The sequence below is a fragment of the Comamonas piscis genome, assembly GCF_014109725.1.
GTDB lineage: Bacteria > Pseudomonadota > Gammaproteobacteria > Burkholderiales > Burkholderiaceae_C > Comamonas > Comamonas piscis.
Map to the genome: position 1 here is coordinate 2,098,214 of NZ_CP058554.1, position 56,410 is coordinate 2,154,623.

Sequence of the window (56,410 nt, forward strand, 5' to 3'; positions counted from 1 at the left end):
CACCCAGGCGTGGTAGGCCAGTGCCACCAGAGTGCCGACGGTGATGAACTTCATCCATTGCTGGGCGAAGATACCTGCCCATTGCTCGTAGCCGATAGGGCCCTTGATGAGCAGCACCTGGGCCAGCAGGGCCACGGTGAACAGGGCCATCAGCAGGCCGGTGACACGCTGGGCCAGCCAGTCGCGCAAGCCATAGTGGGCACCGGTCACGACGCGTTTGGAGCCGTAATTGATGGACATGGGGAATCCTTTCTTATTTATCAGTGAATGCAGTCGCGGGCGATCAGTACAGGCCGAACAGCTTGGCGCCCAGGATGGCGGTCAGCAGCAGGCTGATGGCAAAGCAGGCCAGGGCCGAGGTCTTGCCGAATTCCTTGTTGACCGACTTGTGCGACACGTCCATCCAGATGTGGCGCAGGCCAGCGCAGAAGTGGTGCAGGTAGGACCAGATCAGGGCCAGCACGGCCAGCTTGATGAACCAGCCCGGGAAGATGCCGGCGCCGGTGTTGAAGGCGGCGGTGAAGCGGGCGTAGGAGTATTCAGAGGTGATCGAGGTGTCGAGCAGCCAGATCACAAAGGGCAGCAGGAAGAACATGACCAGACCGCTGGCACGGTGCAGGATCGACAGCTTGGCCGCTACCGGCAAGCGGTAGGTGGTGAGGTCCGAAATGGGGTTGATATTGCGAAACTCGGGCCGCTTCTTCGTGGTATCTGACATGGTGTGAAATCTTTCGTGGATGTAACTGCTATGTAATCGCTTGCCTCAAACCTGCAAAATTTTATTGCAATGCAGCGCGCAGGTCTAAGGGTTTCTCTTTAACCCCGTGGTGACTACTCTGACTTGACCGCTGCACTAGCTCAGGGTATTGCTGTAGTGGTGGGTGTCTGTGCGGTAAAGGCCTCGTCGTAATTCCATCGGAACATCGTTGTAGGTATACGCCACACGCTCGACGCTGAGCAGCGGGGTGTGGCCGTCGATGTGTAACAACTCGGCCTGGGCCGGGTCGGGTAAAACGGCGCGCAATTTCTCTTGCGCGCGCACCATGCGCACGCCGTACTCCACCTCGAACATCGCATAGGTGGCACCGGGGTAGTCGCGCATCTGCTCGGCAGACAGGCCCTTGAAGCTGCTGCTCGGCAGCCAGATGTCTTCGACAATCGTGGGAATACCGGCAAACACCAGCACGCGGCGCACATGGATCAGCGATTCGCCGGTGGGTACCTGCAGCAGCTTGCAGATCTCGCTCTGGCCCTTGGTGCTGCGGCAGGAGATGATGTTGCGCTGCGCCGGGCCTTCTTCATTCAGGTCGCCGCTGTCCGGAAGGAGACGCAGGAAGCGGTATTGCACATTGCGCTCGGCATGGGTGGCCACAAAGGTGCCTTTGCCCTGGCGGCGCAGCAGCAGGTTCTCGGCCGCCAGCTCGTCGATGGCCTTGCGCACGGTACCCTGGCTCACGCGGTAGCGCGCGGCCAGCTCCATCTCGCTGGGGATCATTTCGCCCGGTTTCCAGGCACCCGCCTGCAGGCTTTGCAGGATCAAACCTTTGATCTGCTGGTAGAGGGGGCTGAAAGCTGGGGTCGCACCACCCACGCTGTCGCCAGCGGACGTGATTCCGGTGTCGTTTGCATTCGGGGTGGAAGATGTCATGCGCTTGTCTTGGGAGAGATTCAATCTCTCGGGTGCCACAGTGAGCGTGGCACCAATCGGTTCAAATTCTCAGCGCGCATTGTATAGCGCAACCGGGGTCAATCATATCTTATATAAGACATAAGACAAATTGACTGACTGATCTGTTCAAGAGTACACTTACGCGCTGTTTACAGACCTGCCGTCGGGGAATCCCGGTCGCTGATTCCAGTCGTTTTGACACCCTCTCCGATGCTGGCCTGCTTGGACGCCTCTTTTCTATTTTCTGGAGTTATCCCATGAGCAAGAAGCCCGTACGTGTCGCCGTCACCGGTGCCGCTGGTCAAATCGGTTATGCCCTGTTGTTCCGCATCGCTTCGGGCGAAATGCTGGGCAAGGACCAGCCTGTCATCCTGCAACTGCTGGAAATTCCTGACGAGAAGGCACAAAACGCGCTCAAGGGCGTGATCATGGAGCTGGAAGACTGCGCTTTCCCGCTGGTCGCCGGTATCGAAGCCCACAGCGATCCGCTGCAAGCCTTCAAGGACACCGACTACGCGCTGCTGGTCGGTGCTCGTCCTCGCGGCCCAGGCATGGAACGTGCTGACCTGCTGGCTGCCAATGCCCAGATCTTCACCGCCCAAGGCAAGGCCCTGAACGCTGCCGCTTCGCGCAACGTCAAGGTGCTGGTGGTTGGCAACCCTGCCAACACCAATGCCTACATCGCGATGAAGTCGGCTCCCGACCTGCCAGCGAAGAACTTCACCGCCATGCTGCGCCTGGACCACAACCGCGCTGCCTCCCAACTGGCTGCCAAGGGTGGCTTCAAGGTGGGCGATATCCGCAAGCTGACCGTCTGGGGCAACCACTCGCCCACCATGTACGCCGACTACCGTTTCGCCACCGTGGACGGCAAGTCCATCAAGGAAGCGATCAACGACCAGGCCTGGAACAAGGACGTGTTCCTGCCGACCGTTGGCAAGCGTGGCGCCGCCATCATTGCAGCGCGTGGCCTGTCGTCGGCAGCTTCGGCCGCCAACGCCGCTATCGACCACATGCGCGACTGGGCCCTGGGCTCGGCTGGCGAATGGGTGACCATGGGCGTGCCTTCGAACGGTGAATACGGCATCCCTGCTGGCATCATCTTCGGCTTCCCTGTGACCACCGACAACGGCGAATACAAGATCGTCGAAGGTCTGGAGATCGACGCGTTCTCGCAAGAATGCATCGACAAGACCCTGGCTGAGCTGCAAGGCGAGCAAGACGGCGTCAAGCACCTGCTGTAATCAGGCGCCCACCAGCATGCTTGCATGGAATGCCCAGCTCTACAGCCGGTTTGAGGACGAGCGCACGCGCCCGGCCGCTGACCTGCTGGCGCGCGTAGCCCTGCCCAGTGATACCGCCTATGTGGTGGATCTGGGCTGCGGGCCGGGCAATTCCACCGAGCTGCTGGCCCAGCGCTTTGTGCAGGCACGGGTGTTGGGTGTTGACCAGTCGCAAGACATGCTGGCCGCTGCGCGCCAGCGTCTTGCGCATGTGCATTTTGAGCAGGGCGATATCGCCCAATGGCAGGCTCCGCTGCACAACGGGCGTTTGCCCGATTTGATTTTTGCCAATGCGGCCCTGCAATGGGTGCCAGACCACCACGCGCTGCTGCCCCGATTGATGGGCATGTTGGCCCCCGGTGGCGTACTGGCTGTGCAGATGCCGGACAACCGCGACGAACCCAGCCACCGCCTGATGCGCGAAGTGGCCGCGCTGCAGCCCTGGGCTGCAGAGATCGGCGATCCGCATGCCCTGCGCACGGATTTGCTGGCCCTGAATGATTACTACGATGTGCTGGCCCGTGATGCCCAGGTGGATGCCTGGCGTACGGCCTACCAGCACCCGATGGACAGCGCCGAGGCGATTGTCCAGTGGGTGAGCGGCACGGGTCTGCGGCCGTTTCTGCAGCCGCTGCCCTCCGACTTGCAAACCAGCTTTGTGGCCGAATACACCCGCCGCATCGATGCCGCCTACGCTCCGCGCAGCGATGGCCGGCGCCTGCTGGCCTTTCCCCGCTTGTTTTTGGTGGCCCGCCGCCCCATCTAAGCCTTGACCATGAGTATCTCTGCCATCCATCCCGCACAGGTTCTGCTCGGCGCCCAGTCTGGGGCGCTGGCGCTGCCGGTCTGCGACCACTACAGTGGCGTCGAAGACCGCATGCGCAAGAGCCTGGCCTTGCAAGCGCAGATGACGGAAGAGTTCGGCCGCTGCGTGTTCGATGTGACCCTGGACTGCGAAGACGGCGCGGCCGTTGGCCAGGAAAAAGCCCATGCCCAGCTGGTGGCCTCGCTGGCCAAGAACGCGGCACCCGGCGCTCGCGTGGCCGCCCGTGTGCATGCCGCCGACCACGCCGCGCTGGCTGAAGATATCGCCACCATCGCTGGCGAGGCGGGCGACAGGCTCTGCCACATCATGCTGCCCAAGGTCGAGTCGGTGGACGACATCGACCAGGTCGACCGGCTGCTGCAGCGCGCCACCGATGTCCAGATTCCTTTGCATGCACTGATTGAATCACCTCAGTCAGTTCATCGCGCTTTCGAGATCGCAGCCCACCCCCGGGTGCAAAGCATCAGCTTTGGTTTGATGGATTTTGTATCAGCACATGGCGGCGCCATTCCATCCAGCGCCATGGGCGTGCAGGGCCAGTTCACACATCCCTTGGTGCTGCGCGCCAAGCTGGAGATAGCCGCTGCCTGCCATGCCTACGGCAAGGTGCCATCGCACTGCGTGGTGACCGAGTTCAAGAACCCCGATGCGATGGAGCAAGCCGCACGCCGCGCCTATGGCGAGCTGGGCTACACCCGCATGTGGAGCATCCACCCCGCGCAGATCCGTCCCATCCTGCAGGCCTTCGCGCCCACGCAGAGCCAGGTCGACGAAGCGGCCCGCATCGTGCGGGCGGCGGCAGACGCGCAATGGGCGCCGATCAGCGTCGACGGGGTGCTGCACGACCGTGCAAGTTATCGTTACTTTTGGCAAATTTTGGAGCGTGCCGCGCAGACGGGTTGTCCGTTGCCGAGTACAGTTCGGGACTGGCTGTAACCATTCTGGACAGCCGTTTTCCTGTTTCTTGCGTTGTACCGCGGGAGTTGTTATGAAAAATCGCGTGATTTCTTTGTTGGTCTTGGTTCCTGCGCTGACGCTGGCTATGGGCAGTGTGCAGGCACAAGAGAAGAAGGCGGCCACGCCAGCGGCCAAGACGACCGCTGCCAAGCCCGCGGCCAAACCCGTTGCCAAGAAGGCTCCGGCCAAAAAAGCCCCCGCCAAGCGCGCCTCCACCGCCAAAAAGGGTGCGGCAGTCGCTGCGGGCGCCGGTGCAGCAGCCGCCGCGGCCGCCATCCCTGTGCAGCAAACCCTGACCCCCGCCGAGCTGGCCATTGCAGAGCAGGTCTACCAAGGCCGCATCAACTGCGAGCTGGGCGCCTCGGTCAATATCGCCAAGGATTCCGTCAACCCTGGCTACTTCTTCATTGAAGGCAAGGGCTTCAAGTACCACATGTCGCCGGTGGCGACCTCCACCGGTACCGTGCGTCTGGAAGACCAGCATGCAGGCGCCATGTGGCTGCAAGTGGCCAACAAGTCCATGCTGATCAACCGCAAGCTGGGCCAACGCCTGGCCGATGAATGCATGAGCCCCGAGCAAAACCAGGTTGCCGAAGCCATCAAGAAAAACCCACCTGCCGCACTGTTTGAAGGCAACGGCCGCTGATAAGAACAGCGGCGCGGAAGCCCGACGCCTTGCGAGCGCCCCACCATTGAAATAGAGAACCGGAGAACGTATGTTGAAAGCCTACCGCGACCATGTGAGTGAGCGTGCCGCTCTGGGCATCCCCCCGCTGCCGCTGGATGCCAAGCAGGTCGCTGACTTGATCGAGCTGATCAAGAACCCGCCTGCCGGTGAAGACGCATTTCTGCTTGATCTGCTGACCCACCGCGTGCCCCCAGGCGTGGACGATGCCGCCAAGGTCAAGGCTTCCTTCCTGGCTGCCGTGGCGCACGGCGACCTGAAAGTGGCGCTGATCTCCAAGGCCAAGGCCACCGAGCTGCTTGGCACCATGGTGGGCGGCTACAACGTGCATCCGCTGATCGAATTGCTGGATGACGCCGAAGTGGCCGCTGTGGCCGCCGAAGCGCTCAAGAAGACGCTGCTGATGTTCGACTTCTTCAACGACGTCGCAGACAAGGCCAAGGCCGGCAATGCCAAGGCCAAGGAAGTGATGCAAAGCTGGGCGGATGCCGAGTGGTTCACATCGCGCCCCGAAGTCGAGAAGAAGATCACCGTCACCGTCTTCAAGGTGCCCGGCGAGACCAACACCGACGACCTGTCGCCAGCGCCAGACGCCTGGAGCCGCCCCGACATTCCTCTGCACTACCTGGCCATGCTGAAGAACACGCGTCCTGACGCGGCCTTCAAGCCCGAAGAAGACGGCAAGCGCGGCCCCATGCAGTTCATTGACGACCTGAAGAAAAAGGGCCACCTGGTGGCCTATGTGGGCGACGTGGTCGGCACTGGTTCTTCGCGCAAGTCGGCTACCAACTCCATCGTCTGGGCCACCGGCCAGGACATCCCCTTTGTGCCCAACAAGCGCTTTGGTGGTGTGACCTTGGGTGGCAAGATCGCTCCCATCTTCTTCAACACGCAAGAAGATTCGGGCTCGCTGCCCATCGAAGTGGACGTCTCCAAGCTGGAGATGGGCGATGTCATCGACGTGCTGCCCTACGACGGCAAGATCCTCAAGAACGGCGAGACCGTCACCGAGTTCCAACTCAAGAGCGATGTGCTGTTTGACGAAGTGCGCGCTGGCGGCCGTATCAACCTGATCATCGGCCGTTCGCTGACCGCCAAGGCCCGCGAAGCGCTGGGCCTGCCCGCATCCACCGTGTTCCGTCTGCCCCAGGCGCCTGCCGAATCGAACGCTGGCTTCACCTTGGCGCAGAAGATGGTCGGCCGTGCCGTCGGTCTGGCAGAAGGCCAGGGCGTGCGCCCCGGTACCTACTGCGAACCGCGCATGACCACCGTGGGCTCGCAAGACACCACCGGCCCGATGACCCGTGACGAGCTGAAGGACCTGGCTTGCCTGGGCTTCTCGGCCGACATGGTGATGCAGTCCTTCTGCCACACCGCCGCTTACCCCAAGTCGGTGGACGTGAAGACCCACCGCGAACTGCCCCAGTTCATCAGCAACCGTGGCGGCGTAGCCCTGCGTCCTGGTGACGGCGTGATCCACAGCTGGCTCAACCGCCTGCTGCTGCCGGACACCGTGGGCACCGGTGGTGACTCGCACACCCGTTTCCCAATTGGTATCTCCTTCCCCGCAGGCTCCGGCTTGGTGGCCTTTGGTGCCGCTACCGGCGTGATGCCGCTGGACATGCCTGAATCGGTGCTGGTGCGCTTCAAGGGCGAAATGCAGCCTGGCGTGACCCTGCGCGATCTCGTGCATGCGATCCCGCTGTACGCGATCAAGGCCGGTCTGTTGACCGTTGCCAAGGCTGGCAAGATCAACGAGTTCTCGGGCCGCATCCTGGAAATCGAAGGTCTGCCAGACCTGAAGGTCGAGCAAGCGTTCGAGCTGTCCGATGCCTCCGCCGAGCGCTCGGCCGCTGGTTGCACGATCAAGCTCAACCCCGAGCCGGTGCGCGAGTACCTGACCTCGAACATCGTTCTGATGAAGAACATGATCGCCGACGGTTACGCCGATGCCAAGACCCTGCAACGCCGTATCGAAAAAGTGGAAGCCTGGCTGGCCAAGCCCGATCTGCTCGAAGCCGACAAGGACGCCGAATACGCGCACGTCATCGAGATCGATCTGGCCGACATCAAGGAGCCAATCGTCTGCTGCCCGAATGATCCGGACGACGCCAAGTTCCTGTCCGATGTGGCCGGCACCAAGATCGATGAAGCCTTCATCGGTTCGTGCATGACCAACATCGGTCACTTCCGCGCTGCAGCCAAGCTGCTGGGCGGCCAGCGTGACATCCCCGTCAAGCTGTGGGTGGCACCTCCTACCAAGATGGACCAGAGCGAGCTGATCAAGGAAGGCCATTACGCCGCCTTTGGTACCGCCGGTGCGCGTACCGAAATGCCCGGCTGCTCGCTGTGCATGGGCAACCAGGCCCAGGTGCGCGAAGGCGCTACCGTCATCTCGACCTCGACCCGCAACTTCCCCAACCGTCTGGGCAAGAACACCAATGTGTACCTGGGTTCGGCCGAGCTGGCTGCCATTGCCTCGCGCCTGGGCTACTTGCCCAGCAAGGAAGAGTACCTGAAGGAAATGGGCGTGATCGATGCCGACAAGGCCTCCGTCTACCGCTACATGAACTTCAACGAAATTTCGGAATACGCCGAAGTGGCCGAGAAGATCTAAGCAGTCCGCACTGCTGTGCAGGGGCCTTGGCGCCCCTGCCACCCAGAACCCGCTGCGGCGGGTTTTTTCATGCCCGTGCTCGGGGGTTTAGCGCGGCCCGCGTGCAAGAAGCATCGGTGTATGCACAATGTTCGCTGGTCTGGGGCCGGCAGCAATGGCTGTGCCGCCCCCGCCCATGCCGCGAAATGTTTGAAATTGCTGATCGGAGAAATGCGTCAGATGAAGATGTGGAACTATGTGCTGGCCCTGTTGGTGCCGGGAGTGATGGCCAGCGCCAGCTGGGCGCAAACGCAAAACAGCGCACAAGACAATGCCCAGGCAACGGCCGAGGCCGCTGAAGCTCAGCCCTGCGACGGCGCCGTGATGTATGCGCTGGACAACTGGTACCAGGTGCAGCGCTGCGAGCAATCGGGCTTTTTGCTGGCCGATGAGATCACCCAGAGCAGCGCCGACTTTTTGGCCGCACACCAAGGCATTGCGCAAGATGTGCGCAGCCAGAGCCCGCGTGCGCTGCAGGCGCTGACCCTCGCCGGCACCAGCCCCTGGGATTGGAATGACCCAGGCAACCGCAGCACCCTGGAAAACCTCTGCCGCGACACCTTGCAGTCGCAAAAACGCATGGTGACGGAGCCCAGCTGGCGCGAATCGCTGAGCTGCGCGCGCTGATACAGGCAAGCGGGTAGGGCGCCTTTGTACTAGCCCAGCCGCACGTCGAAGTAGGCCTCTTCGACACCAATTCCCTGGAAGCCCGCCTGCCGCGCCTTGTCAAAGGCCTTGAGCCAGGCGCGGGCCAGCACCTCTTGCTGGGCAGAGATCTCACCGCCTTCGGCCGCATCGGTGAAGGCGCTCAGGGCATCCAGCCTGTCTTGCTCGTCGGGAAAAAACTTGTTGATCTCTTTGGCAAAGCGCATTTCTGCGCGCTGTTTCAGGGCAGGGTCAATGCCGTGGCAATCCTGCAGGCTGATGGCGATGGGGGTAGAGACTTCCATAGTTTGAATGACTGTTTAAATAAACAGTGGCAAGTATCCTTGCTAACTGTTTATTTGTACAGCTTTTTATAGTGGCTCGATGCAGAGGCTGTGGTTTGTGGCGCGCGCAGTCCGCAGCAGTGGGCCTTGAGATGGGCGCTGAGCGGTACTGGTTTTAAGCAGCGCGTATACAATACGGCCCCTTATGCCCCAGAACAAACCTGTTTTCGGGCCTCTTTCGTAGCTATGGGTTCCCTCGCCCCCATTGACCAAAAAGGAATGTCATGAACTCCGCTCATGCCGTGCTGACCCCTGTCTCGCGCGTGCCTCTCTATCTCTCCCTGCTGGTGGCCTTCCACGTCGCCATCGTCATTGCCAGCAACTACCTGGTGCAGCTGCCCATCTCGTTGTTTGGCTTTCACAGCACCTGGGGAGCCTTCAGCTTTCCATTTATCTTTTTGGCGACCGATCTGACCGTGCGTCTGATCGGAAAAGTAGAGGCGCGCCGCGTCATCACCCGCGCCATGCTGCCGGCGCTGCTGGTGTCCTATGTCGTGGGCGTCATCTTCCATGAAGGCCGCTTCAACGGCTGGGAAGCGCTGCAAAGCTTCAACAGCTTTGTGTTCCGCATTGCGTTGGCCAGCTTTGCGGCCTATGTGCTGGGCCAGTTGCTCGATATCCAGGTGTTTGACCGCATCCGCCAAAAGAGCCATGCCTGGTGGATGGCGCCCGCTGCCGCCTCGGTGTTTGGCCAGGCGCTCGATACCGCTGCCTTTTTCTCCATCGCCTTCTGGCGCAGTGCCGACCCCTTCATGGCCGCCAACTGGGTGGAGATCGCGCTGGTGGACTATGTCATCAAGCTGGCCGTGAGCCTGCTGCTGTTTGTGCCCGCCTATGGCGTGGTGCTGGCCGCGCTGGTGCGCTCGATGCGCATGCCAACCGCAGCCACCGCTGCACCCTGAGGGGGTTAAACACTGCCAGGCCCGAGGGGGCTGCAGCAGTCGTCGTCATGCAAAAGGCCGTCATATATTGACGGCCTTTTGCTTGGGGGCTTGCAACGCAGATCAGGTCTGGCTTTGCAGGTAGTTGGGCAGGCCCATCATGTTGATCAGGCTCAGCTGCTTTTCCAGCCAGTAGGCATGGTCTTCTTCGGTGTCGCGCAGCTGGGCCAGCAGAATGTCGCGGCTCACATAGTCGCTGTGCTTCTCGCACAGTTCCATGCCCTGGCGCAGGCCGGCACGCACTTCGTACTCGGTGTCCAGGTCCTTTTGCAGCATCTCGGGCACGGTGGCGCCGGGTGTGAATTCCTTGGGGCGCATATCGGGGCGGCCACCCAGCATCAGGATGCGGCGCAGCAGCGCGTCGGCATGCTGGGTTTCTTCCTGCATCTCATGGTCCAGGCGGGTGAACAGCTTGGTAAAGCCCTGGTCTTCGTAGATGCGCGAGTGGGCAAAATACTGGTCGCGTGCGGCCAACTCGCCTCGCAGCAGGTCCTTGAGGTAATCGACGACGTCGGGATGGCCTTGCATGTTCTTGTTCTCGGTAAAGTTTGCGAAGCCTGCAGTATCGCGTGTCTGTGGGAGCTTGGTTGCGAAAGCAGCCAAATGCCCATGTACTACCGCTCTGGATGCGGGCTGTAAGCAGATGCATTCGCATTGCCTATGCCGCCAGCGCGGGCGAGGCCAGCGCATGGGCCGCGATGGTTCTGGCAAGATCAAGGGTTTTGAAGGGAGCGAGCGTGAACCATTCTGAAGCCTGGCAAGAGCAAGTGCATCCTATCGACCCCGCCGTGCGCGCCGACATCGAAGCCAAGCTGGCGCAGATCGAGATCGAGCACCAGGTGCGCATTTTGTTTGCCTGCGAGTCCGGCAGCCGGGGCTGGGGGTTTGCATCGCCTGACAGTGATTACGATGTGCGCTTTGTCTATGCGCCGCGCCTGCCCTGGTACCTGAGCGTCAGCGAACAGCGCGATGTGATCGAGCTGCCGATTTCCGATGTCTTCGATGTCAATGGCTGGGAGCTGCGCAAGGCGCTGGGCCTGCTCAAAAAAGGCAATGCCACCTTGATCGAATGGTTCGATTCGCCGGTCGTCTACCAGGCCGATCCGCTGTTTGTCGCCGACATGCGTGCCGCCATCGAACGCGTACACCTGCCCGCGCGCACGCACTACCACTACTTGCACATGGCAAGCAAAAACTACCGCGAGTACCTGCAGGGCGAGACAGTGCGGCTCAAGAAATACCTCTATGTGCTGCGCCCGCTGCTGGCCTGCCTGTGGGTGTCCGAGGGCAGGGGTGTGGCTCCGATGCGCTTCCAGGATCTGGTCGATGGCACCGTCGTCGACCCGGCGGTGCTCGACGCAATCGCAGCGCTACTGGTGGTCAAGCGCGCGGCCAAGGAGTCCGAGCATGGTGCTGCGATGCCGGTGCTCAATGCCTTTATCGAAACCACCTTGGCGCAGTTGGAGGCCGCACCCGCGCCGCAGGCACCGAGCGTGGACTTTGCGCCGCTCGATGACTTGCTGCTGCGCACCGTGCTGAGCGGCCACACAGCCTGATCACCCGCCTTGCGCCACCGCCTGCACAGCCTCTTGCAGGCTGAGCAGGAGCTTGTGCACCAGCGGGTTGTCCGGCTGGCTGCGCCAGACGGCCAGCAGCTCGGATTGGGGCTGCTCGCCCAGCAGCGGGATGAACACCACATCCGGCATGCCCACGCGCTGCAGCGCGGCCGGCACAATGGCTGAGCCCTGGCCCAGCGACACGAGCGACAGCACGGACAGCCAGTGCCGCACCTCGTGCCGCACCTCCGGCGCAAAGCCGTGGGCCATGCACATCTGGTAGATGCGCTGGTGGTAAAGCGGCGATACGGTGCTGGAGAAGAGCACCAGGCGCTCGTGCTTGAGCTGGGCCAAATCCAGCACGGCATGCCTGGCCAGCGCATGCTGGCGCGGCAGACATGCCACAAAGGGCTCTTGCATCAGCAGCTGGCTGCGCAGGCCTTCGGGCAGCATCACCGAATGCACCAGGCCCATGTCCAGCTCGGCCTGCTGGAGGCCCAGCAACTGCTCGGCGCTGTTGAGCTCGCGCATGTCGATGCGAACCTGCGGATGCGCGCTCTGAAAATGGGCCAGCGCCTGGGGCACGCCCCGGTACAGCGCCGAGCCGACAAAGCCCAGGCGCAAATGGCCGCTTACGCCCTGGCCCACATCCCGCGTCTCTTGCACCGCCTGCCCGGCCAGCGCCAGCAACTGCCGTGCGCGTGGCAGCAGGTGGGCGCCGGCGGCGGTCAGTCGCACGCCCTTGCTGCTGCGCTCAAACAGCGCGGCGCCAATCTCCTCCTCCAGCTGGCGGATGGCGACCGACAGCGGCGGCTGCGAGATGGACAGGCGCTGGGCCGCACGGCTGAAGTGCAGTTCTTCGGCCAAGGTCGCAAAGTAGTTCAGCAGCCGCAGCTCCATGGGCACTCCTATCTATATCGAATAAGTATTGATAAAGAGTTTAATAATATTTGACGCGAATAGCACTGGCTGCTGAAATGACCTAAACCACAGCAAAACAACGCGGCACTGCCGTGCCCTCCACCCAGGAGCCCGCACCGCCCGCCCCGCCATCAGGAGACCCGCATGTCCGCACCGGACCCATCCCAGCGCAGCGCCATCGCGCAGGTGGCACAAGCCAGTGCCCACCCCGTGCCCGATCGCCACGGCAGCAATTTCTACAGCACCGACCCTGCATTGCAGCAGCTCTTGCAGCTCTACCTGCCCGCCGATCTGCTGGCCCATCTGCAGCCCTATCTGCAGCGCATGGGCGAGCTGGCTGGCGGCCGCATCGACGAGTTGGCCAGCATTGCCGACAAGAACCCGCCCACCTTGGAACATCGCAGCCGCGCCGGTGAAGACCGCCAGCGCATCATCAAGCACCCGGCCTATGAAGAGCTGGAGCGCATCGCCTATGGCGAATTCGGTCTGCAGGCGATCTCGCACCGCGACGACATGCTGGGCTGGCAGGGCAAGATGCCGCCCATCGTCAAATATGCGCTGACCTATCTGTTTGTGCAGTCCGAGTTTGGCCTCTGCTGCCCCTTGTCGATGACCGACTCGCTGACCCGCACCTTGAAGAAATTCGGTGCGCCGGAGCTGGTGGCCAAATACCTGCCGCAGTTGCTGTCGCTTGATTGGGACAGCCAGGCCCAGGGCGCCATGTTTATGACCGAGCAGGCTGCTGGCTCCGACATCTCCAACACCCAGACCCTGGCCCAGCCGCAGGCCGATGGCAGCTGGCGGGTGACGGGCGACAAATGGTTCTGCTCCAACCCCGATGCCGAGTTTGCAATGGTGCTGGCCCGTGTGGAAGGCGCAGCGGCGGGCATGAAGGGCATCTCGCTGTTCCTGCTGCCACGCCAACTTGATGACGGCAGCCAGAACCACTATCGCATCATCCGCCTCAAGGACAAGCTGGGCACCAAGTCGATGGCCAGTGGCGAGATTCGCATGGATGGCTCCATTGCCTATTTGATCGGCGAGCAGGGCCGGGGCTTTGTGCAGATGGCCGATATGGTCAACAACTCGCGCCTGTCCAACGGCGTGCGCTCGGCCGGCATGATGCGCCGCGCTGTGGCCGAGGCCGAGTTTGTGGCCAGCGAGCGCGTAGCCTTTGGCAAGCGCCTGCAAGATATGCCGCTGATGCAGCGCCAACTGGACAAGCTGCGCGTGCCCGCCGAGCAGGCGCGGACGATGGTGTTCCAGACCGCCCAGACCTTGATGCGGTCCGATGCAGGCGACAAAGAGGCCTATGCGCTGCTGCGCATCCTCACGCCGATGATCAAGTTCCGCGCCTGCCGCGATGCGCGCAAGGTGACCGGCGACGCGATGGAAGTGCGCGGCGGCTGCGGCTATATCGAGGAATGGACGGACCCGCGCCTGGTGCGCGATGCCCACCTGGGCTCCATCTGGGAAGGCACCAGCAATATCGTTGCGCTCGATGTTGTGCGCGCCATCCAGCGCGAAGGCTCGCTGCCGGTGCTGCAGGCCTATCTGCAAGGCCTGCTGGCGGACTGCCGCATCAGCGCAGGCTACCGCCAGGCATTGGATGCCGCATTGGCCCGCGCCAGTGCGCTGGCCGAGCGTGCCGCACAAGACGGCGGCGCGGTGCTGGCCCGCCAGGCTGCCACCGGTTTGTACAACTGCACCACCGCGATTGCGATGGCCTGGGAAGCCGGCCAGACCGATTCGGCCGAGCGCCTGCGCCTGTCGCAGTTGGTGCTGCTGCACCGCGTGCTGCCGCGCGATCCGCTGGCCAGCGAGGGCATTCCCGCCGATTGGCTGGGCTGAGCCTCAGACCGGCAAACCGGCAGACACACCCATCAACACGCAGGCAGCAGACCTGCACACCTTTAAAAAATGGAGACAAACATGCAAAAATTTTCGATGCGTTGGGCGCTGGCTGCCCTGGGTTGCCTCGGCGGGCTGGGCATGGCATCGGCGCAGGCCGCTGACAAATTCCCCGACCGCCCGATCATGTTCACCGTGCCTTTCCCACCCGGTGGCCCCACCGATGCGATGGCCCGGATTCTGGCAACGGAGCTGACGCGCGAGCTGGGCCAGAGCGTGGTGGTGGAGAACCGTGCAGGCGCGGGCGGCAATATCGGCGCCGAGTATGTGGCGCGCGCCAAGCCCGATGGCTACACCATCATGTTCGGCACCTCGGGCCCGTTGGCTATCAACAAGAGCCTGTACAAGTCCATCAGCTACGACCCGCGCACGAGCTACGCGCCCATCATTTATGTGGGCTACCTGCCCAATATCCTGGTGGTGAAGGCCAGCTTGCCGGTTGACAATGTGCAGGGTCTGATCGCGCTGGACAAGGCCCAGCCCGGCAAGCTCAATTTTGCGTCGTCGGGCAATGGCGCTTCGTCACACCTGGCGGGGGTCATGTTCAACAATCTGGCCGGTACCAAACTGCAGCACATTCCCTATAAGGGCACGGGCCCGGCGCTCAATGATTTGCTGGCGGGACAGGTCGACATGAGCTTTACCGATATCCTGACGGCCATGCCTTATATCAAGGCAGGCAAGGTCAAGCCGCTGGGCGTCGCCACCGCGCGCCGCTCCAGCGCCTTGCCCGACATCCCCACCGTGGCCGAGCAGGGCATGGCCGGGTATGACGTGAGCGTTTTCTTCGGTGTCGTGGCCCCCAAGGGCACGCCGCCCGAGCGCGTGCAGCTGCTCAACCAGGCTTTCTCCAAGGCCTTGGATTCGGACAGTGTGAAAAAGGCCTTTGCTGCGCAGGGCCTGGAGGCATCGCCGGACCGCTCACCCGCCTACCTGGCGCGCTTTATCGGTACTGAAGTGGACAAATGGCAGGCAGTGGTTCAGCAGTCGGGTGTGACGCTGGACTGACACAACGGAAATCGGACGATGACAACAACACAGGCGGCCAATGTTGGCGCTTTGCAGGGCATCAAGGTGCTCGATCTCTCGCGCATCCTGGGCGGGCCGCTGTGCGGCCAGATTCTGGGCGATCATGGCGCCGACGTGCTTAAGGTCGAGCCGCCGCAAGGCGACGACACGCGCAGCTGGGGCCCGCCGTTCCGCGATGGCGTGGCCTCGTACTACCTGGGCCTCAACCGCAACAAGCGCGTGCAGTTCATGGACCTGGCCAGCGCCGAAGGCCAGGCCCAGGTGCGCGCTTTGATGGCGCAGGCCGATGTGGTGGTCGAGAATTTCAAGACCGGCACGATGGAGAAATGGGGCATTGGCTACGCGCAGATGCAGCATGCGTTTCCGCATCTGGTCTGGTGCCGCGTCACCGGCTTTGGCGCCGATGGCCCGCTGGGCAGCCTGCCCGGTTATGACGCCGCCATACAGGCCATGGCCGGGCTGATGAGCATCAACGGCGAGGCCGATCGCGACCCGCTGCGTGTGGGCCTGCCTGTCGTCGACATGGTCACCGGCCTCAATGCCGTCATCGGTGTGCTGCTGGCGCTGCATGAGCGCGGCCGCAGCGGCCTGGGCCAGTTGGTCGATGCCTCGCTGTATGACGCCGGCATCTCGCTACTGCACCCGCATGCCGCCAACTGGTTTATGAACGGAAAGATACCCGGCCGCTCCGGCAATGCCCATCCCAACATCTACCCCTACGATGTCGTGAACACCGGCAGCGCGCCGATCTTTTTGGCCGTCGGCAATGACCGCCAGTTCCGCCTGATGTGCCAGCATCTGGGGCAAGCGGAGCTGGCCGACGACACGCGCTTTGCCACGGCCGGCCAGCGCTCGGTGAACCGCGATGTGCTCAAGCCCTTGCTGGAGCAAGCCTTTGCAGCGCATGACGGTGTGCAGCTGGCCGAGGACTTGATGGCCATCGGCGTGCCCGCCGCACCGGTGCTGAATGTGGAGCAGGCCTTGCAAGCTCCCCATACCGCGCACCGCGAGATGGTTGTGAAGATGGGCGACTACACGGGCCTGGGCGCCCCGGTCAAACTCAGCCGCACCCCCGCGTCCTACCGCTTTGCGCCGCTGACTGAAGGCACGGCGTTTTTGGATGCGGCGAACGACCACTGATCTGTACCATTGACCCGCAAAAAGGCCCATGCCTGCGCACTGCAGCATGGGCCAGTTTTATGGCGCGGCGGCTGTGGTCAGTCCAGCAGGCGAATGCCCGTGCGCTGCACAAACTCTTCGTAGCTCAGCGGCTTGCCCGCCTTGGTCGACGGCTGGTTGTCTTGCAGATGCACCCAGCGCTGGCCGGTGGACGGGTCGTAGACCATTTTGAACACGGCATCGGGCACCCATACCTGGCCGTCGCCGATGGTGCGGCGCTGCTTGCCAAAGACCGGGCCGGTGATCACAAAGACATCGCCCTTGGCGCGGCGGATATAGCTGCGGGTATCCTGCTCGATCTGCGACCAAGCCTTGCCATTCTGGGTAATGTCTTGGGGAACCATATTGGAAAGCAAGTAGCTTTGAGCCTTGCCTTGTTCAGTGCTCATGTCAGCGGCAGCAGCCATATGACCACGACTGAAACCCGAGCTTCGGTAGTCAGAGAGTCTCGCGCGCTCCCGTTCAGGAAGTCGCGCGTCTTCACGGAACTTATCTTTGCGCTTCAAGTCCTTGGCCAAGTTCAGCATGCGCGCATTCAGACGCTGGGCTACAAAAATTGGTGTCTTGGACTGGCCCGAATGCAGCACGGCATATTCATCGAGGCACAGTTCTCTTAGCTGGCCGTAAGCGGTAGTGCTGGGCGGCTTGCCCGAGAAGAACTGCGGGCAGTCATCAAAGCCTGCAGCCAGGGCAGGGGCGGCGGCGCACAGCAGCACTGGCGCCAGGTAAACGGAGAGGCGAGAAAACATAAGCGCGCAAGTGTTGCACAAGATCGGCCCGCCGGGGGCAAAGGCCGGGCAGGCCGTCGGCTATGTGGGCGGTGATTTGGTTGATCGCGGGTGGCTAGTGGGCGGCTTCTTGCAAAAACGCCCACAGCTGCAGCGCCTGGGGCGGCAGCTCGGCAGGGTCGCGGCAGGCCAGTACCAGCTGGCGCGCGGCCCAGTCGGCACTCAGTAGGCGCAGGCGCAGGCGGGCCTGGGGCCAGCGCAGGGTGGCGCATTCGGCGGCGGTGCGCGGCACCACGGCAGCGCCCAGGCCCATGACGACCCAGTCGCACAGGGCCTCCAGGTGCGGGGCCAGTGCGCGGTAGCGCAGGGCCACACCGGCCTGCAGCGCCTGCGCGGCCATCAGCTGGTGCAGCGCATGCTGGGGCAGCAGGCCGAGCAAGGCGATGTCCTTGAGGTGGTTCAGCTGCACATCCTCGGGCAGGCTGGCCAACAGGCGCGCAGGGCCCAGCAGTACCAGCGGGTCATCGCGCCAGACCTGGGTGTGCAGGCTGCCAGCGGGCACGGCGTTGGAGAGCACACCCATATCGGCCTCGCCGGCCATCAGCGCGCGGGCAATCGCATCGCTGGTGCATTCGCGCAGCTCCAGGCGCAGCTGCGGGTTGGCCTGCATAAAGGTGCCCAGCGGCGCAATCAGGTGCTCGCTGATAGCGGAGGTATTGGCCAGCAGCTCAATGCGCGTGCCCAGGCCCTGGCCAAAAGCCTGCATGTCGCCCGCCATCTGCTCCATCTGCAGGAGCATGCGCCGGGCATGGGGAAGCAGCACGGCCCCTGCCTCGGTGGCCGTCACCCCCTTTTTGCTGCGTGTCAGCAGCGGCGCGCCCAGCACCGCTTCCATGCCGCGGATGCGTTCGCTGGCCGATGCCAAGGTGATATGGCAGCGCTCGGCCCCTTGGGTGATCGTGCCGGACTCCAAGGTATGGACAAAAAGGCGCAGGTCTTGCAGGTCAAAGCGCATGGCAAATACAGGCGGGCAGGTGCGGGTGGGAATGCGCCATGGTAGCCATTCGGCAGGGCATTGGCTATGGATTTTCCATAGGCAGTCTGTGGTTGGGTAGCCTCAATGCAGTGTAGATGCCGATGGATGATGCACTGCTATGGGAAAAACGGAGTGTAGATATGCGGAGCGAAGAGCCAAGCGAGCCGCTCGCCGCGCGCCGGATACCGCGCCGCCTGTGCGGCTGGCGACCTGGCACCGCTCTGCGCTGGGGTATGCTTGGGCGCTGTATGGATGCAAACATGGCTACTTCGTCTTCTGAAAGCAGCGTTGCCGGTACGGCAGCGTTCTCCAAGTTCATGCGTGTGCTGCAGCTGGTGGCAGATGGCAGCGAGCCCCTGGGCATTGCCGAGATAGCCAAGGCGACGGGGTTCCCGCGCCCGACAGTCCACCGCATTGTGGCGGCGCTGCAGGCCGAGCGCATGCTGGTGGAAGTGGGGTCTACGCGCTGCTGGACCCTGGGCCCGCGCCTGGTGCAACTGGCCAGCCGCAGCTGGAGCCGTTCGGGCCTGCGCATGGCCGCTACGCAGGCGCTGCGTGATTTGCGCGATGCCACGCAGGAGACGATCCATTTCGCCGTGCCCTCGGGCCACAGCATGGTCTATATCGAAAAGCTGGAGAGCGACAGCGCCGTGCAGATGTCATCGCGCATTGGCACCAGCGTCAACCTGTACTCCACCGCCGTGGGCAAGGCCTACCTGGCGGGGCTGCCCCCCAGCGATGCCAGCGCACTGATGGCGGAGCTGGTCTATGCGCCACTGACGGCGCAGACGGTGGGCGATGCGCAGGCGCTGCAGCAGCAGCTGGACGAGGTGCGCCAGCGCGGCTGGTCCACCGATGCGCAAGAGAATGAAGAGGGCATTTACTGCTTTGGCGCCGCCGTGCTGGGGCCCGATGGCAGCCCCGTGGCCGCCATCAGCGTCAGCACTTTGCTGTTCCGCCAGCGTGAGGATGTGCAGGCCGCCTACATCCAGCCCTTGCTGCGGGCCTGCCGCGCGATTGCGCTGCAGCTGGCGCAGAACCCCAACCAGCTGCATGGCTGATCGGTAGCGCTGAAGGCCCTGTCGGGCCACTCAGCGCATGGCCTTAAAGCATCTCGTCCGAATGGGTGATCTTCTTCACCGGCCGAATGGCGCTGCTGTCCGGCTGGATGGAGGCCGCGTTGTCGCCGCTGTCCCAGTGCGGGTCTTCGATGCTGTCAAAGGCCTGGCGCAGCTTGTCGCCCCAGGTGTTGCGCACCATGCGGAAGTAGTCGTTGAACTCGTCGATGCAGGCGATGTTGTCGCAGCCGAGCGCGTCAGTGTCATAGACCACCAGGTCCAGCGGCAGGCCCACTGACAAGTTGGACTTGAGCGTGCTGTCCATGGAGACCAGCGCGCATTTGGCCGCTTCGTTAAGGGGCGTGGTGGGGGTCAGCACCCGGTCTAGCACGGGCTTGCCGTACTTGGACTCGCCGATCTGGAAGTAGGGCGTCTCGGCCGTCGCCTCGATAAAGTTGCCGGCCGAGTAGACCTGGAACAGGCGCGGGCTCTCGCCAGCGATCTGGCCACCAAACACCAGGCTGCAGTTGAAATCCACGCCAGCGCGTTCCAGCGCCCGGCCATCGCGCTCCTGGATATGGCGCACAGCGGCGCCCAGCACGCGCGTGGCATCGAACATGCTCTTGGCGTTCCAGATGGTAATAGGCGGGCCGCCGTTTTCGTCTTCGAGCTGCTGGGTTTGCAGAATCTCGCGCACCGATTGCGAGATCGACAGATTGCCGGCAGACAGCAGCACCATGAAGCGCTCGCCGCGCTTCTCATACACCATCATCTTGCGGAAGGTGCTGATATGGTCGAGGCCCGCATTGGTACGGGAGTCGGAGAGGAACACCAGGCCGGCGTTCAGCTTGATGGCTACACAATAGGTCATGACTTGTCAGCGAGTCGCTTGAGTGAATACAGTAGATCGAGTGCGTCGCGCGGTGTCAATGTGTCCGGCTGCAGCTCGCGCAATTGCGCCTCGACGGCGCTAGGGGTTGGGGTCTCGGCCGAGGCCGGTTGGGCAAACAGGTCCACCTGGGAGTCGCCCGCCTGTTGGCGAGCCTCCAGCGCGGCCAGCGCATGGCGGGCATGGCTGAGCACGGGGGCCGGCATGCCGGCGAGCTTGGCCACCTGCACACCATAGCTGCGGCTGGCCGGGCCGGGCTGCAGCTCATGCAAAAACACAATGTCGCTGCCCGCTTCGGTCGCGGCCACATGCATGTTGATCGCATGCTTGGCCTTGGCCGGTAGCTCGGTCAGTTCAAAGTAATGGGTGGCGAACAAGGCCAGGGCCTTGGTCTTGTCATGCAGGTGCGTGGCAATGCCGCTGGCGAGCGCCAGGCCGTCAAAGGTGCTGGTGCCCCGGCCGATCTCGTCCATCAGCACCAGGCTGTAGGGCGTGGCGCTGTGCAGAATCTGCGCGGCCTCGGTCATCTCCAGCATGAAGGTGGACTGGGCATTGGCCAGGTCGTCGGCCGCGCCGATGCGGGTGTGAATCGCGTCAATCGGCCCCAGCAGGCAGCGTGTCGCGGGCACATAGCTGCCCATGCTGGCGAGTAGCGCGATCAGCGCCACCTGGCGCATGTAGGTCGATTTACCGCCCATATTGGGGCCGGTGATGATCTGCAGGCGCTGCAGGCTCGACAGCCGCGTGTTGTTGGCGATGAACGAGGCGTTGGAGGTCTCCGCCAGGCGTGCTTCCACCACAGGGTGGCGGCCCGCATCGATGTCGATGCAGGGCTCGGGCACAAACTGGGGAGCGCACCAGTTCAGGGTCAGCGAGCGCTCGGCCAGCGCGCACAGCGCATCCAGCGATGCAATCGCCTGGCCCACGCGGGTGAGGGCGCTGACATGCGGCTGCAGCTGGTCCAGCACCTGCTCGTAGAGCCATTTCTCGCGCTGCAAGGCGCGCTCCTGGGCCGACAGCGCCTTGTCTTCAAAAGTCTTCAGCTCGGGCGTGATAAAGCGTTCTGCGTTCTTCAAGGTCTGGCGGCGGCGGTAGTCGTCGGGCACCTTATCCTTGTGGCTGCTGGTGACCTCGATATAGAAGCCATGCACCTTGTTGAACTGCACGCGCAAGTTGCTGATGCCGGTGCGCGCTTTCTCGCGCGTCTCCAGATCCAGCAAAAAGGCATCGCAATTGGTCTGGATCGCGCGCAGCTCGTCCAGATCGCTGTCAAAACCGTTGGCAATCACGCCGCCATCGCGCACCAGCGCAGCGGGCTCGGGATCAATGGCGCGGATCAGCAGCTCCATTGCATCGAGGGGCGGCTGCAGCGTTTCAAAAATCTCGCCAAGCAGGGGCGCCGGCGCGGCTGCGTTGCCCGCCAGCTGCTGGGCTTTTTGCAAGGTCAAGCCCAGGGCCACCAGCTCGCGCGGGCGCACCTGGCGCAGCGCAATGCGCGCGGTGATACGTTCTACGTCAGAGACCCCCTTTAGCTCGGTACGCAGAATCTGCCAGGGTGCGGCGGCGAGCGTGTCGCTGTCGCCGCGCAGCACGCCAATGGCGCCCAGGCGCGCACGCGCGTCGCTGCGGTCGCGGCTGGGTTCGAGCAACCAGCTTTTGAGCAGGCGACTGCCCATGCCGGTCTGGCAGGTGTCGATCAGCGAGAACAGCGTAGGGCCATCTTCACCGCGTAAGGTTTTGACCAGCTCCAGATTGCGGCGCGTGGTGGCCGGCAGGTCGATCAGTGCATCGTCGCGCACCACATGGATGGTCTGCACATGGGGCAGGTTGCGGCCCTGGGTGTGCTCGGCATAGGTGAGCAGGGCGCCGGCGGCGGCGTGGGCGGCGTACAAAACCTGCGCATTCCAGGCCTGCAGGCTGGCGGCGCCCAGTTGCTCCAGCAGCTTGCGCTCGCCCAGCTTCTCATCAAACTGCCAGTCGGGGCGCAGCGCCAGCGGGCAGGTCAGCACGCCGCTGCTGCGCAGCTGGTACAGCGATTGCTCAAAGCGCTGCGAGGCGCCGGCACTGTAGGCCACTTCGCTAGGCGCAATGCGCGCAATCCAGGCGGGCAGCTCTTCATGCGTGCATTCAGCCAGAAAAATCTTGCCCTGGGTCACACTCAGCCAGGCCAGGCCACAGCGGGCGCGCTGCGCCTGGTGCACCACCAGCAGCATGGCCTCGGCCTTGTCGCTCATCAGCTCGCTGTCGGTCACCGTGCCGGGGGTGACCACGCGCACCACCTTGCGCTCGACGGGCCCTTTGCTGGCCCCCACTTCGCCCACCTGCTCGCAAATCGCCACCGACTCGCCGAGCTTGAGCAGGCGACCCAGGTAATTTTCCAGCGCATGGAAGGGCACGCCCGCCATCGGAATGGGCTGGCCGGCCGATTGGCCGCGCTGGGTCAGGGTGATATTGAGCAACTGCGCGGCCTTCTCGGCATCGCCATAGAACAGCTCGTAAAAATCCCCCATGCGGTAGAACAACAGCGTGTTGGGGTGGTCCACTTTTGCAGCGTGGTACTGCTGCATCATGGGCGTGTGCGATGAAAAATCGGCTTTTGCGAGCGTTGGATTTTCCATGGGGTTTGAACTCATTGATCGGTGTGGGTTGGTCGGGATCCAACCTGGCATGGCAAGGGTGAGAAGGGTCGGCACGGGGGCTACAAAGGCTGGCTCGACCGGTGGCGCATCAGAGGCATCGGCAGCTTGTGCCCCTTTTTGGTGACAGGGCGCCATGAGCTTGTATGCCTCTGGCCGCAATGCGCATCATACAAGGATGGGCCGGGTCTGTCGGACCAGTGCCGGGGGTGCATGTTAACGCAATTGCTGGGTCATGTTGGCGAGTGCTCGCTGGCAAGGCAAAGAAAGGCGTGGGTATCCATTGCGCTTTCGCGTTTTTGTTCATCCCTGCAAGTGCTTCGTTGGCTAGCCAGCATTTGAGAAGATTTAACACCCCGTCGCGAATGTAAAGCCCAGCGCACGCCCTCGAAAATTCCGGTAAAGCTTGGGCCATCCTACGCGTTGGCCCTGCCGACTGCCCCATCATGGACCACAAGCAAGGCAGTGGTGCCTTGTGGCAATACAAGGATAGGAGGTCCTCAATGACTACATGGATAAACCGGATCGCAGTCGCTGCCGTGGTGGCTACCTTGGGTGCTGGCGCCGTAGGCGTGCAAGCCCAGCCGCGCCCTCCGCAGGATTCCCACCGCTATGACAGCCGGGGCCATGCGCAGCCTGATCGTCGCCATGATTCGCACCGCCCCGACGCGCACAGCCACCGGGGTGCCGGGCCGGACCACCGTTGGGTGAAGGGCTCGCGGGTGCCGTCGCAGTACCGGGCGCATGGCTATGTGGTGAATGACTGGCGTGGTCACCGCCTCAGCGCTCCGCCACGCGGCTACCGCTGGATCCAGAATGGCGGTGACTACCTGCTGGTTGCGATTGCCTCCGGGGTGATTGCCCAGATCGTGTTTGGCAACTGATCGCCCGTTTTTCTGCCCATCAACGACAAAGCCCGCAAGGCCTAGCCTGCGGGCTTTGTGCTTTGTGCCTGGGACGGGGCTAAAGGCTTACTCGGCCTTGTCAGCGTCCTGCTCAGCCGCGTTGTCTGCGGCTTCCTCAGGAGCTTCTTCATTCAAGGCCTGGCGCACGGCAGCCTTGTCGCCAGCGCTGGCAAACTTGCTGTACTTGGCGAGGATGGGGACCAACTGGCCATAGATGCGGGGCGTGCCGGCCAGCACTTCGCGCTGTTCCAGAAAGTCGGCTTCGCCGGTGAAATTGCCGACCAGGCCACCGGCCTCGGTCACCAGCAGCGAGCCGGCTGCCACGTCCCAGATGCTCAGGCCGGTTTCAAAGAAACCATCGCTAAAGCCAGCGGCCACATAGGCCAGGTCAAGCGCGGCTGCGCCGGGGCGGCGCACGCCGCTGGTGCGCTGCATCACATCGCCGAGCATGGCCATGTACTGCTTGAAGTTGTCGCCTGGACGGAAGGGGAAGCCGGTGGTGATTAGGGTGTCGCGCAGCTGGGTGCGCTTGGACACGCGGATGCGGCGCTCGTTCAGGAACGCGCCACGGCCACGGGTGGCGGTGAACAGGTCGTTGCGGGTCGGGTCATACACGACGGCTTGCTCAATGCGGCCGTTCACGGCCAGTGCAATGCTGACGCAGTACACCGGGAAGCCGTGGATAAAGTTGGTCGTGCCGTCCAGCGGATCGATGATCCAGATGTGGTTGGAGTGGGGGTTACCGTATTCGTTGCCCGATTCTTCGGCCAGGATGCCGTGGTCCGGGTAGGCCGTCAGCAAGGTTTCGATGATGGCTTTCTCGGAATTCTGGTCCACTTCGGTCACAAAGTCGTTCACCTGTTTGGTCGAAACCCGCACCGATTCCACGTCAAGCGCGGCACGGTTGATGATGGCGCCAGCAGCGCGAGCGGCCTTGATGGCCATGTTGAGCATGGGGTGCAGGGAGGAGGACGACATAAATTGTGTTGGCGTAAGGTGGGCAGCAAAAACGCTGCGAAACGCTGGGGCAAGAGCGGCTGGTAGCTCGCGGCCGGCGATGCGGCAGCGACAATAGGGGCTAGATTGTACCTGCGCTCGATTTTTTTCGCAGGGACATGTCCATTTTTGCACGAGCTGTTTATGAAAACCCGTTTTGTTCTGATCGAAACCAGCCATGCCGGCAACGTGGGAGCTGCCGCCCGCGCCATCAAGACCATGGGTTTCGATGACCTGGTGCTGGTGCGCCCGCGCTGGAGCAATGTACTGCGCAAGGAAGAAACCATCCAACGTGCCAGTGGCGCATTGGATGTGCTGGCCAACTGCCGCATTGTGGCCACCGTGGAAGAAGCCCTGGATGGCATGAGCCACCTCTGCGCCACGGCGATGACCCCGCGTGATTTTGGCCCGCCCGCCCGCACGCCGCGTGAGCATTTTGCTTTGCTGCTGCAAGGCGCACTGGCCGCCCAGCCTGGCCCGGATAACCTGGCCGACGACCTGGCCGATGAGGCAGCAACCGCAGCCAGCGATACCGCCGCCGCCAACCCCAGCGGCGAGACCGGTGTAGCCTTTTTGTTTGGCTGCGAGCGCTATGGCATGGCCAATGAGGATGTGTACCGCTGCAACGTGGCGCTGTCGATTCCGACCAATCCGGATTTTGGCTCGCTGAACCTGGCCTCGGCCGTGCAGGTGGTGGCCTATGACTGGCGCCAGGCGCTGGGCGGCTATGGCGTGAGCGACGTGGCCGCGCGCGGCGATCGGGCCGATGCCCAGCAGGTGGCGGGCATGCTGGCGCACTGGCAGCAGGCGTTGGCGGAGATTGGCTTTCTGGACCTGGACGCTCCCAAGAAGCTGATGCCCCGGCTCAACCAGATGTTCAACCGCGCGCAGCTTAGCCAAGAGGAAATCCACATCCTGAGAGGTGTTGCCAAGGCCATGCTGCGTACGGCCGAGGCCACAAAACGCTAGACTGGCGGGCCCTCGAATACTTATATAACCATTGTTTCCATGCTTGACCGCCTGCGCTCCGATATTCAGTGCATCCTGGACCGCGACCCCGCCGCCCGCAGCCGCTGGGAGGTGGTCACCTGTTACCCGGGCCTGCATGCGATCTGGCTGCAGCGGCCCGCGCACTGGTGCTGGAACCATGGCTTCAAATGGACGGGCCGTTTCATCTCGCACATGGCCCGCTGGCTGACCGGCATCGAGATCCACCCCGGCGCGCAGATCGGCCGCAATGTCTTTATCGACCACGGCATGGGTGTCGTGATTGGTGAGACCGCCATCGTCGGCGATGGCTGCACTATCTACCACGGTGTGACCCTGGGCGGCACCACGCTCTACAAGGGCGCCAAGCGCCATCCCACCTTGGGCAAGAATGTCGTGGTCGCTGCTGGCGCCAAGGTGCTGGGCGGCTTTGAAGTGGGTGATGGTGCCAAGATCGGCAGCAATGCCGTGGTCATCAAGCCGGTGCCTGCCGGTGCCACGGCGGTGGGCATTCCGGCCCGCATCATTGCCTCGCGCCAAGGCGCCAGTGCCGATGTCACCGCAGCCCAGACCGATCAGAAGTTTGCCGCCTACGGCGTGACCCAAGAGGACGATCCTCTGTCCAAAGCCATGCGCGGCATCATCGACAGCGCTGCCGGCCATGAGCAGCAGATCACCATGCTCTGGGCCGCCATCGAGAAGCTGTCGCTGCAAAGCAAGCTGGGCGATTGCGTGCCCTGCGATGCGCAGCGCGAGACGGAATTTGAGGCGCAGAAGCTGAGCGACCTGGTCGGCAAGTAAGGCGGCCTCGGTCGTGGGCGGTTAAGCCATCTTGCGCACCACGGCGGCATCGGGCGTCAGCACATGGCCATCGGCCGTCTGCGGCTGCATGCGCGCCACGGGACGGCCGCTGGCCTTTTCCACCAAGCTTGAATGTGCCTCGTCCGGCGCAAACAGCTGGTCCTCGCCCCATTGGCGCAGCGCTACCACCACTGGGAACAGGCTCAGCCCCTTGGCCGTTAGCGCATATTCCTGGTAGGCACTGCCGTCGGATGCGGGCTGCGTCTGCAGCACACCCGCATCCAGCAGCTTGCGCAAGCGGTCGCTCAGGATATTGCGCGCCATGCCCAGGTTGCGCTGCAAATCCCCAAAGCGCTGCACCCCATCAAAAGCGTCCCGCACGATCAGCAGCGACCAGCGGTCGCCAATGGCATCCAAGGCGCGCGCAACGGGGCAGGGCTCAGGCGAGGTCATGTGCTGTTCTCCAAGATCCGATCAATCAAGTTGCATTTTAAAACTGGAATGCCTAGAATCCATCTGGTTTTAAATTAAAACTAGATTGCCATGTCGTCTTCTTCCTGTGTTGATACCCCTGCACAGCCGGCCCAGCGGCCTGCCGTACCAACCGGCCTGGTAGCGCTGTTTGCCGTGGCAGCCGGTGCCAGCGTGGCTAATGTCTACTACGCCCAGCCCTTGCTCGATGCCGTGGCGCAGGACCTGGGCATACCGCTGGCAGCGGTAGGTGGCGTCATCACGGCCACGCAGCTCGGCTCAGCCCTCGCCTTGCTGCTGCTGGTGCCGCTGGGTGATCGGATCAACCGGCGCCCCTTGATGGCCTGGCAGCTGCTGGCCCTGGTGCTGGCGCTGCTGGCGGTGGCTTGGGCGCCGTCTGCGCCATGGTTGATGGCGGCGATGCTGGCCGTGGGTCTGCTCGGCACGGCGATGACCCAGGGCCTGATCGCCTATGCGGCCAGCGCCGCACCGCCCCATGCCCGGGGCCGGGTGGTGGGTGGTGGGCGGCGCCCAAAGCGGGGTGTTTATGGGCCTGCTATTGGCGCGGGTGCTGGCGGGTGCTGTGGGCGATGCCTGGGGTTGGCGTAGCGTTTATATGGCCTCGGCGGCGCTGATGCTGGCGATGGCCTTGCCGCTGTGGTGGTGGCTGCCGGTGTTGGCGCATCGGCCATCCAATCTGGGCTATGGCCAGCTTGTGGCATCGATGGGCCGCCTGCTGCGGCGGGACCGGGTCTTGCAGGTGCGTGGCGTGCTGGCGCTATTGATGTTTGCTGCATTCAGCATTTTCTGAAGCAGCCTGGTGCTGCCGTTGCGCGCGGCGCCCTTTGGGTTTTCGCACACCGCCATTGGCCTGTTTGGCCTGGTGGGTGCTGCCGGGGCCTTGGCAGCCACCGTGGTGGGTCGCTGGGTAGACGGGGGCCAGGCGCAGCGCGCATCGCTGTGGGCCTTGCTGGCGCTGCTGCTGGCCTGGCTGCCGTTGGCCGGTTTGGGCGGGCTTCCTGATCCGCACTGGGCTATAGCGGCCCTGGTACTGGGCATTGTGCTGCTCGATCTGGGCGGCCAGGCCTTGCATGTCAGCAACCAGGGCCTGATCTTTGCGCGCAGCAGCGATGCGCATAGCCGGGTGGTGGCCGTCTATATGCTGTTCTATGCACTGGGCAGCGGGCTGGGCGCCATCAGCGCCACCAGCGTGTATGCCTATGCAGGTTGGCTGGGCGTTTGCGCGCTGGGTGCGGTGGTCAGTGGTGCCGCGCTGTTGTTTTGGTGGGCCACTCGCGACTGGATGCGCGCGGGTGCTGCGGCGAGCGCTTAGGCCGCTGCCGGCTGCGCGCGTCCCAGGGCGGCCAACACCGCTGGCGCAATGCGCCGGTGCATGGGCGCCACCGGCAGCATGTACAGATGGCCCAGCAGGTTGCGGACATGCACCACCGTTGTGATGGTGATGGCGACCTGGTCCTGGCGGCCGGCCACAGGCGCCCGGTGCACGCTGAGCACCACGTTCAAATGCTTGTCGCTGTCGCCGATCAGCGCTTCATCGTCGCTGTTCTCCAACACCGTAAATACGCCTACGCGGTCGCCCGGCTGGTAGGCGCTGGCGGGGCGCTGCCGGTCGATCTGGGAGAGCGTCCCCAGGTCCTTGAGCCCCACTAGTTGGCCGACCCGGTTGCGGGCCTGCATGCACCATTCAATCCAGCGCGGCGTGCGCGCGACGGCGGCCAGAAAATAGGCCAGCGCGGGCTCGCCGGTCTGCGCGGTGTAAATGCACCAGGCATCTTTAAAATGCGCGCCAGCCAGGCGTTGGGCGATGCGGCTGCCCGCAGGCGGCCGGGTCTCTTGCGGTTGGGTTGGCATGGCTTGGATCTGCGCTTATTCGTTGACGGCGGCCAGTCGAGCGCTGGCCGCCTGCAGCCATTGCTCCAGCGCATCGGGCGCATCGCAGGCAATGGCCTGGCGGGCGGGCATGCTGCGCAGCCAGGTGATCTGGCGCTTGGCCAGTTGCCGGCTGGCAGCAATGCCCTTGTCGCGCATCTCTGCCCACAAGGCAGGCGGCACATCGCTTTCGGTCTGCACGGCGATGCCCTGCTGGGTGCAGCTGTCGAGCATCTCCCACATTTGGCGGTAGCCTACGCAACGCATCGATGGCAGGTTCAAATCCAGATCGCCGCGCGCGCGCAGCTGCAGCACCTCGGCCAAAAATCCCTGGGCGAGCATCTGGTCGTAGCGTAGCGCAATGCGCGCATGCAGCCAGGCGCGGTCGCTGGGCTCTAGGCTCAAGAGCTGAAAACCGGGCGCCAGCTGCAGCAGTGGCGATGGCCGCTTTTGCTGCGCATGGAAATATGACAAGGGCTGACCGCTGACCCGCCAGACTTCCAGCGCACGCTGTACCCGCTGGCTATCGCCCGGCGCCAGGCGCTGCGCGGTGACGGGATCGACCTGCGCCAGCAGCCCATGCATATGGGGCCAACCATGGATGGCCGCCTCGGCATCGAGCTGGGCGCGCACCGCGGGGTCGGCGGCGGGCATGTCATCGATGCCATCCATCAGCGCCTTGAAATACAGCATGGTGCCGCCCACCAGCAAGCTGATGCCGCCCCGCGCATGGATTTGCGCCACCAGCACCAGCGCATCGCGCACAAACTCTGCCGCGCTGTAGGCATCCAAGGGGTCGCGGATATCGAGCAGGTGATGCGGGATGCCGGCCTGCTCTTGCAGGCTGGGCTTGGCCGAGCCAATGTCCATGCCCCGGTAGATCAGGGCCGAATCCACGCTGATGATCTCGACCGGCCGCGCGGCGCCGAGTTGCTGCGCCAGCGCAATGGCAGCGCCGGTCTTGCCGGAGGCGGTGGGGCCTGCCAGGCCCAGGCAGAGGGGGGTATCAACAGCGTACACGTTGGGAAGCTTGTCAGGGCTGCAGCGGCCGGCACAAAGCGGCGGCGGCTGCGGCAAAACGGGGGGAAGGCGCGCGCCTCTCGGCCCATAAAAAAAGGAGCCTTGCGGCTCCTGGTTTGGGGGCGATCCGGCGCAGGCCGATTACAGCACACCTTGGGCGAGCATGGCGTCGGCCACCTTCACAAAGCCGGCGATGTTGGCGCCGTCGATGTAGCTCATGCTGCCGTCGTCGCGTTGGCCGTACTTGACGCAAGCGGAGTGGATGCCTTCCATGATCTCGAACAGGCGCTGGTCCACTTCGGCCGCAGGCCAGCTCAGGCGCAGCGCGTTCTGGCTCATCTCCAGGCCCGAGGTGGCGACGCCGCCGGCGTTCGATGCCTTGCCGGGCGCGTAGAGCACGCCGGCTTTTTCAAAGGCCTTGGCCGCTTCGATGGTGCAAGGCATGTTCGCGCCTTCAGCCACGCAGAGCACGCCGTTCTTGATCAGGGTCTCGGCGTCGGCCAGTTCCAACTCGTTCTGGGTGGCGCAAGGCAGGGCCACATCGGCCTGGATGAACCAAGGGGTCTTGCCTTCGTAGTACTCCACGCCTGGCACTTGCTGGGCGTAGTCGCTCATGCGGCCGTACTGCTGGTTCTTGATGTTCATCAGCTTGAGCAGCTTGTCGCCGTCAAAACCGGCGGCGTCGTAGATGGTGCCGGAGGAGTCAGAAGCCGATACCACCTTGGCGCCCAGCGCCATGGCCTTGTCGATGGCGTACTGCGCCACATTGCCCGAACCCGACACCGAGACGGTGAGGCCGTCAAAGCTCTTGCCACGGGTCTTGAGCATTTCCTGCGCAAAGTAGACGGTGCCAAAACCGGTGGCTTCAGGGCGGATCAGCGAGCCGCCAAAGGCCAGACCCTTGCCGGTGAACACGCAGTCGGCGCGGTTGGCCAGCTTCTTGTACATGCCGGCCATAAAGGCCACTTCACGGCCGCCCACGCCGATATCGCCGGCGGGCACGTCGGTGTCCGAGCCCACATGGCGGAACAGCTCGCTGATGAAGGACTGGCAGAAGCGCATCACTTCGCCGTCGCTCTTGCCCTTGGGGTCGAAGTCTGAACCGCCCTTGCCGCCGCCCATGGGCAGGGTGGTCAGCGCGTTCTTGAAGGTCTGCTCAAACGCCAGGAACTTGAGCACTGACAGGTTCACCGAGGGGTGGAAGCGCAGACCGCCCTTGTAGGGGCCAATGGCCATGCTGTGCTGAATGCGGTAGCCACGGTTGACCTGCACCACGCCCTTGTCGTCCACCCAACTAACGCGGAAGCTCACCACGCGCTCGGGCTCCACCAGGCGTTCGAGCAAGCTGAGTTGGGCGTAGCGGGGGTTCTTCTCGATGAAGGGCCACAGGCTCTCCATGACTTCGGTCACGGCTTGCAGAAACTCGGGCTGGCCGGGGTTGCGCTGTTCAACGTAGGCGAGAAACTGGGCCAGGGATTGGTGTTGCATGGACAAACTTTCAAGGTCTAGAGCCGGCTTGCACTGAAGTTGTGCGCGGGCCGAGGTATGCACAGCGATGGTGCGACATCGCGCCGAAAACTGACATTATGCCGAAACTGCATGTGGTAATGCATAAAGACCGCATGGCGCGACCCCTTTATCTGCCGATATCGCACTGCTTTGGTGCTTCTGATCGGCTTGGCTCGAATGAAAAATCCCGTTTCCGCCCCGAAACAGGGAGGGAGTTTGGTTCTGTGACCGGTGTCACGCAAGGCACTCAGCCGCTCAAATCTGAGAGCGCATTGTGGTCTTTGCCTGTTTAACAATTGCCTAGGCAATGAATGATTGGATAATTATTGCCTTGTAAACCATTTCAGCAAAGGGCTAGCGGCATGACCGATTCGCACCAGGAAAACCCCGCGTCTGCTGGCGAGGACCAAGAAGCGCTGGCAGGCGGCTTTCCCGAGATTGAAGCCATCCGACCGGTGGATTTCCCCTGCTGGTTGATGCGCATCATCTCCACGGTGGTACGTGCCGAGGTAGACCGCCGCATGGAGCCGCTGGGCCTGACGCAGGCGCAGTGGATTCCGGTATTGCACCTGGCCAGCGGCAAGGCGCATACAGCGGCCGATTTGGCGCGCCGCACCTTGCAGACCCCGGGCGCGATGACACGCCTGGTCGACCGCCTGGTCGACAAAGGGATCATTGAGCGCGAGCGCTCCACCGACGACCGCCGCGTGGTCAGCCTGTGTTTGACCGAAGAGGGCCTGGCCGCTGCAAGGCAGGTGCCCGACATCGTCAAAGGCGTCAACAGCGCCGCGCTCAGCCCCTTGTCGCCCGATGAATTGACCCAGTTCCACGGTTATCTGCGCCGCATCTATGAGGCCATGCCCAACACCTTGTCGGTGGACATGTGCCTGCCCCAGGATGGCTGCGCCGGTGACGCTACAGACAACTCCGACAACACAGCACAACCGCCCGGCAAGGAGAGGGCACTATGACCAGCAGTTTTTCATTTGTGGGCGCCGACCGTCGGCTGGCCCTGTCAGCCATTGCGCTGGCGGCCAGCACGTTCATCGCCGGCTGCGCCGATATGCGCGGCATCGATACCCATGCCCAGCTGCGCTCGCCGCAGTCGCTGGGTTTGCTGGCCGCGCCTTCCGAGGCCGACCAGGCGGCGACCGTCGCACCGGTCGATGCTCAGTGGTGGAAGGCCCTGGGCGATGCGCAGCTCAATGGGCTGATCGACACGGCTCTGGCCGACAGCCCCAACCTGCAATCAGCGCAGGCGCGCATTCGCAAGGCCTGGGCACAGGCGCAGGTCAGCGAGTCCGCATTGGGCCCGCAGGTCAACGGCCAGGCCAGCGCCAGCCGCAACCATGCGCCGGCCAATGGCATGGTGCCGCCACCGCTGGCGGGCAACAACTACAGCAGCGCAGAAGCCCGTATCAACGGCAGCTGGTCGCTGGACTTGTTTGGCAAGCACCGTGCCGCGCTTGATGCTGCCGTCGGCTCCGCCCGCGCCGCGCAGGCCGATATGGATGCTGCCCGCGTGCTGCTGACCAGCTCCATGGTGCAGGCCTATGTGCAGCTCTCTCGGCTGCAGGCGCAAGAGGTGGTGGCCCAGCGCGCCATTGACCAGCGCGCCCACACCCTGCAACTGGTGCGCGACCGCTATGACGCCGGCCTTGACACCACCTTGGAGGTGCGCCAAAGCGAAAGTGGCGTGCCCCAGGCCAAGGTGCAACTGCTGCAAGTGCGTGAGCAAAAACAGCAGGCGCAAAACGCGCTGGCCGCGCTGATGGGCCAGCCCGCGCGGGCGCAGGAGTTGGTGGCATCGCCCATCAACCAGCTGAGCCTGCCACGCTTTCCTTCTCAGCTCTCGTCCAACCTGTTGGGGCGGCGCGCCGATATTGTGGCCGCCCGCTGGCGCGTAGAGGCTGCCGAGCAAGGCATTCGCCAGGCCAAGGCCGAGTTCTATCCGGATATTGACTTGACCGCATTCCTGGGCCTGTCGAGCATTGGCTTCAACAACTTTGCCAAGGGCAGTGCACGCGAATGGGGTGTGGGCCCGGCGCTCAGCTTGCCGATCTTTGACTCGGGCCGGCTGCGTGCCAACCTGAGCGGCGTATCGGCCGACTATGAACTGGCCGTGCAGGGCTACAACCAGGCGGTGATCACGGCGGTACGCGATGTCGCCGACCAGGTAGCCAGCGTGCGTGCTGCCCATGCCCAGCTGCCCGAGCAGCGGCAGGCCGCCGATGCCGCGCAGAGCGCGCTGGATATTGCCAACCAGCGGTATGCCGCCGGTCTGGGCACCTACCTGAATGTGCTGTCGGCCGAGACCAATGTGCTGGCCCAGCGCCAGCAGATGGTGGATATCGAGGCCCGCATTCTGTCGAGCAATGCCGCGCTGGCCCAGGCTTTGGGCGGTGGCTACCAAGAGCAGAACCACAGCAGTGACAGCAGCGGCAGCAACGCCAACACCGACAGCAACTCTCCAACCCCCAACAACGCCCCGATGGACAGCGCCAAGAGCTGACCTGCCCACCTCGCGTGCAACACACATAAGCAAGACCTTGAAGGCCCAGCCTCTCGTCACATAACTCGCTACGCAACACCATGTCGAACAACAACACGCCCGTTTCTCCCTCCGCTGCGCCTGCTGCCCCTGAGGCACCTGCCGCCCAACCCCGTAAAAAATGGCTGCTGCGCCTGACCGGCATTGTCATCGTTCTGGGTGCCGCCTACGGCATCTATGACTGGATGGTCAACAGCCATTTTGAAGAAACCGACAACGCCTATGTGCAAGGCAACCTGGTGCAGATCGCGCCGCAAACGGCCGGCACCGTGCAGTCCATCCTGGCCGATGACACCGACTATGTGAAGGAAGGCCAGGCGCTGGTGCGCCTGGACCCGGCCGATGCCAAGGTGGCGTTTGAGCAGGCCAAGGCCAACCTGGCCCAGGCCGTGCGCCAGGTGCGCACCTTGTATGTGAACAACGGCTCTTACACCGCGCAGATCGCACAGCGCCAGGCTGAAGTGAGCAAGGCCAAGAACGACCTGGTCCGCGCGCAAAGCGACCTCAAGCGCCGCCAGGCACTGACCGGCAATGGCGCCGTATCGAAGGAGGAGCTGAGCCATGCACAAAGCCAGGTGGATGCCGCCCAGGCTGCGGTCACCGCATCGCAGGCAGCGGTGAACACCGCGCGCGAGCAACTGGCCAGCAACCAGTCGCTGACCGAAGGCATTAGCGTGGGCGACCACCCCAATGTGCTGGCCGCTGCCGCCAAGGTGCGCGAGGCTTATTTGGCGATGCAGCGCAATGAGCTGGTCTCGCCCGTGTCGGGCGTCGTCGGCAAGCGCTCTGTGCAGGTGGGCCAGCGCGTGGCGCCAGGCACGCCGCTGATGACCGTCGTGCCGATGAACCAGCTCTGGGTCGAGGCCAACTTCAAGGAAAACCAGCTGCGCAACCTGCGCCTGGGCCAGCCCGTCAAGATGACCGCTGACCTCTACGGCAAGAAGGTGGAATACAACGGCACGGTCGAAGGCCTGGGGGTGGGCACCGGCTCGGCCTTCTCGTTGCTGCCGGCGCAAAACGCCACTGGCAACTGGATCAAGGTGGTGCAGCGCGTGCCCGTGCGCATTGCGCTCGATGCCCAGCAAGTGCAGGCACACCCGCTGCGCGTGGGCCTGTCGATGCTGGTGGATGTCGATATCCAGAATCAGGATGGCAAGCTGCTGGCCGATGTGCCGCGCAAGGAGCCACTGGTGCAGACCAATGTCTATGACGTGCAGGACGAGGGCGCTGATGCGGTGATTGCGCAAGTGATCGCCAGCAATGCCGGCAAGAAGCTGTAATTTTTGACCAGGGGCTGCCCCCAGCGGGCGGCCCAAGGATGCGTTATGGCAACTTCCAATCCCTCACAACCCCATCCGCCGCTCGAAGGCACAGCGCGCCTCATCGGCACCCTGGCACTCTCGGCTGCGGTGTTCATGAATGTGCTGGACACGTCGATCGCGAACGTGTCGCTGCCGGCCATTGCCGGTGATCTGGGCGTCAGCGCCAACCAGGGCACCTGGGTGATCACCAGCTTTGCGGTGGCCAATGCCATCTCGGTGCCGCTGACCGGCTGGCTGTCGATGCGCTTTGGCCAGGTGCGCCTGTTCATGCTCAGCGTGACCTTGTTCGTGATTTCGTCCTGGCTCTGCGGCCTGGCACCGAACATGACGACCTTGATCGCGTTCCGCATCTTGCAAGGCTTTGTCGCCGGCCCGATGATTCCGCTGTCGCAGTCGCTGCTGCTGGCCAGTTACCCGCGCGCGATGGCAGGTACGGCGATGGCCTTCTGGTCGATGACGACCTTGATCGCGCCGGTGATGGGCCCGCTGCTGGGCGGCTGGATCACCGACAACATGTCCTGGCCCTGGATCTTCTACATCAATGTGCCTGTCGGTATGCTGGCCGTGGGCGCCACCTGGGCGATCTTCCGCAACCGGGATTCGGCCCGCAAGGCCTTGCCGATCGATGCGATTGGCTTGGGGTTGCTGGTGGTCTGGGTGTCGGCGATGCAGATCATGCTGGACATCGGCAAGGAGCATGACTGGTTCCAGTCTCCGATGGTGGTCGCCTGTGCGGTGATTGCGGTCGTCGGCCTCTTGTATTTCCTGATCTGGGAGTTGGGCGACAAGCACCCGGTGGTGGATCTGCGCCTGTTCAAGAACCGCAATTTCTGGGCCGGCACCTTGGCCATCTCGGTGGGCTACGGGCTGTTCTTTGGCAATGTGGTGCTGCTGCCCTTGTGGCTGCAGCAGTTCATGGGCTATACCGCCACCGATGCCGGCCTGGTGTTGGCGCCGGTGGGCTTGCTGGCGCTGGTGCTCTCGCCGGTGGTGGGTAAAACCATCCACAAGGTCGATCCCCGGCGCTATGCAACCGCATCGTTCATCGTGTTTGGCCTGGTGATGTGGATGCGTTCGCGCTTCAACACCCAGGTGGACCTGGTGACGATCATGGTCCCGACCATCGTGCAAGGCGTGGCCATGGCGGGCTTTTTCATCCCGCTGATGACCATCACCTTGAGCGATATTCCGCCGGAGAAAATGCCCAGCGCCTCAGGCCTGTCAAACTTTGTGCGGATCACTGCCGGTGCCGTGGGCACCTCGGTCGCCACCACTTTGTGGGAGCGCCGCGCGGTCTTGCACCATGCGCAACTGGTGGAGCACATCAGCCTGGGCGATGGCCCCACCGCGCAGGCGGTGCAAGGTTTGCAGGCCAGCGGCCTGACCTTGCAACAGGCCTTGGCCCGGGTTGATCAGTTGGTCAACCAGCAGGCCTTTATGTTGGCAGCCAACGATATTTTCTGGGCCTCGTCCATGCTGTTCCTGCTGCTGATTCCGCTGGTCTGGCTGGCCAAGGGCCCCAAACAAGGCCAGGGCGGTGGGGGGGCGGAGGCGGCATCGGCTGCGCATTGATCCTCGCGGCACATCGCCGCATGAACTTAAAAAAGGAAGCCTCGGCTTCCTTTTTTCGTCTGCAGCGCTGCGGTCTGGATCGCAGCCCGGGTGAGCGCGCTTAGCGGCCGCGCAAAAACAACGCGTCCAGCTCCTTCATGCTCAGTTGGCGCCAGGTGGGGCGGCCATGGTTGCACTGGTCTGAGCGTTCGGTGTGTTCCATATCCCGCAGCAGCGCATTCATCTCGTCGATGGTGAGCTGGCGGTTGGCGCGCACGGCGCCATGGCAGGCCATAGTGCCCAGGATCTCGTTGCGGGCGCGCTGCACCACCGTGCTGGCGTCGTGCTGGGCCAGTTCAGCCAGCACGCTGCGCGCCAGCTCTACCGGGTTGCCGTGGGCCAAGGTGGTGGGCGTGGCACGCACGGCCAGGGTTTTGGGCGAGAAGGGCACGACCTCCAGCCCGAGCTGGGCCAGGGTTTCGCTGTGGTCCTCGGCGGTCGCCACTTCTTCGGGTGTGGCCGAGAAGGTGGCGGGAATCAGCAGCGGCTGGCTGGCAATGGCGCTGCTGGCATCGCCATCATCGAGCTGGCTTTTGAGGCGTTCGTAGACGATGCGCTCATGGGCCGCATGCATATCGACAATGACAAGGCCCTGGGCGTTTTCCGCCAGGATATAGACGCCATGGATTTGCGCCACGGCGCGGCCCAGTGGCCAGGGGTTCTCGGCGGATTCGGGCGGCAGCGTGGGTACCAGCGGGGCAGCGGCACCGCCGGTTACCGCGCTGGCGCTGGGCTGCGGGTTCCAGCGTGGGCTGGCCTCCTGCACTTGCCAGGGCGCGGGCGTGCCAGCTGCCTGGCCTGGCTGCACGGTACCGGGTGTTGCAGTGCCAGCACCCTGGCCCCAGAGCGCCGCTGTTTGCTGCAGCGCTTGCAGGCCATTGACGCGGGGCGGGACATCAAAGCGCATGGCGCTTTGGGCCTGGGGTGTGGGGGCATAGGCCTGGCCTGGCAGCGCGGTGGGCTGGCCGTCTGCCGTTGGCGTTGGCGTTTGTGCCGCTGCCGCTGCATCCAGCAACTGCTGCGCGCGCGGGGCGGCCAGCGCATTCTCCACGCCATGCAGCACCGCTTGGTGTACCTCGCGGCTATCGCGAAAGCGCACCTCGATCTTGGTGGGGTGTACGTTCACATCGACCCGCATTGGGTCGATGCTGATGTAGAGCGCATAGACGGGCTGGCGGTGGCCGTGCAGCACATCTTCATAGGCGGCACGCGCGGCGTGGGTGAGCACCTTGTCGCGCACAAAACGGCCATTGACATAGCAAAACTGCTGGTCGGCACGCGAGCGTGCGGCATCGGGCAAACCAGCGCGGCCGCGCACCTGCACATGGCCGGCCTGGTAGTTCACGACAATCGATTGCTCCAGAAAATCAGGGCCGAGCACATCGGCCAGACGCTTGTCCATCGCGCGCTGCTCCAGCTGCTGCAAGGCGGCATTATCTGGCTGTGCCTCGTCGCTGCGCGGCGGCAAGGTGGCACGCCATTGCTCCACCAGTTTGCCTTCATGCCAGATCGCAAAGCCCACGCCGGGTCGGGTGAGGGCATGGCGGCGTACCGCTTCGACGCAATGGGCCAGCTCGGTGGCGTCGGTCTTCAGGAACTTGCGCCGCGCGGGGGTGCTGAAGAACAGCTCCTTGACCTCCATGGTGGTGCCGGGGTTGCGGGCGGCCGGGCGCAGCTCGCCACTGCGGGCATCGAGCAGGTAGGCGCCTTCTTGCTGGGCGGGGCGCGAGAGCACGCTCATCTCCGACACCGACGCAATAGCAGCCAGCGCCTCGCCCCGAAAACCCATGGTCGCCACCGATTCCAGGTCATGCAGGTTGCGGATCTTGCTGGTGGCATGGCGGCGCAGCGCAATCGCCAGCTCTTCGCGCGGAATGCCGCAGCCATCGTCTTCGACGGTGATCAGCCGCACACCGCCGGCGAGCAGGCGCACGGTGATGCTGGTCGCGCCTGCATCCAGCGCATTGTCGACCAGCTCGCGCACGACCGAGGCCGGGCGCTCCACCACCTCGCCGGCTGCTATCTGGCTGACCAGCTCATCGGGCAGATCCTGGATGGGGCGGCGCGCAGGCGTGGCGCTGCTTTCTGTGTTGGCTGCAGGCATCACAGCGTCGTGGGGGGTGTCTGCCGGGTCAAGGGTGGCGGGTGCGGTATCTGCGGTCATGCAGGGATTTTAGGCATAGCCGCCTGGCATTCGCGGTAAAGTGTGCAATCGCCACTTTGGGCCTCGGGGCTGTAACTCTGAAGGCTGTGAGGGTGGCGCCAAGATGGTTTGCCGCAGGGTCTCTGGATCGCTGCGGTTTTTGTATAGAGAGGTTGTGTTTTGGAATTCTTCAGCTGGTTCGTCGATGCAGGCATGCATTTGATCGACTTCATCTTGCATGTCGACAAGTACCTGGAAGCTTTTGTAACGACCTATGGCATGTGGGTTTACGCATTGCTGTTTCTGATCGTGTTTGTCGAGACGGGCGTGGTAGTGATGCCCTTCTTGCCCGGCGATTCGCTGCTGTTTATCGTCGGTGCCATGTGCGGCGCGGGGCTGATGAGTTTTCCGCTGGCTACCGGCTTGCTGTTTGTCGCTGCATTCCTCGGCGACCAGTGCAATTACCAGATCGGCCACCATTTGGGGCCCAAGGTGTTCAAGTGGGAGAACTCGCGCTGGTTCAACCGCAAGGCTTTTGACAAGGCCCATGCCTTCTACGAGCGCTATGGCGGCATCACCATCATCCTGGCGCGCTTTATGCCGTTTGTGCGCACCTTTGCGCCCTTTGTGGCGGGCGTCGCCAATATGAACCGTGCCAAGTTCATTGCCTACAACCTGATTGGCGCGGCCATCTGGGTGTTTGGCATCTGCGCGGCGGGCTACTTCTTTGGCAACCTGCCTTGGGTCAAGGCCAACCTGGAAAAGATCATTTGGGGCCTGATCCTGGTGCCGGGCTTGCTCGCTATCTTTGGCGCCTGGCGTGCCGGCAAGAACGACAAGGCCGCTGGCACCGTCTGACCAGCGCGTGCACGATGACGAAGGGACCGCCGAGGCGGTCCCTTTTTTGTGCCTGTAAAGGTTGGTGCAGCTTAGACCGAGCGGTTGCGCGCCAGCGGAGGGTTCTTGGCGAAGTACGCCTGGATGCCGCGCATGATGGCATCAGCCAGCTGGTTTTGGTAGGCAGTGCTGCGCAGCTTGGCCTCTTCCTCGGGGTTGCTGATAAAAGCGGTCTCGATCAGCACGCTGGGGATATCCGGCGCCTTGAGCACCGCAAAACCGGCCTGCTCCACGCGGGGCTTGTGCAGGCGCGCAAACTGTCCCAGCTGGCCCAGCACATGGGTGCCGAGCTTGAGACTGTCATTGATCTGCGCGGTGGTGCTCATGTCCAGCAACGCGCGCTGCACATGGGCATCGCTGCTGCCAACGCCAGCCACGTTCAGGCCGCCGACCATATCGGCCTGCACGCGGCGGGCCTTCTCAACCCGGGTGTTGAGGGGCACAAAGAAGTCGGCATCGCGCGTCATGAACGCGCGCATCGGGTTGCCGCCGACGCTGCTGTTGTTGATGCGCTCGCGCAGCATATGGCCGACTTTGAGCACAATGTCTTTCTCGCGGGTGCCGCTCGGGCCGGTGGCGCCGGGGTCTTCACCGCCATGGCCGGGGTCGAGCGCCACGATGATCAGCCGATCGGTGCGCGCGGCTGGGCGGCCGCGAGGGGGCGGCGGGCTCGGAGGCGGTGCTGCGGGCGGCGGCGGAGGGGGGGCCACTGCTACCACGGTAGGTGGCGGCGCTACCGGTATGGGTGCTGGGGCCGCAGGGCGGTTGCCGCTCTTGGCGATCAGCTCGGCCAGCGGATCTGCCGCTTGTGCGACGGCTGCGGCCGATGGCGCTGCAGCGGTGACCACGGTGCCCAGCGCAGCAGGGGCGGGCGGGTCGCCGGCAATCGCGGCAGCTACCGAAGGCGGCAGGCTGCTGTTGGGCGCTGGCGTGGGAGTGGGCGCCGGTGCCGCAGCCACGGCGCTGTGGCTGTTCTCCATCATGCGCTCGCTGATCAGGCTCTCCAGCGGATCGTTGGGCCGGGCGGGGTAGAGGTCGAGCACCAAGCGGTGCTGGTAGGGGGCGACCGGCTTCAGGGTGAAGACCTGGGGCTTGGCCTCTTGCTTGAGGTCGATGACCAGGCGCACGACATTGGGCGAGTTCTGGCCCACGCGGATGCCGGCGATATTGGGGTCATCCGAGCGGACCTTAGCCACCAGCTCACGCAGCGCGGGGTTGAGGTCGATGCCTTCAATGTCTACCGCTAGTCGCGGCGGCTCGGGCACAAAGCGTTGCTCGGTCTTCAGGGGCGTGTCGGATTCGATCGTGACCCGCGTGTAGTCCTTGGAGGGCCAGAGCCGCACGGCAACGATGCTGGCGCCAAAGGCCAGATGGCTGCTGCCCAACAGCAGCACCAGGCTGCCACCCCGCAGCACATCGCGGCGCGACAGTCCGGGGTGGCTGGCGGGCACGCCGTCAGCAGGGGTGAAAGGGGCAGAGGCGGGGAGATATTTCGGGGTGTCGCTCACGCTGAAAACCCTTGGACGATGGAGGCACCTGCCGGGGTGTAGGCCTGCAGGTGTACCTGGCGTTCTGATTCGTTGATTGCTTCAATACTGATAGCTACATCGGCAATAGGTGTTACCGCTGCAGCCTTCTGCGGCCATTCTGCCACTTTCAGGCCGGGGCTGGCAAAAATATCCCGAAAGCCGGCGTCTTCCCATTCGCGCGGATCGTCGAATCGGTAGAAGTCAAAGTGCCAGACGGGGAAGTCGCGGCCCTCATGCGGTTCGACCACTGCATAGGTGGGGCTCTTGATGCGCCCCTGCACACCCAAGGCACGCAGCAGATGGCGCACGAAGGTGGTTTTGCCGGCGCCCAGATCACCATGCAAAGTTAGGTAAACATTCGACAGCGCTGCCTGCGCGGCCAGGCGTGAGGCGAAAGCTTCCGTATCGCGCTCATCTTTCCAGACAACATGGAGCGAGGGGTAAGCAGGGCTGGCAGTAGCGTTCAAAATGGCGTTCCCGGGCCGCGCAGGCCCTCAGGTTTTTTACAATGGCAGCACATGGACGCCGCTGATCCCACTTTCATTCAACAGATCAACGACTGGGCGCTGGAGCTGGGATTTTCCCAAATCGGCGTGGCAGGCGTGGATTTGTCGACGGCGGAAGCTGGGTTGATGCAGTGGCTGGAAAAAGGTTTCCATGGCGAGATGCAGTACATGCAGGCCCATGGCCTCAAGCGCGCCCGGCCGGCCGAGCTGGTGCCCGGCACCTTGAGCGTGATTACAGCACGCATGGATTATCTGCCGCAAAACACCCCGCCCGACTGGCAGCGGCTGGAATGGGAGCGCCATGCGCGGCCCGGCGAGGGCCTGGTGAGCGTCTATGCCCGGGGGCGCGATTACCACAAGGTACTGCGCAACCGGTTGCAAAAACTGGCCGAACGCATTGATGCAGCGCTCAGTGAACACAACCTGGCGCACCGCGCGTTCACCGACTCGGCCCCGGTGCTGGAGGCCGAGCTGGCCAGCCGCAGCGGCCAGGGCTGGCGGGGCAAGCACACACTGGTGCTGAGCCGCGATGCCGGCTCGATGTTTTTTCTCGGCGAGATCTTCGTCAACATCGCCTTGCCCGCCACCGCGCCGGTGACCGCGCATTGCGGCCAGTGCACGGCCTGTATCGATATCTGCCCGACCGCTGCCATCATTGCGCCGCAGTCGGTGGATGCGCGGCGCTGTATCTCCTACCTGACGATTGAGCTGGATGGCGCCATACCGGAGGAGTTCCGCGCACCCATGGGCAACCGCATTTACGGTTGCGATGACTGCCAACTGGCCTGCCCCTGGAACAAGTTTGCCCAGCGCGCGAGCTTGCCCGATTTTGATGCCCGGGGCGCGCTGATGGACCAGCAGCTGCCCCATTTGTTTGCCTGGGATGAGGCGACTTTTTTGCGCATCACCGAAGGCAGCCCCATACGCCGCATCGGCCATGAGCGCTGGCTGCGCAATATTGCCATTGCCCTGGGCAATGCCTGGCGCCAGACCGGCGATACGCGCTATGCCCAGGCACTGCACAGCCGCGCCGGCCACGACAGCGCCGTCGTGCGCGAGCATGTGGCCTGGGGGCTGGGCCAGCGCCCATCCTGATCGCGCTGCGCTGCGTGCTCAGGCGCTGAGAAAGCCCAAGTCCTTGAGCTGCGCCACCAACAGTTCGGTAAAGCGCGCATAGCCTGCGGCATTGGCATGTACCTGGTCGGCGCGCATGGCATCGTTGGCCAGCACCTCGCTCCAGGCTTTGGCAAGCAGGGGCACTTGCTCTTCTTTGGCCAGCGCCTCGTAAATCGGGTGGTCCTGCACGCGGCCCGTCAGCGCGGCGGCCATGTTGAACTCGGGCACTGCCACCAGCAAGACCGGAATGTGCTGCGCCTTGCACTGCTGCAGCATGCTGGCGATCTGTGCCTGGGCCGCTTGCGGGCTCTGGCGGCGCAGCCAGTCGTTGCCGCCGGCGCAAACAATCACCAGCGCTGGATGGTGGGTCTCCAACAGCTGCGGCAGGCGCTGCGCAATCTGGCTGCTGGTTTGGCCGGAGATACCGGCGTTGACCACCTTCCAGCCAGTTTGCTCGGCCAGCAGCTGCGGGTAGGACTGGTCGGCGCTGGCGCCCACGCCTTGGGTTAGCGAATCGCCCAGTGCCAGTACCGTAGCACCGGCGGGCAGGGCGGTAGCCAGTGGCGACTTTTTGCTGCAGGCGGCAAGCCCGGCGGTCGCCAGGCCCAGGAAGGGGAGAAGGGCCAGGCGCTGAAGGCTATGGCGGCGGGCGGAGTCACAGGTTTTCTGCATAGCCGCCGAGCTTAACCGATGGCCTTGGCGCGCTTTTATATTGGCCACCAGCCCAGCAGGCTGAGCGCAAAGGGCAGGCTGGCGACGCCGCAGATGGTGGACAAGGTCACCAGCCCGGCCACATAGGCGCCGTTGTAGCCCATGCGGGCGGCCAGCACATAGCAGGTCGATGCGGTGGGCAGGGCAGAGAAGATCAACAGAATGGCGGCCTGCTGGGCCGACAGCGCCAGCCAGTGCGCCATGCACAGGGCAATCAAAGGGGTCACAAAGTGGCGAATCGCCAGCACAGAGCCGCTGAGCAGCTTGCCGCGCGCGAGCAGCCCCAGTTGCATGCCAGCGCCGGCTGACATGAGGCCCAGCACGATGGAGGCCTGGCCGATGCGGGCCACGGTGGGCTCGACGATGGCAGGCAGGCGCAGGCCGAGCAGGTTGCAGACCAGGGCGGTGAGGGTGGCGACGATCAGCGGGTTGCGCAGCAGCTCACGCATAAAGCCATTCTGCGAGCCCTTGGCCATCGGGTAGACCGCCGCGATATTGAACATGGGCACGCAGACCCCAATCAGCACCGAGATCAGCTGCAGGCCTTGGGGGCCGGCCAGCCGGTCGGCCAGCGCCAGGCCGATAAAGGAGTTGAAGCGAAACGCGATCTGTGCGCTGGCGGCGGCGTCGCGGGCGTCCACCCTTTTGCCCAGCCAGGGCCAGCGCGGCAACGTGTAGGTCAGCGCAATGGCGACCAGGCCGGTGGCCACGCCGGCCAGCATCAGGTTGGAGGTGCCTTGCCAGTCAATCGGGCTGCGGATGATCGAATAGAACAGCAAGGTGGGAAAGAGGAAGTAGTACACCAGGCTTTCCACCGGCTGCCAGATGGCCCGGTTCAGCGCCGTGTAGCGGCAGACCAGGTAGCCAATCAGGATCAGCGAGAAGTCGGGGAAAAGCAGTTGGGCGTAGTTCACGGGCGCAAGCATAGCGGAAGGGCCCGCGCCATGGCTCAATCGCTGTCGCGGCAGTAAGCATGTTGCAGGGTGCAAGCCCTGCCAAAGCAGTTGCCAATCGCGCTATCTGCCGACTCGATGCGGGAAAACACGGGCCATCGGCCGCGCGCTTTGCGGCAGAACAGGCGGGCAACACCGCTAGCATGGTGGCTACGTCCAAGCTGGCCCCAGCCGGCAACCCCAGATCCCGAGGAGACTTCCACCATGATGAACCGCCGACTGTGCCTGGCCATGGCACTGGCGCTGGGCAGCAGCGCTGCCCTGGCCGCTGACCCCTATCCCAACAAGCCCATACGCCTGATCGTGCCCTTTGCCGCAGGTGGCACCACTGATATCGTGGCCCGGGTGATCTCGGAGCCGCTGTCCAAAGCGCTGGGCCAGCCGGTGGTGGTGGACAACAAGAGCGGTGGCGGCGGCACGGTGGGCGCGGCCGAAGCGGCACGTGCGCAGCCCGATGGCTACACCCTGAGCATTGCGACGGTGTCGACCACAGCCACCAATCCGGCGGTCAACCCCAAGATGCCCTACAACGTGCAGCGCGATTTCACGCCCATCATCAATGTGGCGGCCACGCCCAATGTGATTGCCGTGCACCCGAGCTTTCCGGCCACCAATTACCAGGAGTTCATTGCCGAGTTGAAGAAGAACCCCGGCAAGTACTCGTACGCCACGCCGGGCACCGGCAGCATTGCCCATCTGCTGATGGAAATGCTCAAGTCCGAAACGGGCGTGAATGTGGTGCACATCCCCTACCGGGGCGGCGGCCCGGCTTTGAACGACACGGTCGCCGGCCAGGTCAATATGATTTTTGACAACCTGCCCTCGGCCTACCCCTTTATCCGCGACAAGCGCCTGCGCGCCATCGTGGTAGCAGCCCCCAAGCGGGTGGCGGGTCTGGAATCGATTCCCACCTTTACCGAGGTGGGCGTGCCGGTCGTCAACCGCAGTGCCTATTACGGCATCGTCGGCCCCAAGAACCTGCCCAAGGAGATTGTGGACAAGGTCAACGCGGCCACCAAAAAGGCACTGGAAGACCCGAATGTGCAAAAGCGCATTGCAGAGACCGGCTCCGACATTCTGGGCACCACGCCGGAGGTGTTTGCCCAGCAGATGAAGGACGAATACGCAGCCTATAAGGCTGTGGTAGATAAGCAGGGTATCCAGCTGGATTAACCAATAAGCGCGGCTTGTTGTGCCTCAAAGCGCGTGCTGTCCCTAGGGAAATCACGCGCTTTTTGTGCGGTTGCAGCACGGTTGCGGACGTATTAATCCGGTATAAACGCGCTGTGCTGAAAAAGCATTACGTCGCCGTGCACCATGCGGGTCATCCACCGGCACGCGTACCACGGCCGCACTATTTCAAATGAGGAGATTCATCATGCAACGTCGCTCTCTCGTGGGCCTGACCTTGATCGCTGCTGCCGCAGCCACCTTGAGCACTGGCGCTCTGGCCGATACAAAATACCCTAACAAGCCCATTCGCCTGATCGTTCCTTTTGCAGCTGGCGGCACCACCGATATCATTGCGCGCGTGATCGCTGACCCGCTGGGCAGGGAGCTGGGCCAGCCCGTGGTGGTGGACAACAAGGGTGGCGCTGGCGGCACCATCGGTGCGGTCGAAACCGTGCGCGCTGCGGCCGACGGCTACACGCTGGGCATTGCTACCGTCTCCACGGTGGCCACCAACCCGGCGATCAACCCCAAGATCTCCTACGATCCGATCAAGGACTTCACCCCCATCATCAATGTGGCGGCCACGCCCAACATCATTGCGGTGAACCCGAAGTTCCCGGCCAAGGACTACAAGGAGTTCGAGGCTGAACTCAAGAAGAACCCCAACAAGTACGCCTACTCGTCGTCCGGTACCGGCGGCATTCAGCACATGCTGATGGAGCTGTACAAGAGCCTGACCGGCATCGAGATGACCCACATCGCCTACCGTGGTGCCGGCCCTGCGCTGAACGACACGGTGGCTGGCCAGGTCAACATGATTCTGGACAACCTGCCCTCGACCCTGCCTTTCGTCAAGGACAACCGCCTGGTGCCTATCGTGGTGGCTGCGCCTGAACGCCTGGCCGTGCTGCCTAATGTGCCGACTTTCAAGGAAGTGGGCCTGGAGCCCGTGAACCGCATGGCTTTCTACGGCATCCTCGCGCCCAAGGGCACGCCCAAGGAAGTGGTGGACCGCATCAATGCCGCCACCAAGAAGGTGCTGGCCGATCCTGCGGTGAAGAAGCGCATCGAAGACACCGGCTCGCTGGTGGTGGGCAACACGCCTGAGCAATTCGCCGAGCAGATCAAGGCCGAATTTGACGTCTACAAGGACGTTGTGAAGAAGCAGAACCTGAAGCTCGACTGATCCTGGCCGATCCAGCCACCGCAGCCGCCCGCGCAAGCCGGCGGCTTTTTTCATGCCATGATGCCGGGCATGCCACGCTCTCCCCGCTCTGAATCCGCCCGATCTGCAGCCCCCAGCCCCGCCGCTGCGGCGCACCCGGTGATTGACCGCTTTATTGATGCGGTATGGCTGGAAGACGGCCTGGCGCGCAACACCTTGGCGGCCTACCGGCGCGACCTGGCGCTGTATGGCCAGTGGCTGACCCAAGAGCACCCGGGCCAGGCGCTGGAGCGCAGCGATGAGGCCCAGCTACAGGCGTTTTTTGCGACCCGCATGGGCGACAAGGCCAGCACGGCCAACCGGCGCCTGACGGTGCTGCGGCGCTTTTTCCATTGGGCGCTGCGCGAGTCGCTGATCAGCGCCGATCCCACCTTGCGCATGCTGGCGGCGCGCCAGCCGCTGCGGGTGCCCAAGACGATGACCTCCGCTATGGTGGATGCGCTGCTGGAGGCGCCTGACCCCGGCAACCCCCTGGGCCTGCGCGACCGCGCGATGCTGGAGCTGATGTATGCCAGCGGCCTGCGCGTGTCTGAATTGGTGGAGCTGCAAAGCGTGCAGCTCAGCCTGAGCGACGGCATCGTGCGCGTGGTCGGCAAAGGCAGCAAGGAGCGGCTGGTGCCCTTTGGCCAGGTGGCCCAGCAGTGGCTGGAGCAGTACCTAGCCGACAGCCGACCCGCCATTCTGGCCGGGCGGCAAAGCGCGGACCTGTTTGTGACCCAGCGCGGCAGCGGCATGACGCGGGTCGCCTTCTGGATGATCGTGAAGAAATATGCGCAGCGCGCCGGTATTACCGCGCCGCTGTCCCCCCACACCTTGCGCCACGCCTTTGCTACGCATTTGCTCAACCATGGTGCCGACCTGCGCGTGGTGCAGCTGCTGCTGGGCCATGCCGATATCTCCACCACCACCATCTACACCCATGTGGCGCGCGAGCGGCTCAAGGTGCTGCACAGCCAGCACCATCCGCGTGGCTAGCGCGGCGGGCAGCGGCAATCAGATGCCCAGTGGGTTCTTGCGGCCCTTCTCGACCGGGTTGGCCAGCAGCTTTTGCGCGGGGTAGGCGCGCAAAAATTCCTTGGCCTTGTAGGCCGATGAGCGCAGCCAGGCGTCATAGGCGCCTTCGTTCAGGATGGCGGGCATGGATTTCTCATTGCCGGGCTGTTGGTAGCGGTTCATCAATGCATGGGCATTGGCGTTGACGGTGATGATCGCGTAGCTCAGCAGCTCTGTGCCGTCCTCGTCGGTCCAGCGGGACCAGACACCCGCGACGCCCATCGGCAGGCCATCGACCCGGGCAATGCGGGTGGGCTTGGCCTTGCCGTTGCGGTAGTCGTCGGTAACGAACGCCATCATCGGCACGATGCAGCGCTGGTTGTTCAACCAGGCATCGCGAAAGGCGGTGCTGGTCGATGCATTGTCGGATTTCACATTCACCAGCTTGGTGGCGCGCAGTTGGCCGTCGGAGGCCGACTTGACCCAGTGCGGCACGAGGCCCCATTGCGCGGGCACCAAGAGGCGCGGGGTGTCGTGGGGTGCGGGCGCTGCGGCAGGGGTGGGCGCTGGCTCGTCGGCTGGGCCATCCTGTGCCGCCTGTGCAGCCGCTTGCTCGGCCAAGGCGGCCTTGCGTGCCGAATTCTCGGCATCGGTGGAGCCCGTCAGGCTGGTGGTGATAAAGAAGCCGGGCCGGCGCGGCGTCATCTTGCGCTCGCCCATCTCTGCGGGTGGCTCTACCTGGAAGGCGCTGAGGTACAGCTCGGGGGCTTTGAGGGCTTCGTATTGGGTGCTCATGGGCGCAATGGTACGTGAAGGCTGCGGCGGCGCTCGCTAGCGCCGGTTTCTGGCAGAAGATAAAAAGCCCACCCTGGGGCAGGGTGGGCTCGGTGGCAAGCCTTGCGGCCGCAGCTCGTATTTTAGATCAGAGCGACTGGCCCAGCTTGCGCAGAAAGCGCTCGCAGGCGTCGAGCTGGCTGATCTCAACAAACTCATTGGGCTTGTGGGCCTGTTCGATATTGCCGGGACCGCAGACCACGGTGGGGATACCCAGGTTCTGGAACAGGCCGGCTTCGGTGCCATAGGCCACCTTGCGCGTGGCCTGGTCGGCGGTCAGCGCCCGCACCAGCGCGGTGATGGCGGCTTGCTCGCTGGCTTCCAGCGCGGGGGCGGCAGGGCCGGTTTCGATGTCGATGCGGGCATCGGCAAACTCGCGGCGCATGCGTGGCAGCAGCTCGCCGGTCACATAGCTTTGCACCTTGGCCTGGATGCTGTCGGCCGTCATGCCGGGCAGGTTGCGGAACTCGTAGTTGAACTCACACAGCTCAGGGATGGTGTTGACCGCAATACCGCCCGAGATCTGGTTGGTCGTCATCGTCGAGAACGGCACATCGTAGAACTCGTCGTAGGGGCCGTTGGCCTTGAATTGGTCGGCCACATCGCGGATATGGCAGATCAGCCGTGCGGCGTATTCAATGGCATTGCAGCCCTTGGGGGTCAGCGACGAATGCGCTGCCTTGCCATGCACCTTGCAGCGGTACAGATTAATGCCCTTGTGCGCGACCACCACCTGCATGCTGGTGGGCTCGCCCACCACGCAGCCATCGGCCTGCTGGCCGCGTGCCTTCAAGGCGCGCAGCATCACCGGGGCGCCAGCGCAGCCCACTTCCTCGTCATAGGACAGGGCCAGGTGGATCGGCTTTTTGCGCGGCATCGCGATGAACTCGGGCACCAGCGCGATCGACGCGGCGATAAAGCCCTTCATGTCCGCGCTGCCACGGCCGTACAGACGGCCTTCTTTTTCGGTCAGCTGGAAGGGGTTGCTGTCCCAGTTCTGGCCGTCGACCGGCACCACATCGGTGTGGCCCGACAGGACGATGCCCCCTTGGGTGCTGCCGTCATCGGCGGGGAGGGTGGCGAACAGGTTGGCCTTGTCGCCTTCGGGGGAGTGGATCAGCTCGACCTTCAGACCTTGCTGGGCCAGTGCGTCACGCACGGATTCGATAAGGGCGAGGTTGGAGTTGCGGCTGGTGGTGTCGAATGCGACCAGCTTTTCCAGCCAGGAGCGGGTGTTCATAGCGCTTCACTTGGTGTTACATGCAAGGGACCGAGTGTAGGGCGCTTGCGTTGTGCGGGCAGGGCCCGCTGCCTAAGCTGGGGTTGGCTGTTGGGGTTTTAGAGCGCCATACCCAACCGATGGGACAGAACGGAAAACGGGAGCCCGTAGCTCCCGTTGTTGCCCGACCTGGTCGTAAGGGGCGATCAGCCCAGCACTTCCAGCAGGCGGTCCAGCCCACCGGTGTTGATCGCCACCTTGGCCTCGGCACGTACGCGGGGCTTGGCATGGAAGGCGACCGACAGGCCCACCGCACGCATCATCGGCAGGTCGTTGCTGCCATCGCCCACGGCAATCACCTGCTCCGGCTCGATGCCCATTAGCGAGGCCAGGCCCAGCACGGTGCTGCGCTTTTCTTCGCCGTCGCAGATGTCGCCCCAGCTTTGGTCGATCAGGCCGCCGGTCAGCTGGCCGTCCTTCACCTCGAACTGGTTGGCGCGCACAAAGTCGATGCCCAGCAGGCTTTTGACATGGTCGGCAAAGTAGGTGAAGCCGCCCGAGACCAGCAGCACCTTGAGGCCGGCGGCATGCGCCGCATCCACCAGGGTTTTGGCGCCCGGGGTCAGGGTCAGGCGCTCTTGCAGCACGCGCTCGATCGAGGCCATCGGCACGCCTTGGAGCAAGGCCATGCGCTGGCGCAGGCTGTCCTTGTAGTCGGTGATTTCGCCGCGCATCGCCGCCTCGGTGATCGCCGCGACCTCGGCCTTCTTGCCGGTGACGTCGGCGATCTCGTCGATGCACTCGATGGTGATCAGGGTCGAGTCCATGTCGAACGCGATCAGCTTGTAGTCGGACAGCTTTTGCGGCGTGGCCAGGTTCTGGAGGGTCAGGCCAGGGGCGAATTCGGTGGAGGCACTCATGGGAGCTTTAGAAGGGGTGAGGGTAGAGGAATGATAAACGGGCCAAGGCGAGCATAAGGGCCGGCTCAGGCCGTGGCCGCCTCGGCCACCACCGGCTTGCCCAGGCTGCGCACCACATCGCGCACCATCTGCACGCGGTCCTTGACCTCGGGCAGAGCGCGCTCAATGCGCAGCTTGTCATTGCCAGCCAGCTTGATGGCCTTGTTCTTCTGAATCAGATTGATGATGGTCATCGGCTCGATCGGCGGGTTGGGGTGGAAGGTGATATTGATCACACCGGGTGCGGCATCAACCTTTTGCACACCAAAGGGCTCGCAGAGCACGCGCAGGCGGTGGACATCGACCAAGGTTTGGGCCTGGGGCGGCAGCTTGCCAAAGCGGTCCACGATCTCTTCGAGCAGGTTGTCGATCTGGTCGCTGTTCTTGGCAGTCGCCAGCTTTTTGTAGAACGACAGGCGCAGGTGTACATCGCCGCAGTAGTCGTTGGGCAGCAGCGCGGGGGCGTGCAGGTTGATATCGGTGGCGGCAGACAGGGGGCTGAGCAGGTCGGGCTCCTTGCCTTCCTTCAGGCTGCGCACCGCCTCGGACAGCATCTCGTTGTAGAGCTGGTAGCCGATCTCCATCATGTTGCCGCTCTGGTTGTCGCCCAGCACCTCGCCAGCGCCCCGGATCTCCAGGTCATGCATGGCCAGGTAAAAACCGCTGCCCAGCTCTTCCATCTGCTGGATGGCTTCCAGGCGCTGCGCGGCCTGCTTGGTGAGGCCGTCCAGATCCGGCACCATCAGGTACGCATAGGCCTGGTGGTAGCTGCGGCCCACGCGGCCGCGCAGCTGGTGCAGTTGCGCCAGGCCAAACTTGTCGGCGCGGCTGATGATGATGGTGTTGGCGCTGGGCACATCGATACCGGTCTCGATGATGGTCGAGCACAGCAGGATGTTGTAGCGCTGGGCCACAAAGTCGCGCATCACGCGTTCCAGTTCACGCTCGGGCATTTGGCCGTGGGCCACGGCAATGCGGGCCTCGGGCAGGATCTCTTCGAGCTTTTGGCGGCGGTTCTCGATGGTCTCGACCTCGTTGTGCAGAAAGTAGCACTGGCCGCCACGCTTGAGCTCGCGCAGCACAGCTTCGCGGATGACACCGGTGCCTTCGCTGCGCACAAAGGTTTTGATCGCCAGGCGGCGCTGCGGCGCGGTGGCGATCACCGACAGATCGCGCAGACCATCCAGCGCCATGCCCATGGTGCGCGGGATGGGGGTGGCCGTCAATGTCAGCACATCGACCTCGGCGCGCATGGCCTTCATCGCCTCCTTGTGGCGCACGCCAAAGCGGTGCTCTTCATCAATGATCAGCAGGCCCAGGTTTTTGAACTTGGTTTTTTCGGACAGCAGTTTGTGGGTGCCGACGACGATGTCCACCGTGCCGTCATCCAGGCCCTTGATGGTGGTGTTGACTTCCTTGCCGGATCGGAAGCGCGACACCAGCGCGACCTTGATCGGCCATTTGGAGAAGCGGTCTACCAGGGTCTGGTAATGCTGCTCGGCCAGCAAGGTGGTGGGCGCCAGCAGGGCCACCTGTTTGCCACCGGTGACGGCCACAAAGGCGGCACGCAAGGCCACCTCGGTCTTGCCAAAGCCCACATCGCCGCAGACCAGGCGGTCCATCGGCTGGGGCGAGATCATGTCCTGAACGACCGCATGGATGGCAGCGCGCTGGTCGGCGGTTTCCTCAAAGCCGAAATCGTTGGCGAATTGCTCGTAATCCTGCGGGCTGTAGCGGAAGGCATGGCCTTCGCGGGCGGCGCGGCGGGCGTAAATATTGAGCAGCTCGGCAGCGGTGTCGCGCACCTGCTCGGCGGCTTTGCGGCGGGCTTTTTCCCACTGGCCGCTGCCCAGCTTGTGCAGGGGGGCTTCTTCGGCGGATACGCCGGTGTAGCGGCTGATTTGTGCGAGCTGGCTGACGGGCACATAGAGGACGGCCTTGTCGGCATATTCCAGGTGCAGAAACTCCTGCATCGAGGGGCTGCCATCGGGGTTCTTCTGCCCCACATCCATGTTGATCAGGCCGTGGTAACGGCCAATGCCGTGCTGGGCGTGGACGACCGGATCGCCCACCTTCAGCTCGGACAAGTCTTTGATCAGCGCCTCGACATCGCTGGCCTGCTCCTGGCGGCGCTTGCGGCGGGCGCCGCCAGAGGCGGCAAACAGCTCTGTCTCGGTGACAAAGTCAATGCCTTGCTCGGCCCAGCGAAATCCCTTGGCCAGCGCGGCCGTGGCAATGCCGACGGGCTCGTCGCTGGTCTGCTGGAACTCGGCCAGCGAATCAAAGGCCGGTGGGTTAAGGCCGCTGGCGCGGAAGAAGTCGAGCAGGCTCTCGCGCCGGCCATCGCTTTCGGCCAGCAGCAGGGTGCGGGCCTGGCGCAGCGCAATGTGCTGCTGCAGCTTGGCCAGCGGGTCTTCGGCGCCGCGCACCACCGCCAGGTCGTCCAGCTTTTGGAAGATGGCGCTGTGCTCCACGTCTTCCAGCTGCGGGCGCAGCGACAGCTGGGCCATCTGCTTGGCGGTGGAGTAGAACTGGTCTGGGCTCAGGAACAGGCTGTCGGGCGGCAGCACCGGGCGTTCCGGGTCGCCCTGCACCAGGCGGTAGCGGTCGCGCGTGTCTTGCCAAAAGCGTTGGAAGGCCGGCTCGATATCGCCATGCAGCACCACGGTGGCCTGGGTGCCCAGGTAGTCGAATACGGTGGCGGTCTCGTCAAAGAACAGCGGCAGGTAGTACTCGATACCGGCGGTGGCCACGCCATTGCCCATGTCCTTGTAGATGCGGCTTTTGGTGGGGTCGCCTTCGAGCATCTCGCGCCACTTGTTGCGAAAGCGCGCGCGGGCCTCGTCGTCCATCGGGAACTCGCGCCCGGGCAGCAGGCGCACATCCTTGACCGGGTAGAGGCTGCGCTGGGTGTCGGGGTCAAAGGTGCGGATCGAGTCGATCTCGTCATCGAACAAATCGACCCGGTAGGGCACCAGTGAGCCCATGGGGTAGAGATCGATCAGGCCGCCGCGCACGGAGTATTCGCCATGGCTCACCACCTGGGACACATGGTTGTAGCCGGCCAGGGTGAGCTGGGCCTTGAGCCGCGCCTCATCGAGCTTTTGCCCGGCTTGGAACGCAAAGGTGTAGCCGGCCAAAAAGGCGGGGGGCGCCAAGCGGTACAGCGCGGTGGTCGCCGGGATCAGCACCACATCGGCCTCCCGCTGGCTGATGCGCCACAGCGCAGCCAGGCGCTCGCTGATCAGGTCCTGGTGCGGGGAGAAGGTGTCATAGGGCAGGGTTTCCCAATCGGGGAACAGGGCGACGCGCAGCTCTGGCGCGAAAAAAGCCAGCTCGTCCTGCAGGCGGTGGGCGTCACCGGCATCGGCGGTGATGATGGCGGTGACGCGCTGCGCAGCGGCCTCGCGTGTCGCCAAGCTGGCGAGCAACAGGGCATCGGCACTGCCGGGGGGCATGGGCAGCTGAAAACGTTTTCCGGCGGTGAGTTTGGGCAGTTCCATACGATCCACATCAGTCCAGGCACGGACTACAGCCCGGGGCGGTCTACCGCGCCTGGGCCTATCAAAGCCAAGCACGCCCTAACAGGCGCAGCTGAGCAGAAAAACAGCAAACGCACGGGTCTGGCTGACAGATCCGTGCAACCTCAGCATTCTAAAATACCCCCATGAACCAGACCGTCCGCAACGAATTGATCCCTGCTGTACCCAGGGCCGCACCTGAGGTGCCCGCGCTGGCGACGGTGGCGGCACCGACCTTGCCCGCCGACCCGGGCGCACAAACCCAGGCGCTGGGGGAGACGCGGCGGGAGGTAGTGGCCAAGTTCTGGGCCTTTTTGCCCTGTGCCGGTGTGGGCGCGCGTGCGGTCGATGCAGGCCGCCCGGCCCATCTGCCCAAGCAGTACCAGGAGGTGGCAGGTTGGCCGCTGGTGCTGCATACGCTGGCTGCCTTTATGGCGGCCAAGCCGCTGTCTGGCGTGCTGGTGGGGGTGAGCCCTGGCGATGACTTTTTGCAGCAGTACCAGCGGCCGGGCTTTGCCATCAGCCCTTGCGGCGGGCCCACCCGAGCCGATACGGTGGCCGGCGGTTTGCGCAGTTTGCTAGGGGATTCGGGCCTGGGTGCCCAGCCCCATGACTGGGTGCTGGTGCATGATGCGGCCCGCTGCCTGATCAAGCCCAGTCAGATTGAGCAATTGATGCAAGAATGCGCAGCCGACGAGGTGGGCGGCCTGTTGGCGCTGCCATTGCCCGATACACTCAAGGCCGCCGCTACTGATGCCCATGGCCAAAGCCGGGTCAGCAGCACCTTGCCACGGGTAGACAAATGGCTGGCGCAGACGCCGCAGATGTTCCGCATCGGCGCGCTGCTCGAAGCGCTGGAGCGCTGCCACGATGTGACCGATGAGGCCAGTGCCATCGAGGCGCTGGGTTTGCAGCCCCGGCTGGTGCCGGGCAGCAGTTTTAACTTCAAGGTCACCTTCCCTGATGACTTTGCGATGGCTGAAGCCTTGCTGATGCAGCGCATGGCCAGTGGCGACAGCCAGGTGGCGGCGTTTTTTGATTGATGGTTTCCGCAACGCTAGGGATCCTCTGCAAAACCCTCGCCAAGCGGGATGGATGCGGATCGGGATGAGACGCAAGGCGTCTTTTGCAGTCAATAGCCAGCTATTGACAAGGAAGACAACGCAGCGGATCGCCCGAGCCCGTGTTCAGACCACGGCAGGGAGTTTTGCAGAGGGTTCCTGGTGCTGGCACCTGTTTAATTTGGACGAGATAAGGGATGGAAATGCTGCAAATGCGCATTGGTGAGGGTTGGGATATTCATGCGTTGGTGCCTGGCCGTGACTTGATTCTGGGTGGCATCCTGGTGCCGCACACCACCGGCCTGCTGGGTCATTCAGATGCCGATGTGCTGCTGCATGCGATTACCGATGCCTTGGTGGGCGCCGCCGGCATGGGCGATATCGGATCGCACTTTCCGGATACCGACCCTAACTTCAAGGGTGCCGACTCGGGCGTTTTGCTGGCCGAGGCCATGCGCCGGGTCGCTGCCCAGGGCTGGCAGGTGAACAACGTCGATAGCACGGTCATCGCGCAGGCGCCCAAGCTGGCGCCGCATATTCCGGCCATGCGGGCCAACA

Annotated in this window: 50 protein-coding genes and 1 pseudogene (2 of these 51 cut by a window edge); 27 read left to right on the plus strand and 24 right to left on the minus strand. The window is 63.7% G+C overall.

Annotated features, from left to right (window positions below):
- The 3 genes from sdhD to HS961_RS09365 form a co-directional block, all read right to left on the minus strand.
- Positions 1-240, minus strand: the 5' portion of a protein-coding gene (gene sdhD, locus HS961_RS09355; RefSeq protein WP_182327436.1) for a succinate dehydrogenase, hydrophobic membrane anchor protein. It extends 126 nt beyond the left edge of the window; the window shows 240 of its 366 coding nt (coding positions 1-240); the start codon lies at positions 238-240; its stop codon lies off the left edge, out of view.
- A 43-nt stretch (positions 241-283) separates the two neighbouring features.
- On the minus strand, positions 284-718 hold the full coding sequence (gene sdhC, locus HS961_RS09360; RefSeq protein ID WP_182327437.1) for a succinate dehydrogenase, cytochrome b556 subunit: 435 nt from the start codon (positions 716-718) through the stop codon (positions 284-286).
- A 135-nt stretch (positions 719-853) separates the two neighbouring features.
- A complete protein-coding gene (locus HS961_RS09365; RefSeq protein ID WP_182327438.1) occupies positions 854-1,648 on the minus strand; it encodes a GntR family transcriptional regulator in 795 nt (264 codons plus the stop codon).
- A gap of 278 nt (positions 1,649-1,926) precedes the next feature.
- Here HS961_RS09365 and HS961_RS09370 point away from each other — a divergent pair, with 278 nt between their 5' ends.
- The 6 genes from HS961_RS09370 (at position 1,927) to HS961_RS09395 (ending at position 8,703) form a co-directional block, all read left to right on the plus strand.
- Positions 1,927-2,913 (plus strand): malate dehydrogenase, encoded by a 987-nt coding sequence (locus HS961_RS09370; protein ID WP_182327439.1) that lies wholly within the window; start codon positions 1,927-1,929, stop codon positions 2,911-2,913.
- Positions 2,914-2,929: 16 nt separating this feature from the next.
- Entirely contained in the window at positions 2,930-3,718 is a 789-nt protein-coding gene (gene tam, locus HS961_RS09375) for a trans-aconitate 2-methyltransferase (protein ID WP_182327440.1), read from the plus strand.
- A gap of 9 nt (positions 3,719-3,727) precedes the next feature.
- Positions 3,728-4,714, plus strand: a complete 987-nt coding sequence (locus tag HS961_RS09380; RefSeq protein WP_182327441.1) for an HpcH/HpaI aldolase/citrate lyase family protein — start codon at positions 3,728-3,730, stop codon at positions 4,712-4,714.
- A 52-nt stretch (positions 4,715-4,766) separates the two neighbouring features.
- Positions 4,767-5,381, plus strand: coding sequence for a hypothetical protein (locus tag HS961_RS09385; protein WP_182327442.1), 615 nt, complete (start codon positions 4,767-4,769; stop codon positions 5,379-5,381).
- 70 nt (positions 5,382-5,451) lie between these two features.
- The gene (acnB, locus tag HS961_RS09390) at positions 5,452-8,037 is read left to right on the plus strand and encodes a bifunctional aconitate hydratase 2/2-methylisocitrate dehydratase (RefSeq protein ID WP_182327443.1); all 2,586 of its coding nucleotides are present in this window, start codon (positions 5,452-5,454) and stop codon (positions 8,035-8,037) included.
- A gap of 219 nt (positions 8,038-8,256) precedes the next feature.
- On the plus strand, positions 8,257-8,703 hold the full coding sequence (locus HS961_RS09395; RefSeq protein WP_182327444.1) for a hypothetical protein: 447 nt from the start codon (positions 8,257-8,259) through the stop codon (positions 8,701-8,703).
- A gap of 29 nt (positions 8,704-8,732) precedes the next feature.
- Here the strand turns inward: HS961_RS09395 and HS961_RS09400 are convergent, their stop codons facing one another.
- Positions 8,733-9,026 (minus strand): hypothetical protein, encoded by a 294-nt coding sequence (locus tag HS961_RS09400; protein WP_182327445.1) that lies wholly within the window; start codon positions 9,024-9,026, stop codon positions 8,733-8,735.
- Between the two features lie 263 nt (positions 9,027-9,289).
- Between HS961_RS09400 and HS961_RS09405 the strand changes: the two genes are divergently transcribed.
- Positions 9,290-9,967 carry a 7-cyano-7-deazaguanine/7-aminomethyl-7-deazaguanine transporter gene (locus HS961_RS09405; protein ID WP_182327446.1) on the plus strand — a complete coding sequence of 226 codons (678 nt, stop codon included), beginning with the start codon at positions 9,290-9,292 and terminating at the stop codon, positions 9,965-9,967.
- 102 nt (positions 9,968-10,069) lie between these two features.
- On the opposite strand, the gene bfr is transcribed toward HS961_RS09405, so the two are convergent.
- The gene (bfr, locus tag HS961_RS09410) at positions 10,070-10,534 is read right to left on the minus strand and encodes a bacterioferritin (RefSeq protein WP_133858588.1); all 465 of its coding nucleotides are present in this window, start codon (positions 10,532-10,534) and stop codon (positions 10,070-10,072) included.
- 209 nt (positions 10,535-10,743) lie between these two features.
- Here bfr and HS961_RS09415 point away from each other — a divergent pair, with 209 nt between their 5' ends.
- Positions 10,744-11,562, plus strand: coding sequence for a nucleotidyltransferase domain-containing protein (locus tag HS961_RS09415; RefSeq protein ID WP_238347850.1), 819 nt, complete (start codon positions 10,744-10,746; stop codon positions 11,560-11,562).
- On the opposite strand, the gene HS961_RS09420 is transcribed toward HS961_RS09415, so the two are convergent.
- Complete coding sequence (locus tag HS961_RS09420; protein ID WP_182327448.1) at positions 11,563-12,462, minus strand: LysR family transcriptional regulator; 900 nt, start codon at positions 12,460-12,462, stop codon at positions 11,563-11,565.
- Between the two features lie 165 nt (positions 12,463-12,627).
- Between HS961_RS09420 and HS961_RS09425 the strand changes: the two genes are divergently transcribed.
- The 3 genes from HS961_RS09425 to HS961_RS09435 all read left to right on the plus strand — a co-directional run bounded on the left by HS961_RS09425 (position 12,628) and on the right by HS961_RS09435 (position 16,563).
- A complete protein-coding gene (locus HS961_RS09425; protein WP_182327449.1) occupies positions 12,628-14,334 on the plus strand; it encodes an acyl-CoA dehydrogenase family protein in 1,707 nt (568 codons plus the stop codon).
- 96 nt (positions 14,335-14,430) lie between these two features.
- Entirely contained in the window at positions 14,431-15,402 is a 972-nt protein-coding gene (locus tag HS961_RS09430) for a Bug family tripartite tricarboxylate transporter substrate binding protein (protein ID WP_238347927.1), read from the plus strand.
- 18 nt (positions 15,403-15,420) lie between these two features.
- Positions 15,421-16,563 carry a CaiB/BaiF CoA transferase family protein gene (locus tag HS961_RS09435; protein WP_182327451.1) on the plus strand — a complete coding sequence of 381 codons (1,143 nt, stop codon included), beginning with the start codon at positions 15,421-15,423 and terminating at the stop codon, positions 16,561-16,563.
- A gap of 77 nt (positions 16,564-16,640) precedes the next feature.
- On the opposite strand, the gene HS961_RS09440 is transcribed toward HS961_RS09435, so the two are convergent.
- Together HS961_RS09440 and HS961_RS09445 are read right to left on the minus strand one after the other, a co-directional pair.
- Complete coding sequence (locus HS961_RS09440) at positions 16,641-17,351, minus strand: DNA/RNA non-specific endonuclease (RefSeq protein ID WP_182327452.1); 711 nt, start codon at positions 17,349-17,351, stop codon at positions 16,641-16,643.
- Between the two features lie 94 nt (positions 17,352-17,445).
- Complete coding sequence (locus HS961_RS09445; RefSeq protein ID WP_182327453.1) at positions 17,446-18,345, minus strand: LysR family transcriptional regulator; 900 nt, start codon at positions 18,343-18,345, stop codon at positions 17,446-17,448.
- Positions 18,346-18,626: 281 nt separating this feature from the next.
- On the opposite strand from HS961_RS09445, the gene HS961_RS09450 reads away from it, so the two are divergent.
- Positions 18,627-19,427 (plus strand): IclR family transcriptional regulator, encoded by an 801-nt coding sequence (locus tag HS961_RS09450; protein WP_238347851.1) that lies wholly within the window; start codon positions 18,627-18,629, stop codon positions 19,425-19,427.
- A 43-nt stretch (positions 19,428-19,470) separates the two neighbouring features.
- On the opposite strand, the gene HS961_RS09455 is transcribed toward HS961_RS09450, so the two are convergent.
- Both HS961_RS09455 and mutS read right to left on the minus strand, forming a co-directional pair.
- A complete protein-coding gene (locus HS961_RS09455) occupies positions 19,471-20,295 on the minus strand; it encodes a proteasome-type protease (protein WP_182327455.1) in 825 nt (274 codons plus the stop codon).
- Positions 20,292-22,931: a DNA mismatch repair protein MutS gene (mutS, locus tag HS961_RS09460; protein WP_238347852.1), complete on the minus strand. Its 2,640-nt coding sequence runs from the start codon at positions 22,929-22,931 to the stop codon at positions 20,292-20,294. The genes HS961_RS09455 and mutS overlap by 4 nt, the downstream gene beginning before the upstream one ends.
- 521 nt (positions 22,932-23,452) lie before the next feature.
- Between mutS and HS961_RS09465 the strand changes: the two genes are divergently transcribed.
- A complete protein-coding gene (locus HS961_RS09465) occupies positions 23,453-23,833 on the plus strand; it encodes an RcnB family protein (RefSeq protein ID WP_182327456.1) in 381 nt (126 codons plus the stop codon).
- 87 nt (positions 23,834-23,920) lie between these two features.
- Here the strand turns inward: HS961_RS09465 and HS961_RS09470 are convergent, their stop codons facing one another.
- Entirely contained in the window at positions 23,921-24,832 is a 912-nt protein-coding gene (locus HS961_RS09470) for an inositol monophosphatase family protein (RefSeq protein ID WP_238347853.1), read from the minus strand.
- Positions 24,833-24,994: 162 nt separating this feature from the next.
- On the opposite strand from HS961_RS09470, the gene HS961_RS09475 reads away from it, so the two are divergent.
- Both HS961_RS09475 and cysE read left to right on the plus strand, forming a co-directional pair.
- Entirely contained in the window at positions 24,995-25,819 is an 825-nt protein-coding gene (locus HS961_RS09475; protein ID WP_182327457.1) for an RNA methyltransferase, read from the plus strand.
- A gap of 39 nt (positions 25,820-25,858) precedes the next feature.
- Complete coding sequence (gene cysE, locus HS961_RS09480; RefSeq protein ID WP_182327458.1) at positions 25,859-26,638, plus strand: serine O-acetyltransferase; 780 nt, start codon at positions 25,859-25,861, stop codon at positions 26,636-26,638.
- A gap of 21 nt (positions 26,639-26,659) precedes the next feature.
- Here cysE and HS961_RS09485 read toward each other — a convergent pair whose 3' ends face one another.
- Positions 26,660-27,091: a winged helix-turn-helix transcriptional regulator gene (locus HS961_RS09485; RefSeq protein WP_182327459.1), complete on the minus strand. Its 432-nt coding sequence runs from the start codon at positions 27,089-27,091 to the stop codon at positions 26,660-26,662.
- A 90-nt stretch (positions 27,092-27,181) separates the two neighbouring features.
- Between HS961_RS09485 and HS961_RS09490 the strand changes: the two are divergent.
- Positions 27,182-28,442, plus strand: a pseudogene (locus HS961_RS09490) (MFS transporter).
- Here the strand turns inward: HS961_RS09490 and HS961_RS09495 are convergent.
- The 3 genes from HS961_RS09495 to gdhA all read right to left on the minus strand — a co-directional run bounded on the left by HS961_RS09495 (position 28,439) and on the right by gdhA (position 31,507).
- The gene (locus HS961_RS09495) at positions 28,439-28,981 is read right to left on the minus strand and encodes a DUF2867 domain-containing protein (protein ID WP_182327460.1); all 543 of its coding nucleotides are present in this window, start codon (positions 28,979-28,981) and stop codon (positions 28,439-28,441) included. The pseudogene HS961_RS09490 and the gene HS961_RS09495 sit on opposite strands and share 4 nt — an antisense overlap.
- Positions 28,982-28,996: 15 nt before the next feature.
- Positions 28,997-30,019, minus strand: a complete 1,023-nt coding sequence (gene miaA, locus HS961_RS09500) for a tRNA (adenosine(37)-N6)-dimethylallyltransferase MiaA (protein WP_182327461.1) — start codon at positions 30,017-30,019, stop codon at positions 28,997-28,999.
- Positions 30,020-30,160: 141 nt separating this feature from the next.
- A complete protein-coding gene (gdhA, locus tag HS961_RS09505) occupies positions 30,161-31,507 on the minus strand; it encodes an NADP-specific glutamate dehydrogenase (RefSeq protein ID WP_182327462.1) in 1,347 nt (448 codons plus the stop codon).
- Between the two features lie 383 nt (positions 31,508-31,890).
- Between gdhA and HS961_RS09510 the strand changes: the two genes are divergently transcribed.
- The 4 genes from HS961_RS09510 to HS961_RS09525 all read left to right on the plus strand — a co-directional run bounded on the left by HS961_RS09510 (position 31,891) and on the right by HS961_RS09525 (position 36,973).
- Entirely contained in the window at positions 31,891-32,499 is a 609-nt protein-coding gene (locus HS961_RS09510; RefSeq protein ID WP_182327463.1) for a MarR family winged helix-turn-helix transcriptional regulator, read from the plus strand.
- A complete protein-coding gene (locus HS961_RS09515) occupies positions 32,496-34,040 on the plus strand; it encodes an efflux transporter outer membrane subunit (RefSeq protein ID WP_182327464.1) in 1,545 nt (514 codons plus the stop codon). The genes HS961_RS09510 and HS961_RS09515 overlap by 4 nt, the downstream gene beginning before the upstream one ends.
- Before the next feature lie 80 nt (positions 34,041-34,120).
- Positions 34,121-35,359, plus strand: a complete 1,239-nt coding sequence (locus tag HS961_RS09520; protein ID WP_182327465.1) for an HlyD family efflux transporter periplasmic adaptor subunit — start codon at positions 34,121-34,123, stop codon at positions 35,357-35,359.
- A gap of 45 nt (positions 35,360-35,404) precedes the next feature.
- Complete coding sequence (locus HS961_RS09525; protein ID WP_182327466.1) at positions 35,405-36,973, plus strand: DHA2 family efflux MFS transporter permease subunit; 1,569 nt, start codon at positions 35,405-35,407, stop codon at positions 36,971-36,973.
- Between the two features lie 100 nt (positions 36,974-37,073).
- On the opposite strand, the gene mutL is transcribed toward HS961_RS09525, so the two are convergent.
- Entirely contained in the window at positions 37,074-39,116 is a 2,043-nt protein-coding gene (gene mutL, locus HS961_RS09530; RefSeq protein ID WP_182328196.1) for a DNA mismatch repair endonuclease MutL, read from the minus strand.
- Between the two features lie 252 nt (positions 39,117-39,368).
- Here mutL and HS961_RS09535 point away from each other — a divergent pair, with 252 nt between their 5' ends.
- Positions 39,369-40,013, plus strand: a complete 645-nt coding sequence (locus HS961_RS09535) for a VTT domain-containing protein (protein WP_182328197.1) — start codon at positions 39,369-39,371, stop codon at positions 40,011-40,013.
- 71 nt (positions 40,014-40,084) lie between these two features.
- On the opposite strand, the gene HS961_RS09540 is transcribed toward HS961_RS09535, so the two are convergent.
- On the minus strand, positions 40,085-41,503 hold the full coding sequence (locus HS961_RS09540) for an N-acetylmuramoyl-L-alanine amidase (RefSeq protein WP_182328198.1): 1,419 nt from the start codon (positions 41,501-41,503) through the stop codon (positions 40,085-40,087).
- 53 nt (positions 41,504-41,556) lie between these two features.
- Positions 41,557-42,048, minus strand: coding sequence for a tRNA (adenosine(37)-N6)-threonylcarbamoyltransferase complex ATPase subunit type 1 TsaE (tsaE, locus tag HS961_RS09545; protein ID WP_412101643.1), 492 nt, complete (start codon positions 42,046-42,048; stop codon positions 41,557-41,559).
- A gap of 51 nt (positions 42,049-42,099) precedes the next feature.
- Here tsaE and queG point away from each other — a divergent pair, with 51 nt between their 5' ends.
- Positions 42,100-43,182 (plus strand): tRNA epoxyqueuosine(34) reductase QueG, encoded by a 1,083-nt coding sequence (gene queG, locus HS961_RS09550; RefSeq protein ID WP_412101644.1) that lies wholly within the window; start codon positions 42,100-42,102, stop codon positions 43,180-43,182.
- Between the two features lie 18 nt (positions 43,183-43,200).
- On the opposite strand, the gene HS961_RS09555 is transcribed toward queG, so the two are convergent.
- Together HS961_RS09555 and HS961_RS09560 are read right to left on the minus strand one after the other, a co-directional pair.
- Positions 43,201-43,875, minus strand: a complete 675-nt coding sequence (locus tag HS961_RS09555) for a GDSL-type esterase/lipase family protein (protein ID WP_182327467.1) — start codon at positions 43,873-43,875, stop codon at positions 43,201-43,203.
- A 35-nt stretch (positions 43,876-43,910) separates the two neighbouring features.
- The gene (locus tag HS961_RS09560; RefSeq protein ID WP_182327468.1) at positions 43,911-44,840 is read right to left on the minus strand and encodes an AEC family transporter; all 930 of its coding nucleotides are present in this window, start codon (positions 44,838-44,840) and stop codon (positions 43,911-43,913) included.
- A gap of 234 nt (positions 44,841-45,074) precedes the next feature.
- On the opposite strand from HS961_RS09560, the gene HS961_RS09565 reads away from it, so the two are divergent.
- The 3 genes from HS961_RS09565 to xerD all read left to right on the plus strand — a co-directional run bounded on the left by HS961_RS09565 (position 45,075) and on the right by xerD (position 48,240).
- Complete coding sequence (locus HS961_RS09565; protein WP_182328201.1) at positions 45,075-46,040, plus strand: tripartite tricarboxylate transporter substrate binding protein BugE; 966 nt, start codon at positions 45,075-45,077, stop codon at positions 46,038-46,040.
- A 205-nt stretch (positions 46,041-46,245) separates the two neighbouring features.
- Entirely contained in the window at positions 46,246-47,226 is a 981-nt protein-coding gene (locus tag HS961_RS09570; protein WP_182327469.1) for a tripartite tricarboxylate transporter substrate binding protein BugE, read from the plus strand.
- 60 nt (positions 47,227-47,286) lie between these two features.
- Positions 47,287-48,240 (plus strand): site-specific tyrosine recombinase XerD, encoded by a 954-nt coding sequence (xerD, locus tag HS961_RS09575; protein ID WP_182327470.1) that lies wholly within the window; start codon positions 47,287-47,289, stop codon positions 48,238-48,240.
- Positions 48,241-48,258: 18 nt separating this feature from the next.
- On the opposite strand, the gene HS961_RS09580 is transcribed toward xerD, so the two are convergent.
- The 4 genes from HS961_RS09580 to mfd all read right to left on the minus strand — a co-directional run bounded on the left by HS961_RS09580 (position 48,259) and on the right by mfd (position 54,773).
- Positions 48,259-49,053: an SOS response-associated peptidase gene (locus tag HS961_RS09580; RefSeq protein WP_182327471.1), complete on the minus strand. Its 795-nt coding sequence runs from the start codon at positions 49,051-49,053 to the stop codon at positions 48,259-48,261.
- Positions 49,054-49,180: 127 nt separating this feature from the next.
- Positions 49,181-50,332 (minus strand): acetylornithine deacetylase, encoded by a 1,152-nt coding sequence (argE, locus tag HS961_RS09585; RefSeq protein WP_182327472.1) that lies wholly within the window; start codon positions 50,330-50,332, stop codon positions 49,181-49,183.
- 185 nt (positions 50,333-50,517) lie between these two features.
- Complete coding sequence (gene serB / locus HS961_RS09590) at positions 50,518-51,231, minus strand: phosphoserine phosphatase SerB (RefSeq protein WP_182327473.1); 714 nt, start codon at positions 51,229-51,231, stop codon at positions 50,518-50,520.
- 65 nt (positions 51,232-51,296) lie between these two features.
- Positions 51,297-54,773, minus strand: coding sequence for a transcription-repair coupling factor (mfd, locus tag HS961_RS09595; protein ID WP_182327474.1), 3,477 nt, complete (start codon positions 54,771-54,773; stop codon positions 51,297-51,299).
- A 164-nt stretch (positions 54,774-54,937) separates the two neighbouring features.
- Between mfd and HS961_RS09600 the strand changes: the two genes are divergently transcribed.
- Both HS961_RS09600 and ispF read left to right on the plus strand, forming a co-directional pair.
- The gene (locus tag HS961_RS09600; protein ID WP_182327475.1) at positions 54,938-55,834 is read left to right on the plus strand and encodes an IspD/TarI family cytidylyltransferase; all 897 of its coding nucleotides are present in this window, start codon (positions 54,938-54,940) and stop codon (positions 55,832-55,834) included.
- A gap of 215 nt (positions 55,835-56,049) precedes the next feature.
- Positions 56,050-56,410 carry the 5' portion of a 2-C-methyl-D-erythritol 2,4-cyclodiphosphate synthase gene (gene ispF / locus HS961_RS09605; RefSeq protein ID WP_238347855.1) on the plus strand. 134 nt of this gene lie beyond the right edge of the window, so 361 of the gene's 495 nt are visible here — the first part of the coding sequence; the start codon lies at positions 56,050-56,052; the stop codon falls past the right edge of the window.

Bases quoted from the DNA above. Each gene is read 5' to 3' on its own strand.
- sdhC (WP_182327437.1), bottom strand. From the start codon at position 718: ATGTCAGATACCACGAAGAAGCGGCCCGAGTTTCGCAATATCAACCCC.
- HS961_RS09365 (WP_182327438.1), bottom strand. From the start codon at position 1,648: ATGACATCTTCCACCCCGAATGCAAACGACACCGGAATCACGTCCGCT.
- HS961_RS09370 (WP_182327439.1), top strand. From the start codon at position 1,927: ATGAGCAAGAAGCCCGTACGTGTCGCCGTCACCGGTGCCGCTGGTCAA.
- tam (WP_182327440.1), top strand. From the start codon at position 2,930: ATGCTTGCATGGAATGCCCAGCTCTACAGCCGGTTTGAGGACGAGCGC.
- HS961_RS09380 (WP_182327441.1), top strand. From the start codon at position 3,728: ATGAGTATCTCTGCCATCCATCCCGCACAGGTTCTGCTCGGCGCCCAG.
- HS961_RS09385 (WP_182327442.1), top strand. From the start codon at position 4,767: ATGAAAAATCGCGTGATTTCTTTGTTGGTCTTGGTTCCTGCGCTGACG.
- acnB (WP_182327443.1), top strand. From the start codon at position 5,452: ATGTTGAAAGCCTACCGCGACCATGTGAGTGAGCGTGCCGCTCTGGGC.
- HS961_RS09395 (WP_182327444.1), top strand. From the start codon at position 8,257: ATGAAGATGTGGAACTATGTGCTGGCCCTGTTGGTGCCGGGAGTGATG.
- HS961_RS09400 (WP_182327445.1), bottom strand. From the start codon at position 9,026: ATGGAAGTCTCTACCCCCATCGCCATCAGCCTGCAGGATTGCCACGGC.
- HS961_RS09405 (WP_182327446.1), top strand. From the start codon at position 9,290: ATGAACTCCGCTCATGCCGTGCTGACCCCTGTCTCGCGCGTGCCTCTC.
- bfr (WP_133858588.1), bottom strand. From the start codon at position 10,534: ATGCAAGGCCATCCCGACGTCGTCGATTACCTCAAGGACCTGCTGCGA.
- HS961_RS09420 (WP_182327448.1), bottom strand. From the start codon at position 12,462: ATGGAGCTGCGGCTGCTGAACTACTTTGCGACCTTGGCCGAAGAACTG.
- HS961_RS09425 (WP_182327449.1), top strand. From the start codon at position 12,628: ATGTCCGCACCGGACCCATCCCAGCGCAGCGCCATCGCGCAGGTGGCA.
- HS961_RS09430 (WP_238347927.1), top strand. From the start codon at position 14,431: ATGCGTTGGGCGCTGGCTGCCCTGGGTTGCCTCGGCGGGCTGGGCATG.
- HS961_RS09435 (WP_182327451.1), top strand. From the start codon at position 15,421: ATGACAACAACACAGGCGGCCAATGTTGGCGCTTTGCAGGGCATCAAG.
- HS961_RS09440 (WP_182327452.1), bottom strand. From the start codon at position 17,351: ATGTTTTCTCGCCTCTCCGTTTACCTGGCGCCAGTGCTGCTGTGCGCC.
- HS961_RS09445 (WP_182327453.1), bottom strand. From the start codon at position 18,345: ATGCGCTTTGACCTGCAAGACCTGCGCCTTTTTGTCCATACCTTGGAG.
- HS961_RS09450 (WP_238347851.1), top strand. From the start codon at position 18,627: ATGGCTACTTCGTCTTCTGAAAGCAGCGTTGCCGGTACGGCAGCGTTC.
- HS961_RS09455 (WP_182327455.1), bottom strand. From the start codon at position 20,295: ATGACCTATTGTGTAGCCATCAAGCTGAACGCCGGCCTGGTGTTCCTC.
- mutS (WP_238347852.1), bottom strand. From the start codon at position 22,931: ATGGAAAATCCAACGCTCGCAAAAGCCGATTTTTCATCGCACACGCCC.
- HS961_RS09465 (WP_182327456.1), top strand. From the start codon at position 23,453: ATGACTACATGGATAAACCGGATCGCAGTCGCTGCCGTGGTGGCTACC.
- HS961_RS09470 (WP_238347853.1), bottom strand. From the start codon at position 24,832: ATGTCGTCCTCCTCCCTGCACCCCATGCTCAACATGGCCATCAAGGCC.
- HS961_RS09475 (WP_182327457.1), top strand. From the start codon at position 24,995: ATGAAAACCCGTTTTGTTCTGATCGAAACCAGCCATGCCGGCAACGTG.
- cysE (WP_182327458.1), top strand. From the start codon at position 25,859: ATGCTTGACCGCCTGCGCTCCGATATTCAGTGCATCCTGGACCGCGAC.
- HS961_RS09485 (WP_182327459.1), bottom strand. From the start codon at position 27,091: ATGACCTCGCCTGAGCCCTGCCCCGTTGCGCGCGCCTTGGATGCCATT.
- HS961_RS09495 (WP_182327460.1), bottom strand. From the start codon at position 28,981: ATGCCAACCCAACCGCAAGAGACCCGGCCGCCTGCGGGCAGCCGCATC.
- gdhA (WP_182327462.1), bottom strand. From the start codon at position 31,507: ATGCAACACCAATCCCTGGCCCAGTTTCTCGCCTACGTTGAACAGCGC.
- HS961_RS09510 (WP_182327463.1), top strand. From the start codon at position 31,891: ATGACCGATTCGCACCAGGAAAACCCCGCGTCTGCTGGCGAGGACCAA.
- HS961_RS09515 (WP_182327464.1), top strand. From the start codon at position 32,496: ATGACCAGCAGTTTTTCATTTGTGGGCGCCGACCGTCGGCTGGCCCTG.
- HS961_RS09520 (WP_182327465.1), top strand. From the start codon at position 34,121: ATGTCGAACAACAACACGCCCGTTTCTCCCTCCGCTGCGCCTGCTGCC.
- HS961_RS09525 (WP_182327466.1), top strand. From the start codon at position 35,405: ATGGCAACTTCCAATCCCTCACAACCCCATCCGCCGCTCGAAGGCACA.
- mutL (WP_182328196.1), bottom strand. From the start codon at position 39,116: ATGCCTGCAGCCAACACAGAAAGCAGCGCCACGCCTGCGCGCCGCCCC.
- HS961_RS09535 (WP_182328197.1), top strand. From the start codon at position 39,369: ATGCATTTGATCGACTTCATCTTGCATGTCGACAAGTACCTGGAAGCT.
- queG (WP_412101644.1), top strand. From the start codon at position 42,100: ATGGACGCCGCTGATCCCACTTTCATTCAACAGATCAACGACTGGGCG.
- HS961_RS09555 (WP_182327467.1), bottom strand. From the start codon at position 43,875: ATGCAGAAAACCTGTGACTCCGCCCGCCGCCATAGCCTTCAGCGCCTG.
- HS961_RS09560 (WP_182327468.1), bottom strand. From the start codon at position 44,840: ATGCTTGCGCCCGTGAACTACGCCCAACTGCTTTTCCCCGACTTCTCG.
- HS961_RS09565 (WP_182328201.1), top strand. From the start codon at position 45,075: ATGAACCGCCGACTGTGCCTGGCCATGGCACTGGCGCTGGGCAGCAGC.
- HS961_RS09570 (WP_182327469.1), top strand. From the start codon at position 46,246: ATGCAACGTCGCTCTCTCGTGGGCCTGACCTTGATCGCTGCTGCCGCA.
- xerD (WP_182327470.1), top strand. From the start codon at position 47,287: ATGCCGGGCATGCCACGCTCTCCCCGCTCTGAATCCGCCCGATCTGCA.
- HS961_RS09580 (WP_182327471.1), bottom strand. From the start codon at position 49,053: ATGAGCACCCAATACGAAGCCCTCAAAGCCCCCGAGCTGTACCTCAGC.
- argE (WP_182327472.1), bottom strand. From the start codon at position 50,332: ATGAACACCCGCTCCTGGCTGGAAAAGCTGGTCGCATTCGACACCACC.
- serB (WP_182327473.1), bottom strand. From the start codon at position 51,231: ATGAGTGCCTCCACCGAATTCGCCCCTGGCCTGACCCTCCAGAACCTG.
- mfd (WP_182327474.1), bottom strand. From the start codon at position 54,773: ATGGAACTGCCCAAACTCACCGCCGGAAAACGTTTTCAGCTGCCCATG.
- HS961_RS09600 (WP_182327475.1), top strand. From the start codon at position 54,938: ATGAACCAGACCGTCCGCAACGAATTGATCCCTGCTGTACCCAGGGCC.